The sequence below is a fragment of the Coleofasciculus sp. G3-WIS-01 genome (genome assembly GCF_040223135.1).
Classification (GTDB): Bacteria; Cyanobacteriota; Cyanobacteriia; order Cyanobacteriales; family Coleofasciculaceae; genus Coleofasciculus.
Genome location: NZ_JAVJZI010000028.1, coordinates 1 through 45,804 on the forward strand (window position 1 = coordinate 1; position 45,804 = coordinate 45,804).

Sequence of the window (45,804 nt, forward strand, 5' to 3'; positions counted from 1 at the left end):
AATTAGGCTTAGAGGCTAGTCCGAACTAGGGAAGTATTCCCAAGTCTGTGCCAGAACTAGGCTCAAACCGAGCTATTCACCGCTTACGTTGTCCAAACTGGCTTGGTCAATCCTTGTCCCTTTTAGGGCAAGGTTGGTGAACGTTAACCCTCTGTTCGAGGTTGTGCGTAAGTCCTGAGAATGGGTTTCGGTGCTCTTGTTCAATTTTCTTTCCTCCGTCTATTAAGTTGCCTCAGCAATATGTCTTAAATCTTTACGTAGATTAGCGTAATGATTCGTCACAATTTTTGGCTCAACCTCGCCAACCGACAACGAAAAACGCCCGCGCTGGGCGCTTGTATCGGGTGCATTTACTATATCTTAGTTTAGTCGATGAGGGGTATTACCCCCCACCCCTTTAATAAAACAACACACAGTTATTAACAGACGCGCCATGGTGCATCTCTACGATGGCGGCAATTCCAGTGCGATCGCGCCGAGTAATCCTTTGCGAAAATCATTCAATAGCTGTCGGGCAGCACGCTCCCCGTCGCCTTGGTAGCGCGTCTGTGCCAATACCTGTAAGTAGGATTCACCAGTGATCCCAGTTGTATCTACATGATAACGGTCTTCTAAAGAAGAAGCGGGTGTGCGATCGCCTGTAGCCATATCCGACAATTGTTTAAGCAAATCCACAAAAGCCGAAGCAACCCGCTGATTGTCGTAAGACGCCTCACCAATATCATCACAGATGGCTAACTTTAGAGCATTCTCTTGATTGTGCAGCTTAGCGGGGATAACACCGGGTGCATCCAACAATTCAATCTGATCGCTAATCCGCACCCAACGCAGTTGACGAGTGACACCGGGACGGCGGGCGCTGTCCACCACACGCCGCCCCAAAAGTCGATTAATCAGAGCCGATTTACCCACATTAGGAAAACCAATCACCACAGCGCGAACAGGACGGGGCTGCAGACCACGATTTTGACGCCGCTGATTCATCTGTACTCCAGCTTGCTGCGCGGCTTGAGCGACCTCCCGCATCCCTTGTCCCTGCTGGGCATTGGTCCAGTAAGGCGTTTCCCCTTGCTCTTGAAACCAGGATGTCCACAACTGCTGCATCTTCGGCGTAATCAGATCCATGCGGTTGATCACTAAAACTCGGCTTTTATTCCCCACCCACTCAGGGGTTTGTGGATGATGAGTGGCAAGAGGAATCCGCCCATCCCGGACTTCAAGCACGACATCCACTCGTTTAAGCTGTTCCTTGAGTTGCCGTTCGGCTTTAGCAATATGTCCGGGATACCATTGAATGGTCATAGGTGATTGGTCATAGGTGATTGGTCATAATTACGGCACAACTAGCACAGGACAGGGTGACAGATTAATCACGCGATTGGTGACGCTTTCGGAAGCACCATCCTCGGTTAATCCCAATCCGCGACAGCCCATAATAATCAGATCGGCATTAATTTCATCGGCGACATCACAGATAGTAAACGGGGGTGAGCCTTCGCGACTCAGGCTTTTCGACGTAATCCCATACTCATTAAACATCGCTTGAGCGCCTTTGAGTAGTTCGGCAACCATCTCCGGGGACATGAGATCCGGACTTGGCGATGGGTCATCCGGGTTGGGTTTTTCGACCACCGAGAGCAGAACTAAGTTGCTTTCATACTTTTGGACGATATTTACGACAACTTCCGCTGCTTCACGGGCTTCTCGGCTTTGGTCAAGGGGAAATAAGACAGTCTTAAACATTGTAATCACCTTGAGAGACACGGACTCCGGTAAAATGTGGACGGGAAAAGAGAATAAATACTCTTGACCCTAATGATTGAGTTGATTGCTCTATAGATATACATCTGGGGGTAATCATTAAGCATACAACCACTGGCACGCGATCCGAGCGCAAAGCATCAGATACAGGCAATTAGAGGAGAGTATTACTGTGTCCAAAAAAACTGTAGCAAATTTAAGTGAGTCCGATTTAGCTGGAAAACGGGTATTGGTGCGAGCCGACCTAAATGTGCCACTGGATGAGAATGGCACGATCACCGATGATACCCGCATCCGGGCGGCTTTACCAACGATCCAGGATTTAATCAAAAAGAATGCCAAGGTGGTTCTGTGTAGCCACTTAGGGCGTCCTAAAGGACAAGTGAAAGACAGCCTGCGCCTAACACCCGTGGCAAATCGTCTTTCCGAATTACTGGGTCAAACGGTGATCAAGTGCGATGACTGTATTGGCGATGCGGTTAAGTCTCAGATTGACAGCCTGGATAATGGTCAGGTGGCGTTACTAGAAAATCTCCGCTTCCACCCAGGGGAAGAAAAGAATGATCCGGAGTTTACCAAAAAGTTAGCCGCCCTAGCCGATGTTTATGTCAATGATGCCTTTGGTACGGCACACCGCGCCCATGCTTCGACAGAAGGGGTCACCCATTACCTGAAGCCCTCCGTGGCGGGATACTTAATTGAGAAAGAACTCCAGTATCTGCAAAATGCGATCGAAAATCCACAGAAGCCTTTAGCCGCGATTATTGGTGGCTCTAAGGTGTCGAGTAAGATTGGCGTAATTGAAACCTTACTGGATAAAGTTGATAAACTGCTGATTGGTGGTGGTATGATTTTCACCTTCTATAAAGCCCGTGGCTTGAGTGTCGGCAAGTCGCTGGTGGAAGAGGATAAGCTGGAGTTGGCAAAATCCTTGGAAGCCAAGGCAAAGGAAAAAGGGGTTGACTTACTCTTACCCACAGATGTCGTGATTGCCGATAACTTTGCCGCTGACGCCAATTCCCAAACCGTAAGCATTGAATCGATTCCTGATGGATGGATGGGGCTAGATATTGGTCCTGATTCGGTGAAATTCTTCCAAGACGCATTAGGCGATTGTAAGTCGGTGATCTGGAATGGACCGATGGGGGTATTTGAGTTTGATAAGTTTGCCGCTGGTACTGAAGCGATCGCGCGGACTCTAGCCGATCTGACCAAGAAAGGCACAACCACGATTATCGGTGGTGGTGACTCGGTTGCGGCTGTGGAAAAAGTCGGTGTGGCTGATCAAATGAGCCATATCTCCACAGGTGGTGGGGCGAGTCTGGAATTACTTGAAGGTAAGGATCTTCCCGGTATTGCCGCATTAGACGACGCTTGATGGTATCATTACACGTCTCTACCTGATTTCGGGATAATGGCACTGAAATAAGCATTAGGGAATCGCCGAAACCTTTGATAGACCGTAGGGTGGGCATTGCCCACCAGCATACCAGTCAGTGGCATTCGATTTAGGGATAAGGGCGGGTGCAAGTTGTTCATTTATCGGTGAATAGCTGGCTTTAGTCCCTAAACCCGCCCCTATCATTGACTGATGACTGATTTGATTTCCACCCGATTAATTATTGGCGGTACTGAGAACTTCGAGTGACATACTCCTACACCAACTGATTACAGTATGGTGTAGGCTCTAGAGCGACTCCGGAAGAGAGCTTAGGACATGTCCTACAAGAGTAGCAAATTGAAATTACTTTGACAACTAGGAAGCAACTAAAGCTGAGATTTTTTTTAATCATTTTAATTTACTTATTTAAAGAATAAGGAATGCGATCGCTATTTTAGCTAACTCCAACTCAATTCTGAAACCCATCCACCTAAATAAAGTGATTATAGTTGGTTTTATCCAGAGGAAAACACTAATTATTTGGATTAAGAATACATTAGAAACCAGCTAAATCCTTGGGTGGGACTAGAATGTTTTATTGCCGATGATAAATTATCGGCATAGTCAAGACCAGTCTGCGATCGCGAGTCCTGACACCCTGGAAAATTCCTTAACCTTTAAAGTAGTAGATCAGGGTATTTGTATCTAAAACGTACATTCAAAAACTCTCCCGTCTGATGTCTTCTCCTGATTCAGCACGAATCTCTTCCAGAGTAGGAAAGTCTGTTGACCAAGTTCTATATTAGGCATTATCTATAAAATACAATCAATAATACAAGCAAATCAGCAAACACTGTTGGAGGCGTGGTATGGGTATTTTGGCGATTCGAGCTGACGAGAGAGTTAAAAACGTCTACTTTACAGAGGAAACAATAACTGTAGATCTCATGGATGGGCGGGTAATTTCTGTTCCTCTCACTTGGTATCCAAGATTACTGAATGCTACGTCTGAACAACGGGAAAAATGGGAAGTATGCGGTGGAGGTTATGGGATTCACTGGGAAGAGATAGATGAGGATTTGAGTACAGAAGGAATGTTAAGGGGAGCGCCTGTTCCCAGAGCATCCTTGGCTAATGGCTAAGACAACTTCTGACGCGATCGCACTCCGCACTTTCCACAATTCCCCAAGTTGGGTTGGCATCATTTTATTAGATATTGGATATTGTAATATTAAGCCAACTTACGCTAATAGAGGTATGGCTTACCGCATCGAATACTCACCAGAATCAGAGACACATCTACAATACCTAACGGCTCGACAGCAGGCGATTGTCTTGGATACTGTCGATGAGCAACTGATGTATCAACCGACAGTTGAGACAAAAAACCGAAAGCTAATGCGCCCTAATCCCCTTGCTCCTTGGGAACTTCGCATTGGTAATTTGCGCGTCTACTATGATATAGAAGAGGAGCCCGACGCTGTTGTGTATATCAATGCCGTCGGTATCAAGGAACGCAATCAAGTCCGTATCGCTGGGGAGATTTATGACCTATGAAAATTGTGGAAATTGGACAGGCAAACGCAACACTAGCTGAATATACCTCTGAGCTAGCTGAGGAACCTGTTATCATTACCAGCAACGGTCAACCTATTGCCGCTTTGATAACATTAGAAAATGTCGATATGGAGACAATTTCACTAAGTACCAATCCTCAATTTATTGAGTTAATTGAGCGTTCACGGGAACGTCGTCGCGCTGAGGGAGGAATTTCTGGCACAGAAATGCGGCGTAGACTGGGATTGAGCAACGAAGATAGTTTTTAGATTTAGCTAACATGGATAATTAAGCATCTTGGGAAATACCCGTAAACAAGTCAGAGATATCAACAATTTAATTATGAACACACAAGTTTGGATGCCCCTTCCCTATGTTCCGGTAGATACCCGTAACTACCCGCCTGCACTTGTTCAATTGGGCGCGATTTCCAATCAGCATATTGAACTAGGGCAAGAGATACAACTAATGAATCCTGTCAGTCTATTTACAGGAACGTATTTCCCCATAAAAATTACGGGTTTTCGAGATAACTTTGTTCTAGCACTTTCTCGCTATAGTTCGGTTAGAACCCAAGCTGAGGATTATTTCTTTTCAAGATATCCACGAGATGCTTACAGGCGGCTCCCGACAGAAGAATACTATAGACTTTACCCGGAAGAACAGAATTTGCTGCCTGGGAGAGTAATAAACCCTGAGTAATTTTTTCGGAGGAATAAAAATAACCTGACTTCTCATCGGAAATCTAGAAACCTGCGAAAGTCGGGGCGGGTTTAGTAAAATCTGGGTGCAACCAAAAACATAGTCGTGAAACCCGCCCCTACACACTCAACACCCACGTTGCGCTACATACCGTGCGTGAAAAGTCAGAAATCGTCATCAGTATATGAGCAGAACAAATAGCACCTCTAATAGTTGACGCGAGATATGGTAATCCAATAAAATAAAATCATAATATTTTTGTTCTTGATTTTCCATGTTACTTGAGGCAATTTTTGCAATCGGTACAATTATTATTACAGAGTTTGCGAGGGTGGCTTGTCGAGAAGTCATTGAGCAATGGACTTCTCGTAGTAAAGAGAATGCATCAAATCACGGTGGATATAGTGAGCGCACTAACAAAACTCCTAAAGACATTATCAATGATATTGAAATTATAGATACTGAAATTGTTGACCTTGAACGGAAGAAACAGCGTGATATTTATGTACCAATCTCAGACAATGAACATTTAGAGTATCTGGAATTTTTGCGAAATGAAAAATTTAATGATTATCAAAAAGCAAAGAAAAAAGAAATTGCAGAGGAGCAATATAAAAACCCTGATAATTATGAAACTTCAGTTCTAAAAAATGACAGTATCCATGTACTTCAGTATCACATGGGTCAGGTAGTCCTTGAAAAAAAATGTGCAGAACCAGGATGCGGAAAACCAATGATTCTGCAATCTAGAAAACGCTTAGATGGTAGTTTATATTGCCTTGATGACTTCTTCTGGTCTTGTACTGGTTATTATAGTAATCTACCTTTTAAGTGCAACGCAACGCAAAAATTTCAAGCAAAGGATACTGCTTTACTTCACAAGTCAGATATTTTTGAGTTTCAACTTTCCCAATCTGATCTATCTAGAATATTTAATGAAAAATCGGTTCAAAAATCAACAATAAATCGAGTTAAATATCACTTAAGAGATAAGGATAATGAAGTTCTATGCCCCATTCATTATGTACCTATGATTCTCAGAGAAAAACGTGAACATAAGGGTGTTGCTTTAGATATGTTTTTTCTAGCGTGTCCTCATCCAAAATGTCCGCAACTGTTTAAATTAAAATCACCGGCTCAATTAGCTGCGTATTTGAGCAGAAAAGAAGGTCGTGGAATTCTATAGTCATACCCTCAAATTGAACATGACTAGAATCTGGGAAAATATCTGCAAGCCGAGTCACCAGTTTACGGCTTAGGTTTTGGTCAAACAATAGCTTCAAGTATCACCTACCACAGCAATAATACGACGTTCCCGATCAGCCGCAAATGCCAAACACGCTCGGATATCTTCCTCTGTCAACTCCGGGAAATCATCTAAAATTTCTGCATGGGACATTCCCGCCGCCAACCAGCCCAACACATCATACACAGTAATCCGCATTCGTCTAATACAAGGCTTCCCGCCACGCTTACCCGGTTCGATGGTGATGATATTTCTATAACTCATAACTTGACCTCAACTATAAATTATCATCTCATATACTATCGCATCAAAACCCTCTGCGTCCCTCTGCGTAAACCTCTGCGCCCCTCTGCGTTAAAAAAACATATTACTAGCAGAAATAAATCCCCAAAAACAACCCAACTTTTCAAGAGAAATCTAGAAACCAACAAAAGTCCGGGCGGGTTTATTCACATCTAGGTGCAACCGAAAAGATAGTCATGAAACCCGCCCCTACAGAGACACCACATACCGTAAAAAGCAAGAACAACGCCCCCTCACAACCAATGGCAGAGGCAACGCTAAGATCATCAAAGACTACTACCCGCCATTACCCTCATGTCTGATCTGACCAAGATTGCCTCCAACCCTACCCCATCCCTCAATGGAAACCAACCCCCCAGCAACACCATCCGCATCCGGGGAGCCAGACAACATAACCTAAAAAACATTAACCTCGATCTCCCGCGCGATCGCTTAATCGTCTTCACAGGCGTCTCCGGTTCCGGCAAATCCTCTCTCGCCTTCGATACCATCTTCGCTGAAGGACAACGCCGCTACGTCGAATCCCTCAGCGCTTATGCCCGTCAATTCCTGGGACAACTCGATAAACCCGATGTAGACGCCATTGAAGGCTTAAGCCCTGCTATCTCCATTGACCAAAAATCCACCTCCAATAATCCTCGTTCCACCGTGGGTACAGTTACCGAGATTTACGATTACCTGCGCCTATTATTTGGTCGAGCCGGAGAACCCCACTGTCCGATCTGCGATCGCAACATCGCCCCTCAAACCATTGACCAAATGTGCGATCGCGTTCTGGAACTCCCCGATCGCACCAAGTTCCATATCCTCGCCCCTGTCGTCCGGGGTAAAAAAGGCACACACAAGAAGCTACTCTCCAGTTTAGCCGCTGAAGGATTTGTGCGCGTCCGCGTCGATGGCGTGATCCAATCTCTTTCTGATCCAATTGAGTTGGATAAAAATTATACCCACACCATTGAAGTCGTAATTGACCGCTTAATCAAAAAGCCTGGACTACAGGAACGTTTAACCGACTCCCTCGCAACTTGTCTCAAGCTTAGCAGTGGAATTGCGGTGATCCAGGTATTAAATGATACATCGGCAGAGTCAGCCGGAGTCCGACCAGACTCAAATTATATACGTACTGACGCCAAAAATGCAACCTCTTCCGAACAACAAATCCCCCAAGAAATCGTCTTTTCAGAAAACTTTGCTTGTCCAGAACATGGCGCTGTCATGGAGGAATTATCCCCTAGACTCTTTTCCTTTAACTCCCCCTATGGCGCTTGTCCTCACTGTCACGGATTAGGTAATTTACGCACCTTTTCTCCAGAACTTGTCATCCCCGAACCCAGCCAACCCATATACTGTGCGATCGCGCCTTGGTCGGATCGAGATAATTCCTATTATCTATCCCTGCTTTACAATATCGGACAAGCTTATGGTTTTGAACTGGGAACACCGTGGCAGAAACTAACACCCGAACAGAAACAGGTGATTCTCTACGGGGCGGATAATCCGATTTGGATCGAAGAATTTAACGATTACCGCCGTTATCGGGGGGTACTTCCGATCCTGCAAAAGCAATATGACGAAACCAATTCCGATACCTATAAACAGAAATTAGAGCAATATTTAGTAGATCAACCCTGTGAAGTCTGTAAAGGGAAACGGTTAAAGCCGGAAGCCCTAGCGGTAAGGCTAGGACAGTATCGGATTACCGATTTAATTGAGGTTTCCATTGAGGAAAGTCGCCAACGGATTGACCAATTTCAACTCTCATCCCGTCAGGCAAAAATAGGCGAACTCGCCCTCAAAGAAATTAAAGCTCGATTGCAATTTCTCTTAGATGTTGGCTTAGATTATCTCACACTAGATCGGGCGGCGATGACCCTTTCTGGAGGAGAAGCCCAACGAATTCGGCTAGCAACTCAGATTGGCGCAGGATTGACGGGGGTTTTATACGTATTAGATGAACCGAGTATTGGGTTACATCAACGGGATAATGGGCGGTTATTAGCAACCTTGCAGAAATTGCGCGATTTGGGTAATACCTTAATTGTGGTGGAACATGATGAAGAAACCATTCGCACGGCTGATTGGATTATTGATATTGGTCCAAAAGCGGGAATTCATGGTGGCGACATTGTGGTTCAGGGAAATTTCACCGAATTACTCAATAGTGAAACCTCGTTAACGGGAGCTTATTTATCTGGACGCCAGAGAATTGAAACACCAGGGGAACGGCGCAAAGGTAACGCGCGATCGCTGGTGATTAAAAATGCTCATCGAAATAATCTTAAACATATCGATGTGGAGATTCCTTTGGGTAAGTTGGTTTGCATTACCGGAGTTTCCGGTTCGGGTAAATCCACGTTAGTCAACGAACTCCTTTATCCGGCGTTACAAAATCACCTGAGTCGCAATGTACCGTTTCCCAAAGAGTTAGATAAGGTCAAGGGATTGAATGGGGTAGATAAAGCAATTGTCATTGATCAATCCCCAATTGGTAGAACCCCCCGTTCTAATCCCGCCACCTATACCGGGGTATTTGATGTGATTCGCGGACTCTTTGCGGAAACTATTGAAGCCAAAGCTAGAGGGTATAAAGCCGGACGGTTTTCTTTTAACGTTAAAGGGGGACGCTGCGAAGCCTGTGCCGGACAGGGAGTTAATGTAATTGAAATGAATTTCCTCCCCGATGTTTATGTGCAATGTGAGGTATGTAAAGGCGCAAGATATAACCGAGAAACCTTACAGGTGAAATATAAGGGATATTCGATTGCTGATGTTTTAAATATGACAGTGGAGGAGGCGTTAGAGGTATTTAAGAATATCCCCCGTGGGGTGAATCGTTTACAAACTCTCGTGGATGTAGGGTTAGGATATGTACATTTAGGACAACCTGCACCTACCTTATCCGGGGGAGAAGCGCAGCGGGTGAAATTGGCGACAGAGTTATCGCGACGAGCGACAGGAAAGACGTTGTATTTAATTGATGAACCGACAACGGGGTTATCGTTTTATGATGTGCATCATTTGTTAAATGTGTTACAGCGATTGGTGGATAAGGGGAATTCGGTGTTGGTGATTGAGCATAATTTAGATGTGATTCGTTGTAGTGATTGGGTGATTGATTTGGGTCCTGAAGGTGGGGATAAAGGCGGAGAAGTGATTGCGGTGGGGACACCGGAGGATGTGGCGGAGAATGAAAAATCCTATACGGGGATGTATTTAAAGGAGGTGTTGAAGCAGTATCCGTTGAAAGTAGAAAGTGCTAGTTCTTAGTTGGGGAAATGTAAGGTTATGGAGGGGAAGGAATATATTTTTTTAACGCAGAGGTTCGCAGAGGGTAGCGCAGAGGTTCGCAGAGAATTTTGGAGTGTAGTGATTTCCTAGTGCTAAGGGTTCACCTAACTTGAGGGGCGCAATGCTTGCGCCTTTATTGATTTGAAAAAAATATATAATATTAGGGTATATGAATTGGAATAGGATAGACTTTTAGGACTATTGGCTGAAAGAGAAAGGATTGACCCAATATGACTGACGAGCATCAAACACGGGTAGAACACTTTGCTACCCTTAAGTCTAAGTACAAAGCCAGCGATTATGAAGACTCATCCCCCGCGAGTCTGCTGTATTTCATCCTTCAGAAAGCTGACTTGGGAATTCAGCTAGCCGAGATAGAGGCAATTTGGCTCATAGAGCGTAACCTTTTTGAAACAATTAAAGCTATCCGTAAGCAACAAATACAGAGAAAACAAAAAAATCGAGAAATTAGAGAATTAGAAAGTGACTTTGAGCATTTAAAATCTAAGTATACAGCCACAAAACACTCTATTCCTTGGGAATCAACTCCGCTTTACTTTATACTTCGTAAGTTAGACTATGAAAATAAGCTAAGTGATTCGGAAATAAAATGGCTTAAACATTGTGGGTATGATGAGACAATTGCAATCGCTCAAACAATCAAACATTTTTATACATTAAAAACAAAGTACAAAGCGACTAAATATCAAGATACATTTCCTGATAGTCGGTTGTATCAAATCTTAAAAAAACTGGAGGCAAAAGAACCGTTACGTGATTCAGATATTACCTGGCTCAACGAACATGAGCTATTTGAAACTTTGACAGTTATCCAGGAACAAGAAGCGGTAATGGAATCTGAATTTTCTCAACTAAAGGATAATTACCAAGCGACTAAACACCCAAATTCGTCTGTATCCAGTCCACTGTATCTCATTCTAAAAAACCTTGAGGCAGATCAGCCGTTAAGTAAGTCACAAATAGACTGGCTAGAAGCGCATCAACTGATTGAAACCCTTGATATTGTTCAGCAGTTGGAACAGACGCGGCACTTTACTGAACTGAAAACAAAGTATAAAGCGAGCCAATACGAAGATTCATCACCCTCTAGTCACCTATACAAAGTCCTGAAAAAACTTGAATCAGAACATCCGCTAGGTGAACAGGATATTAATTTTCTAAAAAAGCGTCAATTAACTGATATAATTACCATCGCTCAAGAGCAATACGCAGCGACGCTAAAGTCCAAGATTGAATTAGGAGATAAACTGGAGGAGTCAGAGGTAGACTGGCTGAAAAATAATGGACGGGAGAATATAATTGCGATCGCGCAAGCCAAACACTTCGCGACTCTCAAGTCTAAGTATGATGTTTCGGACTATAAAGATACATCTCCCTCTAGCCCTTTATATGCGATTCTGCAAAAGTTAAAGAAAGCCGAACGTTTGGAACCAAAGGATGTGGCTTGGCTTCAGGAGAATAAAATTTATGAATGGCTTTCACTGTTATCTGGGAAAATTGCGATCGCCTACCACAAAATTGAAGCCAATTTTTACGAACAAGAGTACCAGCGCACTGGCAACAAATGGAATTTGCCCAATGCTAGCAGTCATTGGCGTAAGGCAGATAAACCCAGACAGGCATTAAAACTGACAGAAAACCTCAACTTTGACAAAATTAAAGAAAATAAGCTCAAATCAGCATTACTAACCACTAGGGGTGGAGCATTTCGAGACATTGATGAATTAAAGAAAGCCGAAAAATGTGCGCTTAAAGCGATTGAGTATCAGCCAAGTAGCCATCACCCTTACACCTTAATGGGAGCAATTTGTTTTGAAAGGGGGCAGTATTTAAAAGGAGAGGATTGGTTTGAAAAGGCAATTAAACGTGGGGCTTCTCCCAGAGATCAGGATGCGGAGATGAAGCGAGTGGTGAAAACGGCTAAAGATGAGAACAAGCGCCGCGAAGTTGTGAACTATTTACTCAAAAAAGATCCGCAGCGGTATGCTTGGGCTAAGTCTTATCTGAAAAAGTCTAAAAAGAAAGGAAAAGGACAGGGTAAAATATAGCTTGCGCCTACGGTGTTAAGTTTGTGCGATCGCGTCTTTTGTAGGGGCGGGTTTGACAACCAACTGATGTGACTCACCATTTAATTTTATAAACCCGCCCCGATCGCATCCTAGATGTGACAGATGTATTATATTGGTAGGATATCCTAAATCTTACCCACCCTGAGAACCTGCGATGTTAAAATCATGGCAACAATACCTATTCCCCTCAAAAACCTCTGCGTCCCTCTGCGCTTACCTCTGCGTCCCTCTGCGTTAAAAAAAAATATAAATCCCTAACCCCAAAAAACCGTAGGGTAGGCAACGCCCACCCCACAACTCTACTCCATAACACTTTTAAAAAAATCAATCGTCTCTTTCAACGCCTGAACAAAAACATCAATCTCTTCCCGCGTATTGTAGAAATACAAACTCGCCCGCGCCGAACCCATTACCTCTAAAATACGGTGCAACGGCTGAGTACAATGATGACCCGAACGAATCGCCACCCCTTCATGGTCTAATAACGTAGACACATCACTCGACGCCAATCCCTCAACATTAAACGATGCCAAAGCAGCCCTTCCTTTCCCATCTGCTGTCGGTTGAGGACCATACAGAGTCAAATCAGGAACATCCCGTAACTGCTGGAACAAATACGCCGTAAGTTCCTCCTCATAAGCATGGATTTTATCCATACCAATCCCCATTAAATAGTCTACCGCCGCACCCAGCGCGATCGCTTCCCCAATCGCAGGTGTTCCCGCTTCAAATTTGTGGGGCAATTCGGCGTAGGTGGAATAGTCGAGAAAGACTTCCGAAATCATCTCACCCCCACCCATAAACGGCGGCATTTCCAGCAGCAAATCTAATTTCCCATACAAGAAACCAATCCCTGTAGGCGCACACATTTTGTGACCCGATGCCACTAACCAGTCACAACCCATCCCCTGCACATCAATGGGTGTATGGGGGACAGATTGACAAGCATCAATCAATACCTTAGCGCCATACTGATGTGCGATCGCAATAATCTCTTGGACTGGGTTAATACATCCCAAGGTATTCGAGACATGCACCACACTAACTAACTTCGTCTTCTCAGAAATCAGAGACTTGAACTGTTCTAAATCAAACTCCTGAGTTTCCGTCAGTTCCACATACTTCAACACCGCCCCCGTCTTCTGGGCAATGATTTGCCAGGGAACCAAGTTGCTGTGATGTTCCATCACCGAGAGAATGATCTCATCCCCTCGCTGCAAACGATTTAAACCCCAGCTATACGCCACCAGATTAATCGATTCTGAGGCATTCCGGGTAAAAACAATCTCATTCCGCGACGCCGCATTCACAAACGCCGCCACCTTATCCCGCGCCGACTCATACGCTTCTGTCGCCCTCACACTCAGCGCATGAGCACCTCGGTGGACATTGGCGTTATCCCTTTCATAGTAATTTTGCAGCGCCTTAAGCACCGCCAAAGGCTTCTGAGAGGTAGCAGCACTGTCAAGATAAATTAATGGTTTATCGTGAACTTTCTCCTGCAAAATGGGAAAGTCAGAACGGACGATAGCAGCTAGGGTTTTTTCTTGGGTGATGGTCATTGGTTATTCGTCATTTGTTATTGGTCATTTTTTATTTGTCATTTGTCATTCGTCAAAGAATTATAGAAATCAATACTCAGATTCAGGACGGGTTTTGCCTAAAAACTAGATAAAACAATCAACCTTAATCCGAATGGCACTGAAATAAACAGTGTGAGATCACCAAAACCTTTGATATACGGTAGGGTGGGCATTGCCCACCAGCATACCAGGAGCGTGACATTCACCTTAATCCCTAAACCCGCCCCGGAAAGACGTGCCATGGCACGTCTCTACATATTTTGGGACTACATTGTTCTACACATCGCACACTGGGCAAGTCTTTGCCCCAGGGATTCCACAGGAATTCCCTGGAGAATCTCCGCTACAAAGGCATCAATTAACAAATTCCGGGCATTAGTTTCATTCAGTCCTCGACTTTGTAAATAAAACACATCTTCTGGGTCTAATTGACTCACTGTCGCACCGTGAGAACATTTAACTTGGTCAGCCGTAATTTCCAGTTGCGGTTTGGTATCCACACGGGCTTTCGCCGAAAGCAATAAATTGCGATTCAATTGAGCCGCATTGGTGAATTGAGCCCCTTGGGGCACGAAAACCTTACCATTGAATACTCCGTGCGCCCGGTCATCTATGATACATTTGTGCAACTGGTTGGTTATGCTGTATGGATGATTTAACAGCACAGCACTATGGGTATCTGCCACCTGTTCCCCACCAATCATAGTTAAACCGTTGAGCGTGGTTTCTGTCGCCTCACCCGTTTGCACGATTTCTAAATTATGCCGAGATAGTTTCGCCCCTAAACTAATCGCGTTACAAGTATAGCGGCTATTCCGGGCTTGACTTACCGCTGTTTTACCAATGTGGAACCCATCAATCGCTTCTCGCTGATTCCGGGTATGGATAACTTGGGAACCCTCCTCAAGCCAAATCTCCGTCACTGGGTTATTGAAATAAGGACGATTCACCGGAATATCTGGACATCCTTCTACATTCGCCGCGTAATGTTCAATCAGATTCACCACCGAACCCGCTTCAGCAACCACCAGACAGCGCGGTTGGCATATTACAGGTACTTCGTCAGTCGTGGAAATAAACAGCAGATGAATCGGTGTCTCGACTATTCTATTTTTGGGAACCCACACCACCGCCGCATCCGTGAGTCCCGATGTATTTAGGGCGGTGAAGACATCACAAGCGCCCTGTTGCTTCCCCAAATAATTTTGGATTTTCCCTGCATACGCCCCAGGTAAACCCGCCAAATTCCCCACATATACGCCTTCGGGTAATCCACTTACCGACGATAAAACCGGCGCATACACCCCATTGACGAAGACTAATCGACTATTCGGGGTTTCGGGTAGGGTGAGGGAAGTCAAGTCTAAGTGTTGCAGAAATTGCTCAAAAAACGTCTCCACCCCTTGAAAATTCACCGCCAATAACGACGACAAATCCGTAAACCGCCATTCTTCATCGCGACGAGTCGGAATTGCTAATTCTTGCACAATCGCCGCCGCTTGGTCGCGCAGTTGCTGGAGAGTGGGGTTTAATTGTCCCCCGACAACGGGTTCATCTTGGCGACATTCGTCTAATAGCGCCTTTAAATAGGAAATTTCCGGTTTCGCAGATAGTTGTATACTCATCAGGCAATCACCTCAGCCGCCGCTTCTTCTATCACCCAATCATAACCACGGGATTCTAATTCTAATGCCAATTCCTTACCCCCGGTTTTGAGAATGCGCCCTGCTGCCATGACATGGACATAATCGGGTTCAATATAATTGAGCATCCGTTGGTAGTGGGTAATCAGAATCATGGCATTGTCAGGATTTGCTAACTGATTCACCCCGTTGGCGACAATCTTGAGGGCGTCAATATCCAAACCGGAATCCGTCTCATCCAGAATCGCCAGTTTGGGTTCTAACAACGCCATTTGCAGAATCTCATTCCGCTTCTTCTCGCCGCCAGAGAAGCCTTCATTTAAACTGCGCTCCAGGAAGCTGGGATTCATCTTGACAATTTCCAGCTTTTCCTCGATTAGGTCTTCAAAGTCAAACGTATCAATTTCCTCTAATCCCTGATGCTTACGGCGGGAATTATAAGCGACGCGCAAGAAGTCTAAATTACTCACCCCAGGAATTTCTAATGGATACTGAAATGCTAGAAAAATGCCAGCTAATGCCCGTTCTTCTGGTTCGAGTTCCAGCAGATTCTGCCCCAGAAATATCACCTCGCCCCCGGTGATTTCGTAGGCGGGATGTCCCGCTAAAAGCTTGGAAAAGGTGCTTTTACCTGAGCCATTTTGCCCCATGATGGCGTGAATTTCTCCCGCCTTCACCTCTAGGTTTAAGCCCTTGAGGATTTGTTGTCCTTCAACATTTGCCGTCAAATTGCGGACGGATAAGATTACGTCGCTATTTTCTCTAATCATTACAAGTTTTCACCAATTCAGATCAATGATTATTTGGGATAAGGGAGATAGGGTGTTCCAGATGTAGCTGGTCGGGGCGGGCGCGAGTCACATCTGGGTGCAACGGAACAAGAGTAGTAAAACCCGCCCCGGAAAGACGCGCCATGGTACGTGTCAACACTCAACACTCAACCTAACCCACGGCTCCTTCTAATTTCAGACTCAATAATTTATCGGCTTCAGCGGCGAATTCCATCGGCAATTTATTGAAGACATCCTGACAGAACCCACTAACCATCATGGAAACAGCATCTTCTTCTGAGATTCCGCGTTGAGTAAAGTAAAAAAGCTGATCCTCGCCAATTTTCGAGGTTGAGGCTTCGTGTTCGACTTTAGCCGTATTATTTTCAACTTGAATATAGGGGAAAGTATTCGCCTCAGCCCTATCGCCAATCAACATGGAATCGCACTGGGAATAATTCCGCGCCCCTTTTGCTTTCGGACTCACTTTCACTAAACCCCGATAGCTATTCTTAGAATTACCAGCGGAAATTCCTTTAGAAATAATAGTGCTACGGGTATTTTTGCCAATATGCACCATTTTAGTGCCGGTGTCGGCTTGCTGCATGTTATTGGTTAACGCCACGGAGTAAAACTCACCCACGGAGTTATCCCCCACCAGAACACAACTGGGATATTTCCAGGTAATCGCTGAACCGGTTTCTACCTGCGTCCAGGAAATCTTGGAGTTAACCCCTTTGCACAAGCCGCGCTTGGTGACAAAGTTATAGATTCCACCTTTACCCTTTTCGTCACCTGCAAACCAGTTTTGTACGGTGGAGTATTTAATATCGGCGTTATCTAGGGTGACGAGTTCCACAACAGCGGCGTGGAGTTGGTTGGTGTCGTACATAGGCGCTGTACACCCTTCTAAGTAACTCACCGAACTACCTTCTTCGGCGACAATCAGGGTGCGCTCAAACTGTCCTGTGTCCCCGGTATTAATCCGGAAATAGGTGGATAGTTCCATGGGACATTTGACGCCTTTGGGAATAAATACAAAGGAACCGTCACTAAACACAGCCGAGTTGAGGGCAGCAAAGTAATTATCGCCTACGGGGACAACAGTACCCAGATATTTCTGCACCAGTTCTGGGTGTTCTTGCAGCGCTTCGGAGATGGAACAGAAGATAACGCCGACTTCGGCTAATTTTTCTTTAAATGTGGTGGCGACGGAAACGCTGTCAAAAATAGCATCTACAGCGACGTTGGACAGTCGCTTCTGTTCAGATAGGGGAATCCCCAGCTTTTCAAAGGTTTCTAGGAGGGCTGGGTCAACCTCTTCCAGGCTGTTGAGCTTTTCGGTTTTCTTTTTCGGGGCGGAGTAGTAAATGATATTCTGGTAGTCGATGGGCGGATAGTTAACGTGGGGCCACGTTGGTTCCTCCATCTTTAACCATTGGCGATAGGCTTTGAGGCGAAACTCCAGCATGAACTCCGGTTCGTTCTTCTTGGCGGAGATCAGGCGGACTACGTCTTCATTCAAGCCACGGGGAATGGTGTCGGCTTCGATATCGGTGACAAAGCCGTACTTGTAGGGCTGGTTGACTAATTTCTTGACGGTAGCAGTCATTGGATTAAGGGTTCTCTCTTCTACTAAGGATGGGAAGTGGGCGGGAGCGTTTCTGTATCAATGGACCCGTCACCAGTTTTCCAGAGTTCAGGCTAATTGGGTCACGTTGCACTAGCAATAGGGTTAAACAACACTTTTGTTGTTTAACTCTATTGTAGGTTATATTAACAACTAAGATGTTGTCAAAGTCAACTGCATTTCTTCTGTTGCCCTAACACAAGCGTGATTTTACCCCAAAAGCCGATGACCACAACTCAGCAATCTTCTACCAAGCAAGACATTTTGCAGTATTTACTCAAACAGGAGCGAGCGATCGCGCAGGCATTAGCGGAAGCTCTGGATATTAGTCCTCAAGCCATTCGGCGTCACCTGAAGGATTTGGAAACCGAGGGACTGATAGAGTATGAGTCGGTATCGATGGGGATGGGGCGTCCCCAGCATGTTTACCGCTTGAGCAAGAAAGGACGCGATCGCTTCCCTAACCATTATGGCGAGTTTGCTGTGTCTTTGCTAGACACTTTGGAAGAAACAGTAGGTCGGGATCAGGTGAGTACCATTCTCCAGAAGCAGTGGGAACGCAAAGCCCTGGAATACCGCCAGCGCTTGGGTAAAGGTTCATTAGCCGAACGAGTCGCCAAATTGGTAGAACTGCGCCAAAGTGAAGGGTATATGGCGGAATGGTATCCAGTTGAATCCAGTGACGTGAGTCAACAGACCCGTAATCAGTTTATCTTGAAAGAACACAACTGTGCTATTTCCAACGTCGCTGAATCCTTTCCTAGCGTCTGCGGACATGAATTGGAAATGTTTGCCGCCATTCTACCCGATTGCCAAGTCGAGCGCACTCACTGGATTAATCATGGAGAACATCAGTGTGGTTATTTGATTAAAGCGAAATAGTTTGTCATGGTTCATGGTTCATGGTTCATGGTTCATAGTTCATTGGTAATCCTTCCCCCATCTCCCCCATCTCCCCAACAAGGGCGGGTTTAGTCAAGTTATCGGTTTTGTGCCACAACGTTATGGGTAAAACCCGCCCCTACAGATTGACTCTTCCTGCACCCCCAATTTCTCATGTCCCAACAACCGACAACACAATTTTTAAGTCCAGAGGAATCTGCTGCGGTCGATAAAGCGTTACTCGCATCCCATGAGAAGTTTTTAACCCGATTAACTATTTCATCCCTGCGCCTTTTAACCCATATCGCCCAAGACACAGGAGTAGCCGTTGAAGAATTGACGCCTCAGCAGGTGATTGATTGGTTTGAAAAAGACAGCAAGATTCGCCATGAACAGGGATCGGATGCCGCATTTTTGAAGTGGTGATTCCCCCGGCTTCTTTGAAATCCGATACAACCAAGCTGGAACAACAGGATTCGTCCTGTTGATTAATTTATTTTTAGAGAAAAATAGAGCTTTTAATTTTAGTCTTCGCCCCTGATTTGTCAAGGTTAAGACCATGAATTTTGACATAAGTTAACAAAAATAAATTTATTCAAAAAAATAAAATTAGTTCACTAAAAATTCATAGATTTAGTGGGTAATTTTATACGGATTTTTCCTATTCGCTGGTGAAGGTTAATTATGATGGCGAGTAGACAAAACTCGTGCGTAGAGGTAATTCCGTGAAACTCAAATTAACATTTTTACTATCGGTCGCTTTCGTCGCTGGTGTAGCGGCAAAAGCGCAAGCGGCGAATTTTTTTACCTATAATCCGAATGAACAAGAAATTTATCACAGCACATTTGATAACGCAAATGATTGGCAGCTAAACAATACTACTGTCGCTCAGGGTGAACTTCAGGCTAATCCTGAGGCGAATTGGGCATCAGCCTACTACGATCTCTCATCGTTGAATCAATTGGATTTAGATGATGGTGATATCGCTATTTACTGGAGCGCTCGCACAGATCGAAGTAAGCCCGAACTGGGTAAGTTCTTTGTGGAACTGAATGTTGCACCAACAGATACCCAGGAACCGCGCCAAATTAACTGGAATATCCGTCCTGTTTCTCCCCGTGATGGCAATTTCCGCAACTTACCCTATTTACTTTACGTTGATCCCGGCTTTAATATTCCCCATGAGGTTGAACAAGAGCTGGTTGTTCCCGATCAATTTCCTGATACTGAAACTTACGAGAATTTCCGACTCACGCTCAGTAAAACGGGAATGGATACTGTTGAAGTCACGCCTTACTATTGGCTGAATGATAATTGGCAAGTGTTTTCCGCTCAAGACGGTTCAACACTACCCATGAGCGTTAGTATCCAAGATAACCTAGTAGGTCAAGACTATTTTGAATCCCTCAGTTTTCGGTTCCGCCAAAATCGCTCATATCTTGATGCGGTTGCTATTACTCGGATTCCCACCGATTCAGAACCCGTCGATATTCCAGAAGCGTCTACAGCATTAGGTTTATTCGCTATAGGTGCTTGGGGAATCCGTCAGTTGATGCAAAAGTTGAATCGATAGAAGGATTAGGTAGAGACGTTGCATACAACGTCTCTACCACAGGAAAGGAAAGTCCTAATCGATGTGTCTACTGCTATACAAGCCGCATCTAATCTATCAAATTAAGTGTGCCACGCCCGTAGTGGCATGACAGCTTACAGTTTTACCTGCTAGCATTATCGCAGTTGTTGCTCTGCTAACAATGGCGGTACGGGTTCTTGCGTATAATCGATGGCTAAATCATAACTGGCTTGCTCGTACACATTATTCAACAATACCTGTAAATCAACGACGGGTTCTTCATCTCCAGACTTCAATGGTAAGGGAAATGAGGGAATCGCATTGGGTAAATTAAAGGCATATAAATCAGCTTGAGGACGACGCTCTCCTCGACTGACTAAAATTCGATAATGAGTTTGACCATTGCTATGATATACTGGCATAGGTTGCCCCTTCCGCAGTAAATCAATTTCCACTAAATGAGTTGAACTGCCGAATACTTTATGACGTTTAGTTTCATATTTATCGCGACCTTCTCCAGAACGTTTATTAATCGGAGAGAGTATCTCAATCACAGTTACAACTTCACCCGTGGCGACTTCTCGCACTTCTAAATACCCTTGTTTAAGTGTTTCCGGTACAGGAATTTCTACGATTTTGGGTTGAGTTGGAGATGGGGCGACAGCAACATTACTTATCGGTTGTTTCGTTGTCGCCTGTGAACCTTTGACCGTTAAATCAGGAATACCAATCAGTAGGGATTGTTCGCCAATGGTTTCATACAGACGTACCTCGACCGCTGCTCTGTATTTTGGGCGCAGTTTAGGAGAAAGTGATCTAGCTAGTTCCACAATGAGCCAGTGATGGACTCCGGGCCAGATTTCTGGGTGTTCTAGGTAAGGGTTCATCCCCGGAAACGGGTTTGGCATAAATTTCCCTCCTTGGCGTTCGATTCTCGTTGCTTAAATTTTATCGTCGTTTTGCTCTAGCACGGGGAAATCCCGGAATCAGACAGATTAATTAAATCCGTCTTCGTTTAATAGGGATGAGCTTCCAGCCAAGTGGTAATCTGAGGGATTTGACTCACTGTATTTTTTAACGTTTCCAGGTTTGGATAAGGCGGCAACAAATCCTTGGGCGGCTGATAAGGTCCATCGGGTTCTGGGATGTAGGAAAATCCAGAAGGATCATTCCAGAATTTCCCGGTATGATCATATATACACAGAAGGTCAAATACCGCGATATCTGCCCAGGTTAAGGATGAGCCAACTAGAAATGAAGCGGCTTGATTTTGAGTAATTAGTTGTTCAAACTGCTCTAAGTGCATGGGTACGGATGTGGCGAAATACTCGTTTAACCGCTTCACCTTAACGGATGCGTCTCTCATTTTCATAATGAATTGACCTTTTTCCACCACCCGGTCAACATAACACCCATACAGTAAATCTTGGAGATCTCTCCAGGCATCTACTATCATATCGGATAGGGCTGCCTGTAAATGGTCAATCGGATAGAGTCCTGCTTGTTTAGCGGCATAACGAGCGATCGCGCATGACTGGCTGATTATTGTATCACCTAGCTTCAGAATCGGTAGTTGATTAAAGGGAAGCTCTCCAGTGGAGCGCATTTGTCCGTACTCTTCAAAGGAGAGTCTTTGATCGTTAAAGGAAACCTCACCACAGGTGAAAATAAGACGTGAAAGTTCGGCTCTACCCTTCCCTTGAAAATACACTAAAACAGGAACGTCTTTCATGATGCTTTTTCAGTCCTTAGATTTGAATCAATTTGATGCATCGTTGGTGCGAGATCGTTCCCCACCCAGAGAATGCTATCGTCAGGGAAAGGATTCCATTTGCCTGGAAACAATGGTTCAGATGCAATAATAATTGAGTTGGGGAAGGTGGTATCCTTTAGCAGCCAATAAAGAGATGGTGCTGATGTCCCCCTAGCAAAACGAGATGCAACGAGCTGCTGTCCATCGCTGACGACAATATTGGCACTAAAGCTGATTGTATCCAATGTGGCTAATTTTGTTAGTGTCCGCAAGCTTTCTGTTAAAGCGACAGGTAAAGACGTTCCTCTGACAGCTAACTCGTTGGCGAGTAGGGCAAAGATATGTTCCGAATCCGTCGTTCCTTCGATTTTTCGATAAACGTCCTCTCTGAGATGCTTGCGAATGGGGTGATAGAGGGTGTCTCGGAAGTTTTCGATGAAGCCGTTGTGAATGAATAAGACGCGATCGCAACTGAATGGTTGGCAGTTACTCAAGTTTGATGCTTGTCCGGGGGTAGCACTGCGGACATAAGCTAAGCAACATCCAGAATTAATATAACGGCTCAGATGGGGTAAGTTAATATCACCCCATATCGGCAGGATATTTTTATAGATAAAGGGTTCGCTATCGGGTTGAGCGTCATACCACCCTAACCCTACTCCGTCGGCATTGACGGAGGTGGTTATTGTTTCCTTTGGTTTGTAACTTTGGATTTCCAGGGAATGTTCCGGTTGGTATATTAGGCGATTGGGTTGAATGGAAGAACCGAGGTAAGCCAGTAATCGACACATAATTTAAGTCATTGGTCATTGGTCATTGGTCATTGGTCATTGGTCATTGGTCATTGGTCATTGGTTCTTCGTAAAGTCGGGGCGGGTGTAGGGTGCGTTAGCGAAGCGTAACGCACCATTTCAAGAAGCGTAACGCACCATTTCAAACGATAGTAGTGAAAGTGAGCCCCTACACAATCTCCCCCGGCTCCCAGACGTTCCACGCCTTACGTCTCTACTACCCCGGCTCCCTACCAACCCCAGGTACCCGGTTCACCTTTGAACGGACCAACAATATCACGGGTTATCCACCCCGCGTAAAAATCTCCGGGTTGGGGTTGTACTTTCTCGTCATCAACATAGCAAGCATCCATTGGTCTAGGATAGAAGCCGACATAACCGATGAGTTCCTCGTAGGCAGGGAATATTTTAGTATAGTACCAAGCCACGTTTTTGGCTTCGCGATCGCCTACTCTCAAGGTATAGTAAGATGCCCGTCCTTTCCACTCGCAGTAAGTGGAGTGAGAACTTGGAGTTAAATACTCCATCTTGATATCGTCTACGGGAATAAAGTAGTTAGGTGGATGGCTGGTTTCTAGTACTCTTTTGGCACGGCGGGTATCGGCAATGACTTCACCATTGAAAATAATTTTAATCTGCTTCGTGGTATCTTCAATGCGGGGAGGGCGGGGATAGTCCCAGACGGATTCTTGACCGGGACTAGGGGGAATGGGTTTGGGTTGCATGAAACACTCCTACACTATTTTAATTTTATTACGTGAGCTAATTTAATCGGTATCGGCTAAGCGAATACCGGTGAACTGCCACCGAGTAGCAGGGGGGGAAAAGTTGCGATAGGTTGGACGAATATGAGACAAAGACGTTACACAGGAGCCACCTCGTAAGACTAAGCGATTACACATTAATTTGCCATTATATTCACCGATGATTCCGGCTTCTAGGCGATATCCAGGATAAGGTTGATGGGTGCTAGTTGTCCATTCCCAAACATCGCCGAATAGTTGCTGAGGGGAATCGCTTCCTGTGGCGGGTGTAGGGTGCAATAGTCCGGTTTCTAATAGGTTGCCTCCCACGGGAACATTGGCGGTTGCGGTTTCCCATTCGGCTTCCGTGGGCAACCGTTTTCCTGCCCAACGAGCATAGGCATCGGCTTCATAAAAGCTCAGATGACAAACGGGTTCGTTTTCATTTAAGCGACGCATTCCTCCCAGTGTGATTAACCACCAATCGCCATCGATTTGTTCCCAATATAACGGGGCTTGCCACTGTTGAGAACGTGCTGCTGTCCACCCTTCTGATAGCCAATAATCGGGGTTATTGTAACCGCTAGCTTGGATAAATTCTAGATATTCGCCGTTGGTGATTAATCGGGAGGCAAGTTGATAGGCTTGCAGGTAAACCTGATGGCGGGGCTGTTCGTTATCAAAGGCAAATCCTTCATCATTGTGACCTATTTCATATAATTGGGCGGGATAGTTTAGCCAATCTAGTGGTTTGACGACAGATGGAGCAGGTGGAATGGGTAAATTAGGATTGTAGACGGGACGTAGGGGATTATTGCCAAAGATATGTTTAATGTTGGTCAACAGAAATTCTTGATGTTGCTGTTCGTGGTTGAGTCCAAGAATAATTAGGGCTTCTAATTCTGAGTTTCCGGGATTTGCTGCGATTAATGACTGGATGGCTTCATCGACATAGGCACGATAGCGATAAACTTCGGCAACTGTGGGGCGAGATAAGGTGCCACGTTGGGCGGCGGGAACTCGTTCTCCTAATGATTCGTAGTAGGAGTTTAATAGGTAATCATATTTGGGGTGAAAGATTCTGTAGCCTTTCAGGTGAGGTACTAATATAAAGGCTTCAAAAAACCAAGCGGTATGGGCAAGATGCCATTTAATTGGACTGGCATCTGGCATACTTTGAACCACATAGTCTTCAATTTCTAATGGTTGACAAATTTGTTCGCTGAGTTGGCGGATTTGTTGGTAGTAGGCTGATAAGGATTGCTGGTTTGAGGTTTGAGAATCAGGACTTGTGATTAACATTATTAATTATTAGTAGGGATAATAAACGTTGCCGTTTAGTGGCACCTTGGGAAACGAGAATTGGGTTGTCGGGGTGGCTAGATGCATAAAATGAATTTTTTGTCAAATCTGCCCCGGAGTCTGTTCCGGAAATTGGGTAATTAAGTATGTTTGTAGTATTTGGCTTTTTGGGACGCGATCGCGGCAAAAATGACGCATGATTAAGGCTTTGAAGCGTTGAAAGTTAAAATTTGACCATAGTTAGCCAATAATATACTAATGAAAAACTATCATACTACACCCTCAAAGCCCGATCAAGTGGTGTTTTGCCAGGGAGCTATTCTGCCCGCCCGAAGTCCTCTTATCTTTAGACTATTAAAACTTAAACACAAATTTTATAAGCTTTAATTATCTGTTTGCGGCAGGTGAAATGATATCCGGCTTTCTCACCCATAAATAGGGGCTGCTGAATAAGTGGTGAGGTGAGGGGGAGATGGGGGAGATGGGGGAGATGGGGGAGATGCTGCTTTTAGGCTTGCATTGCTTTCGTTTTTGACCGAACAGACAATAAAACTTGGCACTTTTGGGGTCAAAAAATAGTTTTAAACCCTTGTGTGGTATCCCATCTACACTCGTGGAGCAGCCCCTAAATAATCAAAACGTCTTTCCATCTCCCCCTCACCCTAATTATGGGTATTCAACCGGACATAATATGACGGAGGGGCTGGGGAACCAAGCCCCAACAAACCTGATACACCCAGGTTTGTAAATACAGATCGGGTTGTCCTTTGGGTTCAGCTTGATATTTATCTCCCCGTTCGGTTAATGTCCACTTTCCTTGTGTTTCTAAATCCGTCATTTTGCCTTTAAAGTCACTGCTTTCGTAGAAATCGGGGCGTAGGGTAAATATAATGTATCCTTGGGGTTTAGTGACACGAATTAATTCATCAAACGAATGGCTCGGAGCATGTCCATAAGTAAATACGCCACAAGCTGTAACCGCATCAAAAGTAGCTGTGGGAAAGTCTAAGGGTTCGCCCAATATCATTTGGCGTAACTGGGTGTAGACATTCTTCTTTTGTGCCTCAGCCAGCATTCCTGGGGAAAGGTCAATTCCGACTAGGGTGTCATAGCCTTCCTCATGCAGCCATTGACCCATTGTACCGGTGCCGGCTCCCGCATCTAAAATATGAGCGTTTTTGGGGACGTATTTAAGCGTGAGATCGAGGATAGGTTCGCGGTGGGGACGACCAAAGGTTTCAGCTAAATCGCGTTCGTAGTCCTTTGCCCATTGGTTATAGCGCTCGCTGAGTTGGCGATTATTTTGCGAACTATAGACCCACTGGATTTTATCTGACATAGTTATCTGGATTATCAACGTTTACTCAACTGAGACAGATACAAATTGTTTATTAATTATTAAATTTGGTGTTTCCAGCATATTTTGGTCTTTATTGTTTTTTCACAGAAAAGTTTTGAGCCGTTGGGCTAAACTCTGAACCTGGGGTTCCATCATCATCGTGAAATGATTTCCTGGAACAATTTGAACATCTAACGATTGGGCACAAAGCTGACTCCAGCCCCAAGTTGGGTCTTGTTGAGTCATCACTTCATCCGGTAGAAAATCATCGTCTGGGTGAACTTCACTCCCTCGCAACAGGGTGATTGGGTTGGGATAAACCTGCGAGGGGACATATTGAGTCATGGCTTGCATATTGGCTTTATAAACTCGGAACAGTCGCCTCAATTCAGTTTCGCTAAATACCTGTCCCACTTTTTTCAAGGTTAATCGGAGAAGGTTGATTTGCTCATTCAAACTCAAAGAGTCAAGGGATGATGGTAGGTTTAAGTCTTGCTCTAGGGAGCTTTCAAACATCCTCGCGAGTCCAATTATATATTTGCTGTCATGCCAATGAATGGCATCTTTTTCCTGTTCGACAACAGGCACTTGAATATCCATAATTGCCAGTAGAGAAACTTCCTGCCCTTGAGCCTGTAACTGGTTGGCGATTTCAAAAGCAACTTTACCCCCAAAGGAATGTCCAGCGAGAAAATAGGGACCATGGGGTTGTATCTCTTGGATGGATTTGATCTGGTGAGTGGCAATATCAGCCATATTGGTATAGGGTTCAATATCTTCATCCAAACCCAGCGATCGCAACCCATAAAACGGTTGCTCATTTCCCAGATAACGGGCTAGGGGTTCGAGTTGAAACACATTACCTAAAATTCCCGGCAGACAAAACAAGGGAGGTTTATTACCCTGGGGTTGAATCGCCACTAGGGTAGAGGTATGAGATAGGGTTGGGGTTGACTCGGCTAAACCCAGAACCGCGATCGCGAGATAATCAACCAGGGCTTCTAAGGTTGGATAGTCAAACAGTAGAGTCGAGGGCAGATTACATCCCAAACTCCTTTGTAGATAACTTCTTAACTCAATTGCCATCAATGAGTCTAACCCTAAATCAAACAACCGTTGCCCTAACTCAATGTTCTCCGGTTCCTTTAAGCCTAGAGTTTTCCCAATCAATCCTCGAACATGAGACATCAGCCTATCTCGACGCGCTGATGCGGGGATTCCCTGCAACTCTAATCTGAATGACTGGTTTGATTCTGGCTTAACCGCCGTATCTGACATCAAATCCGCATAGAAGGGCGTCACTTGTGGCAATCCACCAATCCATTTTGACCAGTCGGTCATCGGTAGTACAGTAACTTGGGTGGCATTTTCTGCGATTAACCTACCCAGCAGTTGAAACCCTTCCGGATAGGTAATTAAATCAATCCCCTGAGCCGCTAATCTCAGTTGTTGCTCTTGGCTGAGTTTAGCTGCCATCCCCACGTCACCCCAAGCGCCCCAGTTGATAGATAGAGCCGGTAGATTTAAGGCGCGACGGTAATGAGCGATCGCATCCAGGAATGTATTGGCAGCGATATAATTTCCTTGCCCCACCATTCCGGTAATGGATGCCGCCGAGGAGAAACAAATAAACAAGTCTAAGGGTACATCTTTGGTTAACTGATGTAAATTCCAGGAACCAGCCACTTTCGGCGCCATGACTGTCTCAAATCTTGCCCAGGATTGTTTTTGCAGCACCCCATCATCCAACACGCCAGCGGCGTGAATAATCCCCCGTAGGGGTTGGGGACAAGTGGCGATTAATTGAGCCACATCCTTATACTGGGCGACATCGGCTTTCACCACCAAAATCTCCGCCCCCTTTTCCTCTAATTGGCGGATTTCTGCGCCGACTTCTGGTGAGTTTATGCCTCGGCGACTGGCTAAAACGATATGTTTTGCGCCTTCCTCAATTAGCCATTGAGCGGCTTTAATTCCTAAACCGCCTAACCCGCCAGTAATTAGATAACTGCCCTCGCCTCGAACTACGGTTGAAGATGGCGACGCTGACATAGAAATGACAACTTTGCCAATATGTTTGGCGCTTGCCATATACCGGAAGGCATCAACAACATTTTCTAAGGGGAAAACTTTCATCGGTAAGGGTTTGAGGCTACCCTCGGCAAAACCGGATAAGAGGTGAGCAAAGAGGGAGGGGAGTAAGTCGGGGTTTTGTTGGTAGGCTTCTCCTAATTCAAAAGGAAAATATGCAGCATCGGGGCGCAGTTGCTGAACTTTCTGATTATCCCAGATATCAATTTTACCGAGTTCGATAAATCGTCCATTTTGGGCAAGGATTTCAAAGCTTTTATCGATAAACTCTTTATTAAAGCTATTCAGGACAATAGTCACCCCTTGCCCATGGGTAAGTTGTTTAATCTCCTCAGCAAAATCTAAGGTGCGGGAATTCATGACATGATTAATCCCCATTGCCTTGAGAAACTCCCATTTTTTCTGACTCGCCGTGGCAAAAATTTCTGCTCCCGCCCGTTGCGCCAGTTGTACAGCGGCTTGTCCGACGCCGCCTGCGGCAGAATGAATTAAGATACTATCACCTGCCTGCATCTTGGCTAACTCGTGCAGGGCATAGTCAGCAGTGAGAAAGGCAGCCGGAATCGTGGCGGCTTCCTCAAAACTGAACCCTTCCGGTTTGAGGGCAACTTGAGTCGCCGAAACGGTGACAAAACTCGCTAAACTTCCTGTCGCCAACGCCATCACGCGAGCGCCTATCTGGAAATTAGAAACATTTTCCCCAACTGCAACAATTTCCCCAGCACATTCAAACCCAAAGGGAACCTCCCCAGGATGACTAATTCCTAATTCGTTTTCATAATACTCCCGCAGCATTCCCAGGGCATTGAGTACATCGCGGAAGTTTAACCCCGCCGCCCGCACTTGAATTTCTACTTCATCAGCTTCCGGTTGACGGCGCCTTAGGGGGGCTAACTCCAAATTGTCTAAGATGCCGTAACTGTCAAGTTTTACTCGTACTGGAGTCGGAGATCCCCCTAAATCCCCCTTAAAAAGGGGGACTTTGATACTATTTTCCCTGGTTAAAGGGGGCTGGGGGATATTTAACGGGGAAGAATGGATTTGAGCCGTCTTTTGAATGTGGAAACGCTGGAGTCGGGGGACATAACGTACCCCTTGACGATAGCCGATTTGGTCTTCATTATCATCCTCAGTAAACAGTTCATCGAGCAGCACTTCTACTGATGATGCCCTGTCTGCCGCCAATGGATCTAAGTCTAAACGCTTACACTGTAGTTCAGGATATTCTAGGGAAATAGCTTGACCTAACCCCCATAACGGCGCCTGGGAGACTTGGATGGGAGCCGAATCAATCGGTTTTGCCCCTTGGGTGACGAGCCATAAACGGGGGGATAGTTTCGCATTTGATAGGGCTTGCACCAGATGCAAGGCACTCCCCGTTTGTAGTGAGCGCTTTAGCGCCTCCGCCTCCGCTTCAATACTCCACAAATGCACCGTTTGTAGTAAGCGCTTTAGCGCCTCCGCCTCCGCTTCAATACTCCACAAATGCACCACTCCCTGCCAAAAAAACGGGTTATCTTTCAGCAGGCGTTGAAACTCTTCCGGCTCGGCGGGATTAATTTGATAGTATCCGGCGACACCATCTGGTTTAGCTGCTAATTGTTGATAATTATCACCGGGAATCACCAGGGTACAGCAATGCCCTCCCTCAAACAGACTCTCGGCTAACGCTTCACCCATGCCCTTCCCATCGGCAAAGATTAACCAATTTCCGGGTTCACTCCCTTGAGGGCGAGGAATACCCTGACTCGGTTGCCAAACGACTTCGTATAGGTGATTCTCTAACTCTGAGCGGTGAGTGATGTTCCGTTGATTGGCACGTCGCAGGCATAAGCCAGAAACCAATGCCACCAAATTTCCCTGATCATCAAACAAGTGAACCTCTGCATTCAGGATTTCACTGTCAGGGCTTCTTCCTGGTTTCAGGGTGGCATAACTCCATAAATTCCGACGGGGAGGATGATAGAGTTGCAGATGGTCTAAAACCACGGGTAAATAGGTGCCCTCGGGTAAAATAGCGCCCAATAGATGCAGACTCGCATCCAGTAAAGCGGGGTGTAAGGTATACTCATCCATTGCCTGCCAAACCCCGTCTGGCACCCGAATTCTGCCCAGAGCCACTCCATCCCCTTTCCAGAGTTGTTCTAATCCTTGAAAACTCGGACCAAATTCGATATCGTGCGATCGCCTGTTCGTAGTGGGCGCTTTAGCGCCTCCATTCCCCTCCCGTCTTTGATAAAATACTTCAGCGGATATCCCTTCCCGACATTGCTCCTGCCAAGCGGCTAAATTAAAAGGAATCGGGTGCGGTGCTGCTTGGTTTACCTCTCCCGACTTCCCGACTAAAACATCCCCAAAACCATGACGTATCCAAGTCGGGTTTAGCGACGTTTCCTGAGCCGCCATCCGACTATAAATCTGGAACGAATAAATATCATTTCCTTTCGGCGTTAACACCAGTTGTAGGGTGTTTGATTCCCCTTTCTCCGCCGCCAGCACCAGGGGCTGCTCAATAAACACCTCTTGCAACGTAATAACTTTACCGGGGAACATTGTTTTCCCTGCCGCTAACGCCATTTCTAAATAAGCAGTTAGGGGTAGAATCGCCTGCCCAAAAATGCGATGATCTGCCAAATAAGTCAAATTATGCCCATCTTGACTAATTTGGCATTGGAAGCGAATGTCTGATGTTCCCGCCAAATCCAATCGTTCACCCAGTAAGGGATGGCTCGTAGTGGGCGCTTTAGCGCCTTTCTTGGGTTCAATCCAATAGCGTTGTCGTTGAAACGGATAAGTCGGCAGATGTTCTCTACGACGCAGGTAGTCGCGATCAAACCCCGCCCAATTCACCGATATCCCATTCAGATACAGTTGTACCAAACTGGTTAACAGGGGCTGCCAATCGGCTTGGGGTGGGCGCAAACTCGGCAACCACAACCCCTGATGTTCAGGTAAACACTGACGCCCCATGCCTAATAAAACGGGTTTGGGTCCAATTTCGACGTATATCTCTACCCCCTGCTGTTCTAAACGCTTCATACTGGCGGCAAATTGCACCGGTTGTCGGATGTGACGCACCCAATACTCTGGAGTCGCTATCTCATTTTGCGCCACGGCTCCAGTAACATTACTGATTACCTTAATCTGGGGGGAAGAAAAGCTAACCTGTTGAGCAATCCTCTCAAATTCTGCCAACATGGGTGTCATTAACGGCGAATGAAACCCATGGGAAACGGTTAAGGGTTTCATTTTAATCCCCTCAACCGCTAAGGTTTCACAAATCTGATTAATCACATCCCGTTTCCCGGAAATTACCACACTTTCGCTGCCGTTAATCGCAGCAATGGATACATCATTTTCATATCCTTCAATCGCGGCTTGCACCCGTTTCTCAGATGCCATCAGCGACACCATTGCCCCATCATCGGGTAAAGCTTGCATTAACTTCCCCCGGTGAGCAATTAAGTTCAACCCCTCTGCCAAACTAAACACCCCAGCCACACAAGCGGCGACATATTCCCCGACACTATGCCCCATTACCAGATCAGGTTCTATGCCCCAAGCTTTCCATACCTGAAATAGGGCATATTCTAGGGCAAATAAAGCGGGTTGAGTATAAGCGGTTTGATTTAACTGGGTTGCCGATGACTTGTCCCCATACAGTACCTCAAGTAAAGGGATTTCTAGTTGAGAACGCAGAATTTGATCGCACTGTGCCATCGCTTCCCGAAATATCGGTTGCGTCTCGTAGAGTTGGCGTCCCATATTTGGGTATTGAGAGCCTTGCCCGGTAAACAAAAAGGCGATTTTACCGATTTTTTCCCCCGGAGTCTCCCGCCGGATCATGTCCCCAGAACCCTGAACCAATTGTTCTCGAAGTTCGGCTTTTGATGCCACGATAACTGCCCACCGATGCTGAAATTGTTTCCGCCCCACGTTGGCGGTAAAACATATATCGGATAGTTCTACCTCTGGATGAGTATCCAGATAGGTGATATAGGCTTCCTTTAACTCCGACAAGGCTTTTTTCGTTTGAGCGGATAGGGTAAATATATGATAGGGACGTTCCCTATTCCCTATTCCCTGTTGCCTGTTGCCTGTTGCCTGTTGCCTATTCCCTATTCCCTGTTGCTTATTCCCCATCCCAGGCGCTTCTTCTAAAACGACATGAACATTGGTTCCCCCCATGCCAAAAGAACTTACCCCAGCGCGGCGTGGCACATCCTTAGTTTCCCATTCCCGGCGTTTATCATTGACAAAAAATGGACTATTGGCAAAATCAATCCGGGGATTCGGTGTTTCAAAGTGCAAACTCGCCGGAATTACCCGATGTTTCAATGCCAAAACCGTTTTAATTAACCCGGCGATTCCCGCTGCATTCGCTAAATGTCCGACATTGGTTTTCACCGAACCAATCGCACAAAACCCTTTTTCTGGAGTGGTTTCCTGAAAAGCCTGAGTCAGGGCAGTAATTTCAATCGGATCACCCAGGGGAGTACCCGTACCATGGGCTTCCACATAACTAATTGTATTCGCCTCAATTCCCGCCACAGTTAGGGCTTGGGCAATCACCGCCCCTTGCCCTTCTACCGAAGGGGCGGCATAACTCACCTTTAATGCCCCATCATTATTAATTGCCGAACCTTTAATCACCGCATCAATTTTATCCCCATCCGCGATCGCATCCGCCAATCGTTTCAGCACCACGATGCCCACACCATTGCCAAATACGGTGCCAAGTGAGTGAGCATCAAAGGCGCGACAATGCCCATCGGGAGAAAATACGGCGCCTTGTTCATAAACATATCCCGTTTTTTGGGGCAAACGAATCGCCACCCCCCCAGCTAATGCCAGATCACATTCCCCATTCAGTAAACTCTGACAAGCACTATGCACCGCCACCAAGCCTGTCGAACAAGCGGTTTGAATATTGACGCTCGGTCCGGTTAAATTGAGTTTATAAGACACCCGGGTGGGCAGAAAATCTGGGGCTTGTCCGATTGTCATCTGCACATCGCTCACGGTTTCTAAGAAGGAGCGATTATTGGCATACCCTCGACTAGGACAAACATGATTTGTAAAGTAAGTATTAATCCCGCTACCCGCATAAACCCCGATCGCGCCGGGATAGGTTTCTGGATTATATCCGGCATCTTCCAGGGCTGTCACCGCACATTCTAAGAAAATCCGTTGTTGTGGATCGAGGATTTCAGCTTCTCTGGGAGAATAGCCGAAAAAGTCGGCATCAAATTGGTCAATATCTGCTAAAATAGCCCCCGCTTTCACATAGTGAGGATTTTGTCGCCACGTCGGATCAGCCGGCACCAATTCCTGATCAGAAAACCGGGAAATAGATTCCACGCCATCCAGCAAATTCTGCCAAAATGTTTGAATATCCTTTGCCCCTGGAAACCGCCCCGCCATACCAATAATTGCAATCTCCTGATTGTCTACCCCTCGCCTCATCCCTTGAGGGCGATGAAATGGGTTTTCTGATGGCGGCGTTTGGCTCAAGTGCTGGGCTAAACGGCGAATGGTGGGATACTGAAATAGGGCAACCACGGATAAATCTGAACCAAACCGTTCGACTAATTCTTTATGCACCTGAATCAGGAGTAAAGAATTGCCACCCAAGTCAAAAAAGTTATCATTAACACCCACTGCATCTAACTGCAACACCCCTTGCCAAACCTGGGCAATCTCTTGCTCAATTTCGCTTTGCGGTAACACTAAATCCGTGGCTAATTCCGGGCGCGATCTCGCTGGCGCGGGTAATGCCTTTCTGTCTATTTTCCCATTAGCATTCAGGGGCATTTTGTCCAGGATAACAAAAGCAGAGGGCACCATATAATCCGGCAACTGCTGTTGTAAATAGCGACGCAATTCCGGTTCTAATTTACGGGCAAGTTTTCCCTTCAGGGGATTATTGGTATAGTCTCTCCAAACGGAAGGGGGGGATGGAGAGAGGTTTTCCCGATCCCGTGAAAAGTCAGGGAGTTGTTTCTGATTTGAGTCTGTTTGTCGTTGCAGAAACACATCATAGCCATCTGCCGAATCCTTTGACTGATTCACATAGACGGTATAGGGAAACGCCTGACTTAATTCCCACCACTCTTCCGGTTCGATGCCCTTTCCTACCCAACTCTGCAACCGCGATCGCATCTCACCCACCGTCACGGTTTCTGGGTTATTTTCCCTGAGCCATTCTACCAGTTTTATCTCTGCCCCTAACCGAGGATTGGGAATCCGGTTAACTGCTAATCCTTCTGGCTGACTCTCCTGGAGAATCTGCCAAATTTTGGGCAAACTCAACTCATCTTTTCCCCAATCTAACTCGGTAATTTCTGGGATAGAACCCGTCTGGTTTTCAATATGCAGAACCACATCGTAGCGAAATCGGGTTAATTCGTTATGATATCGCCCCCGCTTGAGTTGAATTTCTACGTGACTGATTCGCTCTAACTGTTCTCCTAACGCCAAGAACAAATCCGGATCAATCACCAATTCTTCTTCATTCTCGATACTTTTTTGCCAGCGTTGTCGCAACTGTTCTTTCGATAATTCCTGGGGCGATCGCGCCAATTGTACCGAGGCATGAAAAGCGGCTAATAACGGCAAGCTGCGGATATCCCCGACAAAAATAAACCCCCCCGGTTTAACCACCGTTGTCGCCTTCTCCAGCACATCAATTAAATACTCCGCACTGGGAAAAAGCTGAATCACCGAATTAATAATCACCCCATCAAACGACTGGGGCTCTATCCCGGCAAAATTGTCCGCCGCTCTCTGACATAACTCCACCTGTTCCCAATTTCCCGCCAACGTTGCCATTTGCCGCGCCACATAATCGAGGGCTTCTGGGGAAATATCTGTCCCCAAATACTTACAACAGCTAGGCGCAATTCTAAACAAAAGCATCCCGGTGCCGCAACCAATTTCTAACACAGTCTGGGGATGATTTGAGCGAATGCGATCAACCGTCGTTTCTACCCATTCGTGCATCTGTTGGGCGGGAATCGGTTGTCCTGTATAACTATCATTCCAACCGACAATATTAAAGGTTGGATCATCCTGATCCGGCGTCTTATCCCTTTGGCTGTAGATTACATTATCCACCTCCTGCCATTGAGCAATCTGTTCCGCTTGCGCCTCTAAATCCGCCTCCTGATCACCAACAACATACGCCACCAACCGTTTATCTCCCGGCGTATCTTCCCTCGCCATAACCACCGTTTGTTTCACATCGGGGTGATGACTTAAAACTGCCTCAATTTCCCCCAATTCAATCCGAAACCCCCGAACTTTCACCTGATCATCGGTTCGCCCCAAAAATTCAATTGTATGATCCGGTAAATATCTGCCTAAATCCCCAGTTTTGTAAAGTCGGGGGAATTGAGATCCGCCTTGTTCCTCCCCCAACGGGTTGGGAATAAATTTCTCCTCAGTTAAATCGGGACGATTTAAATAGCCTTTAGTAATACCAGAACCACCAATATAAATTTCTCCTGGCTGCCCCATCGTCACCGGATTAAGATCTGGATCAAGTAAATAAATTTGAGTATTTTTAATGGGGCGACCAATTGGCACTTTAGTTAGCGCTACTTGGGGTTCACATTTGTATACAATAGCCCAAACCGTTGCCTCAGTCGGACCATATTCGTTATAAAGAGAGGTATGAGTTAACTGTTGATCATGAAGGGCAATTAAGTTAGGCTGACAAGCTTCTCCGGCAACAATAACTGCACGTAACGACGCCAATTCTTCTGGTTTTGACTGCTCTAAAAGTAAACGATATAAAGAAGGTAAGCAAAGTAAATGAGAAATCCGCTGCTGCTGAATTAATGCCGTTAATCCCCTCGGATCATGTTGAAAATTGGGCGGCGGTATCACCAGGGTTCCCCCCGTACACAACGTCCAAAATATCCCCGCCACCGAGCTATCAAACGCAAAGGAAGAAAGTAATAAATAAGCCGTTAAGGGTTCCGGGTAATAGTCAAGGCGAGCCGAGGTGGAATGAAGCAGATTTTGGTGAGTAACTAACACCCCTTTAGGTTGCCCGGTTGAGCCAGAGGTGTAAATAACATAAGCTAAGTTATCGAGTTTTGCCCGATGGCTGGGATTGCGAGCACTTCCCCGGAAAATCGTTTCCCCATCCGTATCGAAACAAACTAAACGTACCCCACAAGCCCCTTCGGGGCGGGTGTGGGGTGTGGGGCGTGGGGTGTAGGGGAGGAGACTACCCCCTACACCCTGCGCGAAGCGCACGTCACTTTGGGGAATCCGGTTTACCCATTTCTGTTGGGTTAACAGTACCGATGGCTGGGCATCTTGTACCATGAAAGCCAGACGTTGTTGAGGATAGGCAGGATCGAGGGGGAGATAGGCAGCCCCTGCCTTGAGAATGCCCAAAATTCCCACAACTATATCTAGCGATCGCTCCATGCAGATGCCCACCAGCATATCAGCGCCGACACCGAGAGAGTGCAAATAATCGGCGACTTGATTACTCCGAGCATTTAACTGCTGGTAAGTGAGTTGTTCGTTAGCAAACGCGATCGCGACAGCATCAGGAGTCTGCTGCACCTGCTCTTCAAACCAATGATGAATGCAGTGATCCTGGCTCTTGTCAGTTTCAGGTTTTTTGGGCATAGTTCTGGCTGGCTATTGCCGTGAACAATAAGGTTTGGCTTTGGTTCTAATTACAGCCTTCATGAATAAATTTCCACTATACAACGTTTCCGGGTTGGGTGAAAAGCCTGTTGTCAACCTTGCCACTAACCTTGACAAATTTCCACACAAATGCCAGTACTCTTCACAGGAGAGTCTTTGATCGTCAAAGGAAACCTCGCCACAAGTGAAAATAAGACGTGACAGTTCGGCTCTACCCTTCCCTTGAAAATACACTAAAATGGGATAGTTTTTTATCATAATTTGTGATCCGATAAACCTCTGTTTCTAACCACACAGGGTATCATGTTCCTTGCCCGACAATGCTCCACCGGATGCCCCTTGTCATGTGTGATTATGGATGGCAAACCTTTTAGGGCGCAAGCCTCAGGTTTTAGGGCGCAAGCCTTGCGCCCCTACTGAATTTAACTGGAAACGGGTGAAGTACTCCGGCAAGATCCGCTGAAGCCGGAGCTTCATTGAAACAACCATCATCGCTTCCTGTTTCGCTTGCCGTTGCCTTTTTGTATTGCTACAAATTGGTCTTACACAGCATCTCTAACTCAGGGTCAGCAACCAATATACATGATAGTATTAGTCTGTTGATAGTTGCAACACAAAATGAAAAACCCAAACCTTCACGCAACGCCAGAAGCGCCTGAAAAAACTTAAGGCTTATGCTAATAACAAATATAAGACGGTTACTCAACTGATTGAAGACTGAATTGATAGACTGCCGTTGCCAGATTTACTGGAAACCTCCGTTCCTCCGGTTTCCCGCTAGTCATCCCCACCCTACAGCCGTTCATTCTCGCCTGACGGCTACGAAAATCCGTCTGTTGAGGGTGGGGACTTCCGCGATACGTTAAAATTCAGCGCTCAAGGGTGTGCGGGGGAAAGGAATCACGTCTCGTATATTTCCCATCCCCGTCATAAACTGCACTAATCGCTCAAATCCTAAACCAAACCCCGCATGGGCAACGGTACCATAGCGCCGCAAGTCTAGATACCACCACAACTCCTCTGGATTCATTCCCTGATTTTGGATGCGAGAAAGGAGAACATCGAGGCGTTCCTCCCGTTGAGAACCGCCGATAATTTCCCCAATCTTCGGTGCTAGTACGTCCATGGCGGCAACAGTTTTGCCGTCATCGTTCAAACGCATATAGAATGCCTTGATCCCTAAGGGATAATCGCTCACTATAACGGGTTTCTGAAATAATTCTTCTGCCAAATAGCGTTCGTGTTCCGACTGTAAGTCTGTCCCCCACTCAACGGGGTACTCGAACTTGCGGTCAGCTTTTTCTAATTGCGCGATCGCATCGGTATAAGTAATTCGCTCAAACTGATTGTTGATAATATTTTCCGCCGTTGCCAGTACGGTATTATCAATCCGCTTATTGAAAAATTCCATGTCTTCAGGACAGTTCTCTAGTACCGAGGAGAATACATACTTGAGAAACTCCTGTGCCAAATCCATATCGCCCTGTAAATCACAAAATGCCATTTCCGGTTCCACCATCCAAAACTCGGCTAAATGGCGGGATGTATTGGAATTTTCCGCCCGGAATGTCGGACCAAAGGTATACACATTCCCAAATGTCATCGCCATCACCTCGGCTTGCAGTTGCCCACTAACCGTCAGGTAGGCTTGGCGTCCAAAGAAGTCTTGGCTAAAATCCACCAATTGATCTTCGGTTTTGGGAATATTGTTGAGGTTTAGGTTGGTTACTGTAAACAGTTCCCCCGCTCCTTCACAATCACTCGCGGTGATAATCGGACTGTGAATCCACAAAAAGCCTCGTTCCTGAAAGAATTGGTGGATCGCATTAGCACAGGCGTTACGCACCCGTAGTACAGCACCGATAGTATTGGTACGCGATCGCAGATGTCCAATGGTTCGCAAAAATTCAAAGGAATGGCGTTTCTTCTGGAGTGGATAGGTGGCGGGATCAGCTTCCCCATACACCTGCACCGAATTTGCCCTCAACTCAATTCGCTGTCCTTTTCCCGGAGACGGCACCAATACGCCAACAACTTCTACAGACGCCCCAGTGTTGATCTGCTGGAGAATCGTTTGATAATCCGGTACGTCAGGATTGAGGATGACTTGCAAATTTGCCAAGCAGGAGCCATCGTTAACCTCCATAAAGGCAAACTCTTTGAGTTCTCGTTTCGTGCGTACCCAGCCCTGGATGGTTACAGTTTCATCCGGCTGACCGGTGCGTAAAAGTTGTGCGATCGGTTTTTTTTGCATAATTTTGCCAGTTTACCAAAATCAGTCACTCCGGGCTTGCCCATACCTGGACAATTAATTCAGCTTTTTTTAGCGTCAGTTGAATGGAGAATACAGTTGGGGATCAATGTAAAACAATATAGGAGCAATTATTTTTGCGAATGAACGGGGGATTGGTCATGACTGGGAAATAGATATCTCCACTGCCTTGGTGTGGATCAATCCTTCAGGCTCTGCAATGATAAATCCGGGCAGATTTGGCGGTCTGTTAACTATTTTGAAGGGTTTGGGCGTCAATTGGCAAGGAAAAAAGGGCGACCCGAGACAATTGATGAGCCAAGGGCGACCCGAGACAAGTGAGCGGATGGGGTTGTTAATCGATGCAGGCGGGTCGCCCCTACCGATTAACCTGCACAAGATTTGAGCAACCAGCCGATCACAATCCCCAGTCCCCCGAAGCGAACGGCTTGCCAAAAGGGTTCTTTAAAAGCACTCCAGGAAAAAAGCTGGCTCTCTAAATTCAGTTCAATGGTTTCAAGCTGCTCTTGAATTTGCCGGAGTTCAGCTTTCAAGGCGGGTTGGTTACGGATTTGACGCCCAGAGCCTCTAATTTGCTCGCGACGGTGCTGAAGCTGGGCTTGTCGCTGCTGATCCCGTTGGACTTGTGCATAGCGCTCTTTGAGAGCCAAAAGCGATTGCTCAACCTCAGATAACGCTTGCTCAAACTCGTCAGCATCTGGATTTTGCTGATTGGGATCAGAATCAGCACTCATAACAGAAGAAGGGATCAATCAATGGGTGAAAAAAAATAGATACAATCAAACACAAGACCCCAGGCGCTTCAGCCGTGGGATTAGCTTAACAAACTTATACCTAGACCGATGCAATATACTAAAACCGATAGTCTCAAGGACGCCAGTACCCTGGAACTTGCCCAAGCCTTGGCAGAACGTTTAGGGATTACGCCCCAAGATTGGCATCGATTAAAGTCAAACCGCCCAGCTAGAGCCAAGGAGCAAGCGGCTGCGGCTTTAGTCTTTTTGCTCAAAGAACAGCCAGAGGAAGCTCTAGCGCGGTTGCGTCAGGCGTCAGGATGGCTGGATCGCTCGATCTGTGCCCCCCCTTGCCCGACCCATGGAAATCGCGATCGCTAGGGAATCAAGGGTAACCTTGATCGACTCTTCATGTGTTTGCACAGTCGCAGTTCAGTTCCCTGAGGATTCCAGTGAACTTGATCAAAAATGTGGTAGAGCAGGCATAACCCTCTACCATTTTCTGATTCATCATGGGGCAAACTCTCGTCAGCATCCCCTTGACGACAAGGCGGAGAAAAGCCGGAGCCTTGATCTGAGATGATCCACCAATATTCGTCATTGATGACACTAAAGTGAACCATTACGGTCTTACTTGGGTCTAAATTATTGCCGTGCTTTGCCGCATTTACTAATGCCTCTTGGAGTCCGAGTCGGATCTCCGGTCGCCACTTGCGCGGAATTTGTTCCACAAGTATGTCGAGAATTGGGCAAAGGTAAAGGGTAGAAGCAAAGCTAATTGTTCCCCAGTTGCGTTCAACTGGGCGCAAAGATGATACAGCAATCACTTAAAAAACCCCTAGCTTTTCGTTGGTGGACTGGATACATGACACGGTCTATAGCCGCGTTTGCCGATCTCATTTTTCTCAAACCAGACGCTCCACACTCAGGTATGAGTTATCATAAAGGTTCGTCCAGATTTTGTATACTGGCACCCTAATCGTTGAATTCGCTGATCTAAATTTTGTCGAATCCTCATGCTCAATCTTGAGTTTCTCGCTACGTCAGCAGGTTGGTGAGCTTCTTATGGTTGTGGTGAATAATTTCAACTACTGCCCATTGATTGATTGGTAGATTGTGGTATTATAGGTCAAATTTGCCTCTCAGGGGGTAGTTTTTCTCTGAATTAGTAACTGACAATGTACTTTATCTACTATTGTATCCAAACTCTCATTCAAATACCAGAGCTTTGTTTTAAATGAGGGCAGATTGATTCGTTATTCGTTAGGGAACAGTGAACAGTGAACAGTGAACAGTGAACAGTGAACAGTGAACAGTGAACAGTGAACAGGTAAGGTAGAATTCTGAGTTAACTCCCCCAGCTCCCCCAGCTCCCCCAGCTCCTGATAACTGATAACTGATTACTGATTACTGATAACTGATAACTGATAACTGATAACTGATAACTGATAACTCCCTCATCCCTCCTGTTTTTCCAGGAAAGCCGCGCACTCAACGTGAGGGGTTTGGGTAAACAAGTCCGCCGGTTGAATGTAGGTTAATTGGTAGCCGCCCGACTGACAGAGACGTTTAAGATCCCGTGCTAGGGTGGCTGGCTTGCAGCTAATGTAGACAAGGCGTTGAGGGAGAACTGAAAGCAGGGTTTCAATGACTTGGGGATTGCAGCCCTGGCGTGGCGGGTCAAGTAATACGATATCTGGAGTGATCCCCAGTTGCGGCAGCACGGTTTCCACCGTTCCCATCTTAAACGTGACATTGGTAATACCATTAATCTGGGCATTAATTTGGGCTTGCTCCACGGCTGTCCCTTGCACTTCGATCCCCAATGCTTGCTGCACCTGTTTAGCTAAGGGTAGGGTGAATGTACCAATGCCACAGTAGGCATCGACCAGATATTCAGTGCCTTGGAGTGCCAGCTTTTGCCGAATGACATTAAACAAGGCTTCTGCGGCTTCGGTGTTGACCTGGAAAAAGGTATCAGGTCTTAATTGGAACTCTAAATCTGCGAATATCTCCCGCAGATACGGTTGACCTAGGACACAATGGGTTTGATCACCGAAAATGGCATTGGTACGGTGGGGATTCACATTCACACAAACACCCACCAGGTCAGGATAGCGATTGAGCCAGGTTTGGGCTTGAGTTTCCAGATTGGTTAAGTTGGCATCGGTTGTGACTAAGGTTAAAAGCATTTCCCCGGTTCGGCGTCCAATCCGGAGTGACAGGTGACGCAATCGTCCTTGATGACGGCTTTCGTTATAGATTGACCAACCTTGTTGCTGAATATCCTGCTTGATTTGGGCTAACAGGGGATTTAAACGAGCATCTTGAACGGGGCATTGATTCAGGTTAATCAGTTGATGGGTTCCTTTCTGGTAATACCCAGCTTGAACTTGACCCGTTGGCGATCGCTGCATCGGATAGGTGGCTTTGTTCCGGTAAGCTAAGGGAGAATCAGTGCTTAAAATCGGGGCGATCTCGATTGAGGTGAAGCCGCCGATACGGGTTAATACTTGCTCTATCAGATTTTCTTTGACTGATCGCTGATACTGGGGATCAATATGCTGCCACTGACAACCGCCACATTTATCCGCCACGATGCAGTGGGGGCGGATACGATGGGGAGAGGGTTCGAGAAGTTGATGGAGTTTCGCGATCGCGTAATTGGCTTTGACGCGCAATAGTCTGACTCGGACATGATCCCCGGTTACCGTATCAGGAACAAAAACGACTCGATTCCCCAACCGTCCGACACCATCGCCACTATCATTTAGGTCTTTGATCGTCACTTCCACCAATTGACCTTGTTGCCACTGATCAGGGGAGACAGGAGGATGGGGGTACAGGGAGACATCGTGATCCATAAAATGTAGATTTGTGAATACTTTTCGATCAACTGACTTTATTTGTGGGGTCTAGAGTCGCTAAACTACAAATGTTATCTAAGTTAACCCAATAAGATGAGCGTAGTTAGCCAAGTTATCCTCAAAGCCGACGACGAGCTGCGATACCCCAGCTCCGGTGAACTGATGGGTATTAAAACCTTTTTGCAGACGGGTGAGCAGCGGATGCGTATCGCTTCCACCCTAGCAGAAAATGAAAAGAAAATTGTTCAGGAAGCGAGTAAGCAGCTATGGCAAAAGCGTCCTGACTTCATTTCACCAGGAGGCAATGCTTATGGGGAGCGCCAGCGATCGCTATGCCTACGGGACTACGGTTGGTATTTGCGATTGATTACCTATGGTGTTCTGGCTGGAAACAAGGAACCGATTGAAAAAATTGGTTTGATTGGGGTCAAGGAGATGTATAACTCTCTCGGCGTCCCTGTCGCCGGAATGGTTGAATCGATTCGTTGCCTCAAAAATGCTTCCTTGGAATTGCTGAGTCAGGAAGATGCTATGGAAGCGGCTCCTTATTTTGATTACATCATTCAATCGATGTCCTGACTTTTGACGAGGTTCTTGGTCATCAGGTTACCTCAGGATTGGTGATTCGGGATTCGGAATTCGGGATGGGGAAGCGTTTTGATCATAAGATTCCCAATTGTCCCAATCACCGCCTCATCTCACCAATCCTCAATAATGTATTGACAAATACTTGATGATCAAGTATAAAAAACCGACAGTCTCTATGGGGAGAACCTGTCGGCTGTTTGTGTGTTCCCTATTGATGACTCGGCTAGAGTTCAGTCATTAGCTAGTATGCAAAATTAACCCGCATGAGGATTGCGATCTCGATCAGCGATTGGTTGTGAACTTGATCGTAGCCAATTGTCCTGTTTGCTTGTGAGGCGAGATGAGGAGAATAAATTGGCGTCTTCCCCAAGACTAACGGCGATTACGCCAACCGAGGCTCTGGTGGCGCGGTTCAGCTAAAATGGTGGAATAGATTTACGGTTAAGTTGGGCACCATCCTTTGCGCCCCTAAAGTTTCCAGGCGTAAGCGTCATCCACTAAAGTCGGTGTGCCACGCCACTAGGGCTATGTTGTTTGTCAAAAAACTGCCTTGGACTTCCTTATCGATCTTGTTCGCCACCCATTGCGTCTTTGGCTGGTTGATCGCGGCTTCAAAGTTAATCGCAGATGCAGATAGACCTTGGGTGTTGTGGCTGATGGGGGCAATATATATCGTGTTTATCGATTTAGCCCTAACTGCCCCACTGACGCTGATTCAGAGCGTTTATAGCAGTTGGCTCAAGTCAGATACCCGCGCTTTTATCTCCGTGATTGTGGGCGCTTTTTTGGCAGTGCTGATTCTGTGCTGGATACATGTTTTTGTCCGGATTCTGGTGCTGCTATCAGCCGGGGCGTTAGTGCGGTTAGATTTGCAAGTTGCCAACTTTGGCGAATGGCAAGCTTTCAGTGTGTTGGTTGTCTTTTCTCTGGTTGGCTATGGGTTAGGCATAATCGCACAGCAGATCGTGAGCAGTATATTCTGAAGTGTCCTTTGTTTGCTCCCTCGCCTCGCCATAGTTCCACGCCTTACGTCTGGAACATTGCTTCAAGAGCTCCCCTGCAAACTTTAATCACTGCTTGGGAGTTGAATTTTCACAGCACCTTCTGGGGTGGTGACAACTTTACCGCCGAGTGCTTCAATTTGATTAATGGCACGCTGACGAGTGCCATCGTCTAGGGCGTTCTGTAGCACCATTGACCAAGCACTGACTTGGGCTGATTTGCTTAAGGGATTGCGGGCAAGAAATTGGGCGGTTTGGCGGGAAATTGAGGCAACATACTGACTTTCTTCGTCTTGATATGTGCTTGCCCATTCTGCGGCTTTCTCAAAGGATTGGCGGGCGGCTTGGGCGTCACCCAGGAATAACAGTTCGTCAATTGCCTTATAGCGCCAGATGTAATAGGATTTGGGGGGAACTTGGGGGGAAAGCTGCTGGAGTCCTTCTTCCATCAGTTCTACTGATCGATCTGGCATACCCGCATAGAGGGATGTGCTACCTGAGAGGAAAAAGTAGGCTTCTAAAAAGCGGGGGTCACGGGCTAGAATCACTTCAAAGTATTCGGGACTCAGTTGATAGCCGGTGACATCGCGAGCTTCATCATCCCCAAAGTATTGCAGGAAATTGAGAAAAACCCAATCGGCTAAGAGGTTATCAAATCCGAATGTTGGTACTTTTTCGAGGAGATTTAGGCGCACCTTTTCGGCTTCAATTTGGCGTTGCAGTTCTGTGGGAGAGGGCGTTTTGCCCCTGCCTTGGAGCTGATTGAGTTGGGGAATTTGCAACCCCCCTATGGCGATGATACAGAGGAGGGCAATCAGGGAAGGAATGAGAGATTGACGTAAGGGTTGAGAAGATTGGGTCAGCATTTTTGGTAAATGTATTGATTATTAGTTAGGGGGTTGAACCACAGCTACACAAACAAAACCAGCCTAGCATCGGGTCGCCCAAAACTTAATCAACAAAGCAATACCTTGACGCGACCCCTCCCTAACCCTCCCCTTGAAGGGGAGGTAACAAAATTGGCGCTTGCTGGGAATAAGAGAGCGATCGCATGATGGAATTGACTGCAAGGGAACCTGCGATCGCATGATTGAATTGACCAGAAGGGAACAGGCGATCGCACCGTTTGTCGTTGGCGCGTGGGGAACCCCGGCTTGCATCCTTGCTCAAGTCAGATGATCGCTCTAGGTACAGAAGTGGGTAAGTTAGAGAGAGTATCTCGGTTGATAGTCTGGACGTTGAT

Annotated in this window: 36 protein-coding genes and 1 pseudogene; 14 read left to right on the plus strand and 23 right to left on the minus strand. The window is 46.2% G+C overall.

Features of this window, described 5'->3' with window-relative positions; genetic code table 11:
* Nucleotides 1-72: 72 nt before the first annotated feature.
* From RIM23_RS02810 to RIM23_RS02820, 3 genes are all read right to left on the minus strand, one after another.
* On the minus strand, nt 73-204 hold the full coding sequence (locus tag RIM23_RS02810) for a hypothetical protein (RefSeq protein WP_446361574.1): 132 nt from the start codon (nt 202-204) through the stop codon (nt 73-75).
* Between the two features lie 240 nt (nt 205-444).
* On the minus strand, nt 445-1,302 hold the full coding sequence (gene ylqF / locus RIM23_RS02815) for a ribosome biogenesis GTPase YlqF (protein ID WP_446364268.1): 858 nt from the start codon (nt 1,300-1,302) through the stop codon (nt 445-447).
* Nucleotides 1,303-1,332: 30 nt separating this feature from the next.
* Nucleotides 1,333-1,743, minus strand: coding sequence for a universal stress protein (locus RIM23_RS02820; protein ID WP_446364270.1), 411 nt, complete (start codon nt 1,741-1,743; stop codon nt 1,333-1,335).
* A gap of 190 nt (nt 1,744-1,933) precedes the next feature.
* Here RIM23_RS02820 and RIM23_RS02825 point away from each other — a divergent pair, with 190 nt between their 5' ends.
* The 6 genes from RIM23_RS02825 to RIM23_RS02850 all read left to right on the plus strand — a co-directional run bounded on the left by RIM23_RS02825 (nt 1,934) and on the right by RIM23_RS02850 (nt 6,587).
* On the plus strand, nt 1,934-3,139 hold the full coding sequence (locus tag RIM23_RS02825) for a phosphoglycerate kinase (protein ID WP_446364272.1): 1,206 nt from the start codon (nt 1,934-1,936) through the stop codon (nt 3,137-3,139).
* An 872-nt stretch (nt 3,140-4,011) separates the two neighbouring features.
* Complete coding sequence (locus RIM23_RS02830) at nt 4,012-4,284, plus strand: DUF2442 domain-containing protein (RefSeq protein WP_446364274.1); 273 nt, start codon at nt 4,012-4,014, stop codon at nt 4,282-4,284.
* Entirely contained in the window at nt 4,277-4,699 is a 423-nt protein-coding gene (locus RIM23_RS02835; protein WP_446364276.1) for a type II toxin-antitoxin system RelE family toxin, read from the plus strand. The genes RIM23_RS02830 and RIM23_RS02835 overlap by 8 nt, the downstream gene beginning before the upstream one ends.
* Nucleotides 4,696-4,968, plus strand: coding sequence for a type II toxin-antitoxin system Phd/YefM family antitoxin (locus RIM23_RS02840; protein ID WP_446361590.1), 273 nt, complete (start codon nt 4,696-4,698; stop codon nt 4,966-4,968). Before RIM23_RS02835 ends, RIM23_RS02840 begins: the two co-directional genes overlap by 4 nt.
* A 73-nt stretch (nt 4,969-5,041) precedes the next feature.
* A complete protein-coding gene (locus RIM23_RS02845) occupies nt 5,042-5,401 on the plus strand; it encodes a hypothetical protein (protein WP_446364278.1) in 360 nt (119 codons plus the stop codon).
* Nucleotides 5,402-5,675: 274 nt separating this feature from the next.
* The gene (locus RIM23_RS02850) at nt 5,676-6,587 is read left to right on the plus strand and encodes a hypothetical protein (RefSeq protein ID WP_446364280.1); all 912 of its coding nucleotides are present in this window, start codon (nt 5,676-5,678) and stop codon (nt 6,585-6,587) included.
* Between the two features lie 10 nt (nt 6,588-6,597).
* Here the strand turns inward: RIM23_RS02850 and RIM23_RS02855 are convergent.
* Nucleotides 6,598-6,684 (minus strand): annotated as a pseudogene (locus RIM23_RS02855) (DUF5615 family PIN-like protein); the annotation flags it as partial.
* The gene (locus tag RIM23_RS02860; RefSeq protein WP_446364282.1) at nt 6,681-6,911 is read right to left on the minus strand and encodes a DUF433 domain-containing protein; all 231 of its coding nucleotides are present in this window, start codon (nt 6,909-6,911) and stop codon (nt 6,681-6,683) included. The pseudogene RIM23_RS02855 and the gene RIM23_RS02860, both read right to left, overlap by 4 nt.
* Before the next feature lie 333 nt (nt 6,912-7,244).
* On the opposite strand from RIM23_RS02860, the gene uvrA reads away from it, so the two are divergent.
* Complete coding sequence (gene uvrA / locus RIM23_RS02865) at nt 7,245-10,217, plus strand: excinuclease ABC subunit UvrA (RefSeq protein ID WP_446364284.1); 2,973 nt, start codon at nt 7,245-7,247, stop codon at nt 10,215-10,217.
* 251 nt (nt 10,218-10,468) lie between these two features.
* Nucleotides 10,469-12,307 (plus strand): hypothetical protein, encoded by a 1,839-nt coding sequence (locus RIM23_RS02870; protein WP_446364286.1) that lies wholly within the window; start codon nt 10,469-10,471, stop codon nt 12,305-12,307.
* Nucleotides 12,308-12,627: 320 nt separating this feature from the next.
* On the opposite strand, the gene RIM23_RS02875 is transcribed toward RIM23_RS02870, so the two are convergent.
* From RIM23_RS02875 to sufB, 5 genes are all read right to left on the minus strand, one after another.
* Complete coding sequence (locus RIM23_RS02875; protein ID WP_446364288.1) at nt 12,628-13,890, minus strand: SufS family cysteine desulfurase; 1,263 nt, start codon at nt 13,888-13,890, stop codon at nt 12,628-12,630.
* 98 nt (nt 13,891-13,988) lie between these two features.
* Complete coding sequence (locus RIM23_RS02880) at nt 13,989-14,153, minus strand: hypothetical protein (RefSeq protein WP_446364290.1); 165 nt, start codon at nt 14,151-14,153, stop codon at nt 13,989-13,991.
* Nucleotides 14,154-14,177: 24 nt separating this feature from the next.
* Nucleotides 14,178-15,536: a Fe-S cluster assembly protein SufD gene (gene sufD, locus RIM23_RS02885; RefSeq protein ID WP_446364292.1), complete on the minus strand. Its 1,359-nt coding sequence runs from the start codon at nt 15,534-15,536 to the stop codon at nt 14,178-14,180.
* Nucleotides 15,536-16,324 (minus strand): Fe-S cluster assembly ATPase SufC, encoded by a 789-nt coding sequence (gene sufC / locus RIM23_RS02890; protein ID WP_446364293.1) that lies wholly within the window; start codon nt 16,322-16,324, stop codon nt 15,536-15,538. The genes sufD and sufC overlap by 1 nt, the downstream gene beginning before the upstream one ends.
* 172 nt (nt 16,325-16,496) lie before the next feature.
* Nucleotides 16,497-17,936 carry a Fe-S cluster assembly protein SufB gene (gene sufB / locus RIM23_RS02895; RefSeq protein WP_446360260.1) on the minus strand — a complete coding sequence of 480 codons (1,440 nt, stop codon included), beginning with the start codon at nt 17,934-17,936 and terminating at the stop codon, nt 16,497-16,499.
* A 243-nt stretch (nt 17,937-18,179) separates the two neighbouring features.
* Between sufB and sufR the strand changes: the two genes are divergently transcribed.
* The 3 genes from sufR to RIM23_RS02910 all read left to right on the plus strand — a co-directional run bounded on the left by sufR (nt 18,180) and on the right by RIM23_RS02910 (nt 20,410).
* Complete coding sequence (gene sufR, locus RIM23_RS02900; RefSeq protein ID WP_446364295.1) at nt 18,180-18,836, plus strand: iron-sulfur cluster biosynthesis transcriptional regulator SufR; 657 nt, start codon at nt 18,180-18,182, stop codon at nt 18,834-18,836.
* Between the two features lie 174 nt (nt 18,837-19,010).
* On the plus strand, nt 19,011-19,262 hold the full coding sequence (locus RIM23_RS02905; protein WP_446364297.1) for a hypothetical protein: 252 nt from the start codon (nt 19,011-19,013) through the stop codon (nt 19,260-19,262).
* Between the two features lie 299 nt (nt 19,263-19,561).
* Nucleotides 19,562-20,410, plus strand: a complete 849-nt coding sequence (locus RIM23_RS02910; protein WP_446364299.1) for a hypothetical protein — start codon at nt 19,562-19,564, stop codon at nt 20,408-20,410.
* Nucleotides 20,411-20,565: 155 nt separating this feature from the next.
* Here RIM23_RS02910 and RIM23_RS02915 read toward each other — a convergent pair whose 3' ends face one another.
* The 9 genes from RIM23_RS02915 to RIM23_RS02955 form a co-directional block, all read right to left on the minus strand.
* Nucleotides 20,566-21,318, minus strand: a complete 753-nt coding sequence (locus RIM23_RS02915; RefSeq protein WP_446364301.1) for a DUF4058 family protein — start codon at nt 21,316-21,318, stop codon at nt 20,566-20,568.
* A gap of 107 nt (nt 21,319-21,425) precedes the next feature.
* Nucleotides 21,426-22,142, minus strand: coding sequence for a glutathione S-transferase family protein (locus RIM23_RS02920; protein WP_446364303.1), 717 nt, complete (start codon nt 22,140-22,142; stop codon nt 21,426-21,428).
* Complete coding sequence (egtC, locus tag RIM23_RS02925; protein ID WP_446364305.1) at nt 22,139-22,954, minus strand: ergothioneine biosynthesis protein EgtC; 816 nt, start codon at nt 22,952-22,954, stop codon at nt 22,139-22,141. Before egtC ends, RIM23_RS02920 begins: the two co-directional genes overlap by 4 nt.
* A gap of 230 nt (nt 22,955-23,184) precedes the next feature.
* Nucleotides 23,185-23,679, minus strand: coding sequence for a DUF427 domain-containing protein (locus RIM23_RS02930; RefSeq protein WP_446364307.1), 495 nt, complete (start codon nt 23,677-23,679; stop codon nt 23,185-23,187).
* A 42-nt stretch (nt 23,680-23,721) separates the two neighbouring features.
* Nucleotides 23,722-24,999, minus strand: a complete 1,278-nt coding sequence (gene egtB, locus RIM23_RS02935) for an ergothioneine biosynthesis protein EgtB (protein WP_446364309.1) — start codon at nt 24,997-24,999, stop codon at nt 23,722-23,724.
* A 676-nt stretch (nt 25,000-25,675) separates the two neighbouring features.
* Nucleotides 25,676-26,338: a class I SAM-dependent DNA methyltransferase gene (locus RIM23_RS02940; protein WP_446364311.1), complete on the minus strand. Its 663-nt coding sequence runs from the start codon at nt 26,336-26,338 to the stop codon at nt 25,676-25,678.
* A 102-nt stretch (nt 26,339-26,440) separates the two neighbouring features.
* Nucleotides 26,441-37,078: an amino acid adenylation domain-containing protein gene (locus RIM23_RS02945; protein WP_446364313.1), complete on the minus strand. Its 10,638-nt coding sequence runs from the start codon at nt 37,076-37,078 to the stop codon at nt 26,441-26,443.
* Nucleotides 37,079-37,961: 883 nt separating this feature from the next.
* Nucleotides 37,962-39,353, minus strand: a complete 1,392-nt coding sequence (gene asnS, locus RIM23_RS02950) for an asparagine--tRNA ligase (protein ID WP_446364315.1) — start codon at nt 39,351-39,353, stop codon at nt 37,962-37,964.
* Nucleotides 39,354-39,736: 383 nt separating this feature from the next.
* Nucleotides 39,737-40,105: a DUF2203 domain-containing protein gene (locus RIM23_RS02955; RefSeq protein WP_446364317.1), complete on the minus strand. Its 369-nt coding sequence runs from the start codon at nt 40,103-40,105 to the stop codon at nt 39,737-39,739.
* 108 nt (nt 40,106-40,213) lie between these two features.
* On the opposite strand from RIM23_RS02955, the gene RIM23_RS02960 reads away from it, so the two are divergent.
* Complete coding sequence (locus tag RIM23_RS02960) at nt 40,214-40,486, plus strand: DUF6439 family protein (RefSeq protein WP_446360276.1); 273 nt, start codon at nt 40,214-40,216, stop codon at nt 40,484-40,486.
* Here the strand turns inward: RIM23_RS02960 and RIM23_RS02965 are convergent.
* Complete coding sequence (locus RIM23_RS02965; protein WP_446360311.1) at nt 40,483-40,929, minus strand: ATP-binding protein; 447 nt, start codon at nt 40,927-40,929, stop codon at nt 40,483-40,485. The two genes, RIM23_RS02960 and RIM23_RS02965, sit on opposite strands and share 4 nt — an antisense overlap.
* Before the next feature lie 633 nt (nt 40,930-41,562).
* Nucleotides 41,563-42,969, minus strand: a complete 1,407-nt coding sequence (gene rlmD, locus RIM23_RS02970; protein WP_446364319.1) for a 23S rRNA (uracil(1939)-C(5))-methyltransferase RlmD — start codon at nt 42,967-42,969, stop codon at nt 41,563-41,565.
* A 96-nt stretch (nt 42,970-43,065) separates the two neighbouring features.
* Here rlmD and RIM23_RS02975 point away from each other — a divergent pair, with 96 nt between their 5' ends.
* Nucleotides 43,066-43,551, plus strand: a complete 486-nt coding sequence (locus tag RIM23_RS02975; protein WP_446360278.1) for an allophycocyanin — start codon at nt 43,066-43,068, stop codon at nt 43,549-43,551.
* 578 nt (nt 43,552-44,129) lie between these two features.
* Complete coding sequence (locus RIM23_RS02980; protein WP_446364321.1) at nt 44,130-44,543, plus strand: hypothetical protein; 414 nt, start codon at nt 44,130-44,132, stop codon at nt 44,541-44,543.
* An 83-nt stretch (nt 44,544-44,626) separates the two neighbouring features.
* Here the strand turns inward: RIM23_RS02980 and RIM23_RS02985 are convergent, their stop codons facing one another.
* Nucleotides 44,627-45,427, minus strand: coding sequence for a hypothetical protein (locus RIM23_RS02985; protein ID WP_446364323.1), 801 nt, complete (start codon nt 45,425-45,427; stop codon nt 44,627-44,629).
* Nucleotides 45,428-45,548: 121 nt separating this feature from the next.
* Nucleotides 45,549-45,804, minus strand: a 256-nt coding sequence (locus RIM23_RS02990; protein ID WP_446364325.1) for a hypothetical protein, incomplete at its 5' end; no start/stop codon positions are given.

Coding starts and splice junctions, on each gene's coding strand:
- ylqF (WP_446364268.1), bottom strand. CDS start 1,302: ATGACCATTCAATGGTATCCCGGACATATTGCTAAAGCCGAACGGCAA.
- RIM23_RS02820 (WP_446364270.1), bottom strand. CDS start 1,743: ATGTTTAAGACTGTCTTATTTCCCCTTGACCAAAGCCGAGAAGCCCGT.
- RIM23_RS02830 (WP_446364274.1), top strand. CDS start 4,012: ATGGGTATTTTGGCGATTCGAGCTGACGAGAGAGTTAAAAACGTCTAC.
- RIM23_RS02835 (WP_446364276.1), top strand. CDS start 4,277: ATGGCTAAGACAACTTCTGACGCGATCGCACTCCGCACTTTCCACAAT.
- RIM23_RS02840 (WP_446361590.1), top strand. CDS start 4,696: ATGAAAATTGTGGAAATTGGACAGGCAAACGCAACACTAGCTGAATAT.
- RIM23_RS02845 (WP_446364278.1), top strand. CDS start 5,042: ATGAACACACAAGTTTGGATGCCCCTTCCCTATGTTCCGGTAGATACC.
- RIM23_RS02850 (WP_446364280.1), top strand. CDS start 5,676: ATGTTACTTGAGGCAATTTTTGCAATCGGTACAATTATTATTACAGAG.
- RIM23_RS02860 (WP_446364282.1), bottom strand. CDS start 6,911: ATGAGTTATAGAAATATCATCACCATCGAACCGGGTAAGCGTGGCGGG.
- uvrA (WP_446364284.1), top strand. CDS start 7,245: ATGTCTGATCTGACCAAGATTGCCTCCAACCCTACCCCATCCCTCAAT.
- RIM23_RS02870 (WP_446364286.1), top strand. CDS start 10,469: ATGACTGACGAGCATCAAACACGGGTAGAACACTTTGCTACCCTTAAG.
- RIM23_RS02875 (WP_446364288.1), bottom strand. CDS start 13,890: ATGACCATCACCCAAGAAAAAACCCTAGCTGCTATCGTCCGTTCTGAC.
- RIM23_RS02880 (WP_446364290.1), bottom strand. CDS start 14,153: ATGGCACGTCTTTCCGGGGCGGGTTTAGGGATTAAGGTGAATGTCACG.
- sufD (WP_446364292.1), bottom strand. CDS start 15,536: ATGAGTATACAACTATCTGCGAAACCGGAAATTTCCTATTTAAAGGCG.
- sufC (WP_446364293.1), bottom strand. CDS start 16,324: ATGATTAGAGAAAATAGCGACGTAATCTTATCCGTCCGCAATTTGACG.
- sufB (WP_446360260.1), bottom strand. CDS start 17,936: ATGACTGCTACCGTCAAGAAATTAGTCAACCAGCCCTACAAGTACGGC.
- sufR (WP_446364295.1), top strand. CDS start 18,180: ATGACCACAACTCAGCAATCTTCTACCAAGCAAGACATTTTGCAGTAT.
- RIM23_RS02905 (WP_446364297.1), top strand. CDS start 19,011: ATGTCCCAACAACCGACAACACAATTTTTAAGTCCAGAGGAATCTGCT.
- RIM23_RS02915 (WP_446364301.1), bottom strand. CDS start 21,318: ATGCCAAACCCGTTTCCGGGGATGAACCCTTACCTAGAACACCCAGAA.
- RIM23_RS02920 (WP_446364303.1), bottom strand. CDS start 22,142: ATGAAAGACGTTCCTGTTTTAGTGTATTTTCAAGGGAAGGGTAGAGCC.
- egtC (WP_446364305.1), bottom strand. CDS start 22,954: ATGTGTCGATTACTGGCTTACCTCGGTTCTTCCATTCAACCCAATCGC.
- RIM23_RS02930 (WP_446364307.1), bottom strand. CDS start 23,679: ATGCAACCCAAACCCATTCCCCCTAGTCCCGGTCAAGAATCCGTCTGG.
- egtB (WP_446364309.1), bottom strand. CDS start 24,999: ATGTTAATCACAAGTCCTGATTCTCAAACCTCAAACCAGCAATCCTTA.
- RIM23_RS02940 (WP_446364311.1), bottom strand. CDS start 26,338: ATGTCAGATAAAATCCAGTGGGTCTATAGTTCGCAAAATAATCGCCAA.
- RIM23_RS02945 (WP_446364313.1), bottom strand. CDS start 37,078: ATGCCCAAAAAACCTGAAACTGACAAGAGCCAGGATCACTGCATTCAT.
- asnS (WP_446364315.1), bottom strand. CDS start 39,353: ATGCAAAAAAAACCGATCGCACAACTTTTACGCACCGGTCAGCCGGAT.
- RIM23_RS02955 (WP_446364317.1), bottom strand. CDS start 40,105: ATGAGTGCTGATTCTGATCCCAATCAGCAAAATCCAGATGCTGACGAG.
- RIM23_RS02960 (WP_446360276.1), top strand. CDS start 40,214: ATGCAATATACTAAAACCGATAGTCTCAAGGACGCCAGTACCCTGGAA.
- rlmD (WP_446364319.1), bottom strand. CDS start 42,969: ATGGATCACGATGTCTCCCTGTACCCCCATCCTCCTGTCTCCCCTGAT.
- RIM23_RS02975 (WP_446360278.1), top strand. CDS start 43,066: ATGAGCGTAGTTAGCCAAGTTATCCTCAAAGCCGACGACGAGCTGCGA.
- RIM23_RS02985 (WP_446364323.1), bottom strand. CDS start 45,427: ATGCTGACCCAATCTTCTCAACCCTTACGTCAATCTCTCATTCCTTCC.